This is a genomic window from Blastococcus sp. SYSU DS0619 (genome assembly GCF_054051035.1).
This window is the reverse complement of sequence record NZ_JBJHAM010000006.1, coordinates 1-57,671: the sequence shown is the minus strand read 5'-3', so window position 1 is coordinate 57,671 and position 57,671 is coordinate 1. Positions and strand designations below refer to the sequence as shown.

General features: G+C 74.1%; 46 protein-coding genes (1 of these 46 running past the window's edge). 33 read left to right on the top strand and 13 right to left on the bottom strand.

Annotated elements, in window-relative coordinates; genetic code table 11:
• The 5 genes from ACI79T_RS10110 to ngg form a co-directional block, all read left to right on the top strand.
• On the top strand, nucleotides 1-677 hold the 3' portion of the coding sequence (locus tag ACI79T_RS10110) for an ABC transporter permease (RefSeq protein WP_456609931.1). It extends 343 nt beyond the left edge of the window; the window shows 677 of its 1,020 coding nt (coding positions 344-1,020); the start codon falls outside the window, past its left edge; it ends in the stop codon at nucleotides 675-677.
• Entirely contained in the window at nucleotides 667-1,695 is a 1,029-nt protein-coding gene (locus ACI79T_RS10105) for an iron chelate uptake ABC transporter family permease subunit (protein WP_456609930.1), read from the top strand. The genes ACI79T_RS10110 and ACI79T_RS10105 overlap by 11 nt, the downstream gene beginning before the upstream one ends.
• 58 nt (nucleotides 1,696-1,753) lie before the next feature.
• Complete coding sequence (locus ACI79T_RS10100; protein WP_456609929.1) at nucleotides 1,754-2,512, top strand: iron ABC transporter ATP-binding protein; 759 nt, start codon at nucleotides 1,754-1,756, stop codon at nucleotides 2,510-2,512.
• 178 nt (nucleotides 2,513-2,690) lie between these two features.
• A complete protein-coding gene (locus ACI79T_RS10095) occupies nucleotides 2,691-4,475 on the top strand; it encodes an N-acetylglutaminylglutamine amidotransferase (RefSeq protein ID WP_456609928.1) in 1,785 nt (594 codons plus the stop codon).
• 13 nt (nucleotides 4,476-4,488) lie between these two features.
• A complete protein-coding gene (gene ngg, locus ACI79T_RS10090) occupies nucleotides 4,489-6,243 on the top strand; it encodes an N-acetylglutaminylglutamine synthetase (protein ID WP_456609927.1) in 1,755 nt (584 codons plus the stop codon).
• A gap of 45 nt (nucleotides 6,244-6,288) precedes the next feature.
• Here ngg and ACI79T_RS10085 read toward each other — a convergent pair whose 3' ends face one another.
• The 3 genes from ACI79T_RS10085 to ACI79T_RS10075 form a co-directional block, all read right to left on the bottom strand.
• On the bottom strand, nucleotides 6,289-6,669 hold the full coding sequence (locus ACI79T_RS10085) for a hypothetical protein (protein WP_456609926.1): 381 nt from the start codon (nucleotides 6,667-6,669) through the stop codon (nucleotides 6,289-6,291).
• A gap of 882 nt (nucleotides 6,670-7,551) precedes the next feature.
• Nucleotides 7,552-9,129: a murein biosynthesis integral membrane protein MurJ gene (gene murJ / locus ACI79T_RS10080; protein ID WP_456609925.1), complete on the bottom strand. Its 1,578-nt coding sequence runs from the start codon at nucleotides 9,127-9,129 to the stop codon at nucleotides 7,552-7,554.
• Between the two features lie 176 nt (nucleotides 9,130-9,305).
• Entirely contained in the window at nucleotides 9,306-10,403 is a 1,098-nt protein-coding gene (locus ACI79T_RS10075; protein ID WP_456609924.1) for a CaiB/BaiF CoA transferase family protein, read from the bottom strand.
• Between the two features lie 89 nt (nucleotides 10,404-10,492).
• Between ACI79T_RS10075 and crcB the strand changes: the two genes are divergently transcribed.
• The 17 genes from crcB to ACI79T_RS09990 all read left to right on the top strand — a co-directional run bounded on the left by crcB (nucleotide 10,493) and on the right by ACI79T_RS09990 (nucleotide 29,684).
• Nucleotides 10,493-10,912, top strand: coding sequence for a fluoride efflux transporter CrcB (gene crcB / locus ACI79T_RS10070; RefSeq protein WP_456609923.1), 420 nt, complete (start codon nucleotides 10,493-10,495; stop codon nucleotides 10,910-10,912).
• Complete coding sequence (locus ACI79T_RS10065; protein ID WP_456609922.1) at nucleotides 10,909-11,265, top strand: fluoride efflux transporter FluC; 357 nt, start codon at nucleotides 10,909-10,911, stop codon at nucleotides 11,263-11,265. The genes crcB and ACI79T_RS10065 overlap by 4 nt, the downstream gene beginning before the upstream one ends.
• 108 nt (nucleotides 11,266-11,373) lie before the next feature.
• Complete coding sequence (locus ACI79T_RS10060; RefSeq protein ID WP_456609921.1) at nucleotides 11,374-12,789, top strand: alpha,alpha-trehalose-phosphate synthase (UDP-forming); 1,416 nt, start codon at nucleotides 11,374-11,376, stop codon at nucleotides 12,787-12,789.
• Entirely contained in the window at nucleotides 12,786-13,523 is a 738-nt protein-coding gene (gene otsB, locus ACI79T_RS10055) for a trehalose-phosphatase (RefSeq protein ID WP_456609920.1), read from the top strand. Before ACI79T_RS10060 ends, otsB begins: the two co-directional genes overlap by 4 nt.
• A 250-nt stretch (nucleotides 13,524-13,773) precedes the next feature.
• Nucleotides 13,774-15,432 carry a methyl-accepting chemotaxis protein gene (locus ACI79T_RS10050; RefSeq protein WP_456609919.1) on the top strand — a complete coding sequence of 553 codons (1,659 nt, stop codon included), beginning with the start codon at nucleotides 13,774-13,776 and terminating at the stop codon, nucleotides 15,430-15,432.
• A gap of 231 nt (nucleotides 15,433-15,663) precedes the next feature.
• Nucleotides 15,664-17,295 (top strand): methyl-accepting chemotaxis protein, encoded by a 1,632-nt coding sequence (locus ACI79T_RS10045; RefSeq protein ID WP_456609918.1) that lies wholly within the window; start codon nucleotides 15,664-15,666, stop codon nucleotides 17,293-17,295.
• A 304-nt stretch (nucleotides 17,296-17,599) separates the two neighbouring features.
• Nucleotides 17,600-19,213: a methyl-accepting chemotaxis protein gene (locus ACI79T_RS10040; protein ID WP_456609917.1), complete on the top strand. Its 1,614-nt coding sequence runs from the start codon at nucleotides 17,600-17,602 to the stop codon at nucleotides 19,211-19,213.
• Nucleotides 19,214-19,492: 279 nt separating this feature from the next.
• Complete coding sequence (locus ACI79T_RS10035; protein WP_456609916.1) at nucleotides 19,493-21,151, top strand: methyl-accepting chemotaxis protein; 1,659 nt, start codon at nucleotides 19,493-19,495, stop codon at nucleotides 21,149-21,151.
• A gap of 159 nt (nucleotides 21,152-21,310) precedes the next feature.
• A complete protein-coding gene (locus tag ACI79T_RS10030) occupies nucleotides 21,311-23,809 on the top strand; it encodes a chemotaxis protein CheW (RefSeq protein ID WP_456609915.1) in 2,499 nt (832 codons plus the stop codon).
• Nucleotide 23,810: 1 nt separating this feature from the next.
• Complete coding sequence (locus ACI79T_RS10025) at nucleotides 23,811-24,263, top strand: chemotaxis protein CheW (RefSeq protein ID WP_456609914.1); 453 nt, start codon at nucleotides 23,811-23,813, stop codon at nucleotides 24,261-24,263.
• Nucleotides 24,264-24,608: 345 nt separating this feature from the next.
• A complete protein-coding gene (locus tag ACI79T_RS10020; protein WP_456609913.1) occupies nucleotides 24,609-25,514 on the top strand; it encodes a hypothetical protein in 906 nt (301 codons plus the stop codon).
• A 470-nt stretch (nucleotides 25,515-25,984) separates the two neighbouring features.
• Nucleotides 25,985-27,094 (top strand): protein-glutamate methylesterase/protein-glutamine glutaminase, encoded by a 1,110-nt coding sequence (locus ACI79T_RS10015; RefSeq protein ID WP_456609912.1) that lies wholly within the window; start codon nucleotides 25,985-25,987, stop codon nucleotides 27,092-27,094.
• Complete coding sequence (locus tag ACI79T_RS10010) at nucleotides 27,091-27,915, top strand: CheR family methyltransferase (RefSeq protein WP_456609911.1); 825 nt, start codon at nucleotides 27,091-27,093, stop codon at nucleotides 27,913-27,915. The genes ACI79T_RS10015 and ACI79T_RS10010 overlap by 4 nt, the downstream gene beginning before the upstream one ends.
• Entirely contained in the window at nucleotides 27,915-28,298 is a 384-nt protein-coding gene (locus ACI79T_RS10005; RefSeq protein ID WP_456609910.1) for a response regulator, read from the top strand. The genes ACI79T_RS10010 and ACI79T_RS10005 overlap by 1 nt, the downstream gene beginning before the upstream one ends.
• Entirely contained in the window at nucleotides 28,295-28,837 is a 543-nt protein-coding gene (locus ACI79T_RS10000) for a chemotaxis protein CheX (RefSeq protein ID WP_456609909.1), read from the top strand. Before ACI79T_RS10005 ends, ACI79T_RS10000 begins: the two co-directional genes overlap by 4 nt.
• Nucleotides 28,834-29,196 carry a response regulator gene (locus ACI79T_RS09995; protein ID WP_456609908.1) on the top strand — a complete coding sequence of 121 codons (363 nt, stop codon included), beginning with the start codon at nucleotides 28,834-28,836 and terminating at the stop codon, nucleotides 29,194-29,196. Before ACI79T_RS10000 ends, ACI79T_RS09995 begins: the two co-directional genes overlap by 4 nt.
• Nucleotides 29,193-29,684 (top strand): hypothetical protein, encoded by a 492-nt coding sequence (locus tag ACI79T_RS09990; RefSeq protein ID WP_456609907.1) that lies wholly within the window; start codon nucleotides 29,193-29,195, stop codon nucleotides 29,682-29,684. Before ACI79T_RS09995 ends, ACI79T_RS09990 begins: the two co-directional genes overlap by 4 nt.
• A gap of 133 nt (nucleotides 29,685-29,817) precedes the next feature.
• Here ACI79T_RS09990 and ACI79T_RS09985 read toward each other — a convergent pair whose 3' ends face one another.
• Complete coding sequence (locus tag ACI79T_RS09985; protein WP_456609906.1) at nucleotides 29,818-30,279, bottom strand: ATP-binding protein; 462 nt, start codon at nucleotides 30,277-30,279, stop codon at nucleotides 29,818-29,820.
• A 230-nt stretch (nucleotides 30,280-30,509) separates the two neighbouring features.
• On the opposite strand from ACI79T_RS09985, the gene ACI79T_RS09980 reads away from it, so the two are divergent.
• On the top strand, nucleotides 30,510-32,291 hold the full coding sequence (locus ACI79T_RS09980) for a SpoIIE family protein phosphatase (RefSeq protein ID WP_456609905.1): 1,782 nt from the start codon (nucleotides 30,510-30,512) through the stop codon (nucleotides 32,289-32,291).
• Nucleotides 32,292-32,336: 45 nt separating this feature from the next.
• On the opposite strand, the gene ACI79T_RS09975 is transcribed toward ACI79T_RS09980, so the two are convergent.
• Complete coding sequence (locus ACI79T_RS09975; RefSeq protein ID WP_456609904.1) at nucleotides 32,337-33,530, bottom strand: AAA family ATPase; 1,194 nt, start codon at nucleotides 33,528-33,530, stop codon at nucleotides 32,337-32,339.
• Between the two features lie 54 nt (nucleotides 33,531-33,584).
• Nucleotides 33,585-34,184 (bottom strand): TetR/AcrR family transcriptional regulator, encoded by a 600-nt coding sequence (locus ACI79T_RS09970; protein WP_456609903.1) that lies wholly within the window; start codon nucleotides 34,182-34,184, stop codon nucleotides 33,585-33,587.
• Between the two features lie 67 nt (nucleotides 34,185-34,251).
• Here ACI79T_RS09970 and ACI79T_RS09965 point away from each other — a divergent pair, with 67 nt between their 5' ends.
• The 5 genes from ACI79T_RS09965 to ACI79T_RS09945 all read left to right on the top strand — a co-directional run bounded on the left by ACI79T_RS09965 (nucleotide 34,252) and on the right by ACI79T_RS09945 (nucleotide 43,997).
• Nucleotides 34,252-34,962, top strand: coding sequence for a GAP family protein (locus ACI79T_RS09965; protein ID WP_456609902.1), 711 nt, complete (start codon nucleotides 34,252-34,254; stop codon nucleotides 34,960-34,962).
• Between the two features lie 103 nt (nucleotides 34,963-35,065).
• The gene (locus ACI79T_RS09960; RefSeq protein ID WP_456609901.1) at nucleotides 35,066-35,437 is read left to right on the top strand and encodes a phage holin family protein; all 372 of its coding nucleotides are present in this window, start codon (nucleotides 35,066-35,068) and stop codon (nucleotides 35,435-35,437) included.
• Between the two features lie 68 nt (nucleotides 35,438-35,505).
• Nucleotides 35,506-40,536: an NAD-glutamate dehydrogenase gene (locus ACI79T_RS09955; protein WP_456609900.1), complete on the top strand. Its 5,031-nt coding sequence runs from the start codon at nucleotides 35,506-35,508 to the stop codon at nucleotides 40,534-40,536.
• A gap of 222 nt (nucleotides 40,537-40,758) precedes the next feature.
• Nucleotides 40,759-42,603 (top strand): glycoside hydrolase family 15 protein, encoded by a 1,845-nt coding sequence (locus ACI79T_RS09950; protein ID WP_456609899.1) that lies wholly within the window; start codon nucleotides 40,759-40,761, stop codon nucleotides 42,601-42,603.
• On the top strand, nucleotides 42,600-43,997 hold the full coding sequence (locus ACI79T_RS09945; RefSeq protein WP_456609898.1) for a glucose-6-phosphate dehydrogenase: 1,398 nt from the start codon (nucleotides 42,600-42,602) through the stop codon (nucleotides 43,995-43,997). The genes ACI79T_RS09950 and ACI79T_RS09945 overlap by 4 nt, the downstream gene beginning before the upstream one ends.
• Nucleotides 43,998-44,025: 28 nt before the next feature.
• Here the strand turns inward: ACI79T_RS09945 and ACI79T_RS09940 are convergent, their stop codons facing one another.
• Nucleotides 44,026-45,444 (bottom strand): amidase, encoded by a 1,419-nt coding sequence (locus ACI79T_RS09940; protein WP_456609897.1) that lies wholly within the window; start codon nucleotides 45,442-45,444, stop codon nucleotides 44,026-44,028.
• A gap of 63 nt (nucleotides 45,445-45,507) precedes the next feature.
• Between ACI79T_RS09940 and ACI79T_RS09935 the strand changes: the two genes are divergently transcribed.
• Nucleotides 45,508-47,193 carry a DEAD/DEAH box helicase gene (locus ACI79T_RS09935; protein WP_456609896.1) on the top strand — a complete coding sequence of 562 codons (1,686 nt, stop codon included), beginning with the start codon at nucleotides 45,508-45,510 and terminating at the stop codon, nucleotides 47,191-47,193.
• Here the strand turns inward: ACI79T_RS09935 and ACI79T_RS09930 are convergent, their stop codons facing one another.
• The 3 genes from ACI79T_RS09930 to ACI79T_RS09920 form a co-directional block, all read right to left on the bottom strand.
• Complete coding sequence (locus ACI79T_RS09930; protein ID WP_456609895.1) at nucleotides 47,194-49,794, bottom strand: SpoIIE family protein phosphatase; 2,601 nt, start codon at nucleotides 49,792-49,794, stop codon at nucleotides 47,194-47,196. It lies immediately after the preceding gene.
• A 137-nt stretch (nucleotides 49,795-49,931) separates the two neighbouring features.
• A complete protein-coding gene (gene yaaA / locus ACI79T_RS09925) occupies nucleotides 49,932-50,678 on the bottom strand; it encodes a peroxide stress protein YaaA (RefSeq protein ID WP_456609894.1) in 747 nt (248 codons plus the stop codon).
• Nucleotides 50,679-50,714: 36 nt separating this feature from the next.
• Nucleotides 50,715-51,515: an exodeoxyribonuclease III gene (locus ACI79T_RS09920; protein WP_456609893.1), complete on the bottom strand. Its 801-nt coding sequence runs from the start codon at nucleotides 51,513-51,515 to the stop codon at nucleotides 50,715-50,717.
• 164 nt (nucleotides 51,516-51,679) lie between these two features.
• Between ACI79T_RS09920 and ACI79T_RS09915 the strand changes: the two genes are divergently transcribed.
• Together ACI79T_RS09915 and ACI79T_RS09910 are read left to right on the top strand one after the other, a co-directional pair.
• On the top strand, nucleotides 51,680-53,215 hold the full coding sequence (locus ACI79T_RS09915) for an LCP family protein (RefSeq protein ID WP_456609892.1): 1,536 nt from the start codon (nucleotides 51,680-51,682) through the stop codon (nucleotides 53,213-53,215).
• Between the two features lie 71 nt (nucleotides 53,216-53,286).
• Entirely contained in the window at nucleotides 53,287-53,805 is a 519-nt protein-coding gene (locus ACI79T_RS09910) for an N-acetyltransferase family protein (RefSeq protein WP_456609891.1), read from the top strand.
• Between the two features lie 18 nt (nucleotides 53,806-53,823).
• Here the strand turns inward: ACI79T_RS09910 and ACI79T_RS09905 are convergent, their stop codons facing one another.
• The gene (locus tag ACI79T_RS09905; protein ID WP_456609890.1) at nucleotides 53,824-54,774 is read right to left on the bottom strand and encodes an acyl-ACP desaturase; all 951 of its coding nucleotides are present in this window, start codon (nucleotides 54,772-54,774) and stop codon (nucleotides 53,824-53,826) included.
• Between the two features lie 164 nt (nucleotides 54,775-54,938).
• On the opposite strand from ACI79T_RS09905, the gene ACI79T_RS09900 reads away from it, so the two are divergent.
• A complete protein-coding gene (locus tag ACI79T_RS09900) occupies nucleotides 54,939-55,154 on the top strand; it encodes a hypothetical protein (protein ID WP_456609889.1) in 216 nt (71 codons plus the stop codon).
• Nucleotides 55,155-55,240: 86 nt separating this feature from the next.
• Here ACI79T_RS09900 and ACI79T_RS09895 read toward each other — a convergent pair whose 3' ends face one another.
• Nucleotides 55,241-56,662 carry a hypothetical protein gene (locus ACI79T_RS09895; RefSeq protein ID WP_456609888.1) on the bottom strand — a complete coding sequence of 474 codons (1,422 nt, stop codon included), beginning with the start codon at nucleotides 56,660-56,662 and terminating at the stop codon, nucleotides 55,241-55,243.
• A 1-nt stretch (nucleotide 56,663) separates the two neighbouring features.
• The gene (locus ACI79T_RS09890; protein WP_456609887.1) at nucleotides 56,664-57,173 is read right to left on the bottom strand and encodes a SigE family RNA polymerase sigma factor; all 510 of its coding nucleotides are present in this window, start codon (nucleotides 57,171-57,173) and stop codon (nucleotides 56,664-56,666) included.
• 166 nt (nucleotides 57,174-57,339) lie between these two features.
• On the opposite strand from ACI79T_RS09890, the gene ACI79T_RS09885 reads away from it, so the two are divergent.
• On the top strand, nucleotides 57,340-57,540 hold the full coding sequence (locus ACI79T_RS09885) for a hypothetical protein (protein WP_456609886.1): 201 nt from the start codon (nucleotides 57,340-57,342) through the stop codon (nucleotides 57,538-57,540).
• Nucleotides 57,541-57,671 lie beyond the last annotated feature (131 nt).

Here is a 57,671-nt window from a genome sequence, read left to right as displayed (position 1 = left end):
CGATGATCTTCCTCCCGGGCCTGGCGGTCGTCGGGAAGATGGCCGTGGCCGCGGTCTTCGGCCTCTTCGGCACCTGGGTGTTCCTGCGGGTGGTCCGGGTCGTACCCGTGCGCCAGCTCGTGCTGGTGCCGCTGGTCGGCATCATGCTCGGCGGCGTGGTCGGCGCCGTCACGACCTTCTTCGCCTACCGCCTCGACCTGCTGCAGTCCCTCGGGCAGTGGTCGCAGGGCAGCTTCGCCACGATCATGCAGGGCCGGTACGAGTTCCTCTGGATCGCGGGGCTCATGGTCGTCGTCGCCTGGGTGGCCGCCGACCGGTTCAGCGTCGTCGGCCTGGGTGAGGAGTTCGCGACCAACCTGGGGCTGAACTACCGGCGGGTCGTCGCCGTCGGCATGGTGATCATCGCGGTGATCACGGCGGCGGTGCTCGTCACGGCCGGCATGATCCCGTTCCTGGGGCTCGTCGTACCGAACGTCGTCAGCCTCATCATCGGCGACAACGTGCGCCGGTCGATCCCGTGGGTCGCCGGGATCGGAGCCGTGTTCGTCCTCGCCTGCGACCTGGTCGCCCGGGTCGTGCGGTTCCCCTACGAGATCCCGCTGGGGGTCATCGTCGGCATCGTCGGTGCGGCGCTGTTCCTCTGGCTGCTGCTGCGGAGGAGGAGCCGTGCTCACTGACCCGGTGCCCACGGAGTCCGGCGCCCTGCCCGAGGCCGGGCTGCACCGCACGCGGCTCGGGGCCTCGTGGGCGAAGCCGCTGGTGCGCCTGGGCGTGCTCGGCGCGGCCGTCCTGGTCCTGACCGCCGTCTACCTGTTCACCGCCGTCCCCGGTTCGCTGTCCTTCGCGCTCGAGATCCGCAGCCGCACGGTGCTCGCGATGCTGGTGGTCGCGACGGCGGTCGGGGTGTCGACGGTCGTGTTCCACACGATCACGCAGAACCGCATCCTCACCCCGTCGATCATGGGCTTCGACGCGTTCTACGTGCTGATCTCCACCGTCATCGTGTTCTTCGCCGGGTCGGCCGGGTTCCTCGGCTTCGACCAGCTCGTCCTGTGGCTCGTCCAGGTCGTGGTGATGGTGGCCTTCAGCGTGCTGCTGTTCACCTGGTTGTTCGGCGGCAAGCGGCGGTCGATCCACCTCATGCTGCTGGTCGGCATCGTGCTCGGCACGTTCTTCCGCGCCTTCACCGAGTGGATGCAGCGGATGCTCGACCCGCTGGACTTCCAGGTGCTCTCCGATGCGATGTTCGCGTCCCTCACCCGGCCCGACGAGATGCTGCTGCTGCTCACCACCGGCCTCGTCGTCCTCGGGTGCGCGGTGGTCGTGCCGCTCCTGCGCACCCTCGACGTCCTGACGCTGGGCGAGCCGGCCGCCGTGGGCCTGGGCGTGGACCACCGGCGGGTGGTGATGGTGCTCTTCCTGGGCGTCTCGGTGATGATCGCCGCGTCGACGGCGCTGGTCGGCCCCATCCTGTTCTTCGGTCTCATCGTCGCGAACCTGGCCTACAGCTACGCGGGGTCCTTCCGCCACGTGTGGACGCTGCCCACCGCGGTGCTGATCGGCGTCATCTGCCTGCTCGGCGGTCAGCTGGTCCTCGAGCGGCTGTTCGGCTTCGGCGGCACCCTGTCCACGGTCATCGACTTCGCCGGCGGCCTCTTCTTCCTCTATCTCGTGCTGCGGAAGGGGGCGCGGTGATCGCGCTCAACGGTGGCGCCCCGCCTCCGATCCACCTCGTGCTGCGGAAGGGGGCGCGGTGATCGCGCTCGAGAACGTCACCAAGCGCTACGACGGGCAGACGGTGGTCGACGACGTCACGCTCGCGCTCGGCGGGGAAGGGGTGACGGCGCTCATCGGCCCCAACGGGGCCGGCAAGTCCACGCTGTTCGGCCTCGTCGGCCGCCTGCTGCAGCCGGACGCCGGCAGCATCACGGTGGACGGGATGGACGTCGCGACGACGCCGTCGCACGAGCTCGCCAAGAACCTCGCCGTGCTGCGCCAGGACAACCACGTCGCGGCGCGCCTCACCGTGCACGACCTCGTGGAGTTCGGCCGCTTCCCGCACTCCCGCGGGCGGCTGACCGTGCACGACCGCGAGCACATCGAGAGCGCGATCGACTACCTCGACCTCCAGCTCTACCGGGACCGCTTCCTCGACGAGCTCTCCGGAGGGCAGCGCCAGCGGGCGTTCATCGCGATGGTGCTCGCGCAGGACACCAAGTACGTGCTGCTCGACGAGCCGCTCAACAACCTGGACCTGCGGCACATGACCGAGATCATGCGGCTGGTCCGCAGGATGGCCGACGACCTCGGCAAGCGGGTGGTCACCGTGCTGCACGACATCAACTTCGCCGCGACCTACGCCGACCGCATCGTCGCGATGCGCGACGGGATCGTCGTGGCGGACGCCTCCGCCCGGGAGATCATGCGCCCCGAGGTGCTCGCCGCCGTCTACGACACCACCGTCGACGTGCGTGAGATCGACGGCAAGCCGGTCGCCCTCTACTACGGCTGAGCGGCTCGGCGGCCGGCCGTTCACGCCTGCCTGCGGCCCGTCCACGGCCGCGGCCTGCGGGAACGCGTGGCACGTTCCACGTGGAACGGTGCCCCGGGGCGTGAGCTGTGCCACGCCTCCCCCGATCGGAGGGACCCCGCGTCGCGGGCGTGGCCCGACAAGGGTTAGATCATCTCGTATGTGCGGCCTCTGCGGCGAGATCACGTTCGACGGGACCACGGCCGACACGACCGCGGTCGCCCGCATGGTCGAGGCCCTGGTCCCCCGTGGCCCGGACGGGCAGGGATCCTGGAGCAACGGGCGGGTCGCCTTCGGGCACCGCCGGCTCTCGGTCATCGACCTCTCCACCTGCGGCTCCCAGCCGATGGTGGACAACGAGCTGGGCCTGACGGCGGTCTTCAACGGCTGCATCTACGACTACCAGGAGCTGCGGGCCGAGCTGGAGGGGCACGGCTACCGCTTCTTCTCGCACAGCGACACCGAGGTGATCCTCAAGGGCTACCACCACTGGGGCACCGACGTCGTCTCCCGCCTGCACGGCATGTTCGCCTTCGTCATCGCCGAGCGGGACACCGGCCGCGTGGTCATGGCCCGCGACCGGCTGGGCATCAAGCCGCTCTACCTCTCCGAGACCCCGGGCAAGCGGCTGCGCTTCGCGTCCACGCTGCCGGCGCTGCTGCGCGGCGGTGACGTCGACACGTCCGTGGACTCCGTCGCCCTGCACCACTACCTGACCTGGCACGCCGTCGTCCCGGCCCCGCGGACGATCCTCAACGGCGTCCGCAAGCTCCCGCCGGCCACCGTCCGGGTCATCGAGGCCGACGGCACGAGCACCGAGCACCGGTACTGGGAGGCGCGCTACGAGCGGCGGCCCGAGCACGCCGGCTGGTCGGCCCGCGACTGGGAGGACGCGATCGAGGAGGCGCTGCGGGTCGCCGTCCGCCGTCGCCTGGTCGCCGACATCCCGGTCGGGGTGCTGCTCTCCGGCGGCCTCGACTCGAGCCTGATCGTCGGCCTGCTCGCCCAGGAGGGGCAGACCGGGCTGGCCACCTACTCGATCGGCTTCGAGTCCGTCGGCGGCCGCGAGGGCGACGAGTTCGCCTACTCCGACGTCATCGCCGAGCGCTTCGCCACCGACCACCACCGCATCCGCGTCGGCTCCGACGAGCTGGCCGGCGCGCTGGGTCACGCCATCGGCGCGATGGCCGAGCCCATGGTCAGCCACGACGTCGTCGCCTTCGACCTGCTCAGCGAGCGGGTCAGCCAGTCGATCAGGGTGGTGCAGTCGGGCCAGGGCGCCGACGAGGTGTTCGCCGGCTACCACTGGTACCCACCGCTGGCCGGCGTCGGGCGCGAGGAGGCGGTGCGGACCTACGCGCAGGCGTTCTTCGACCGGGACCACGCCCAGATGCGGCACGTCGTCTCCGGCCGCTACGCCCTGGACGAGGACCCGAGCCTGGCCTTCGTCCGCGCCCACATGTCCGCCCCCGGTGCGCAGACGGCGGTCGACGCCGCGCTGCGCCTGGACAGCGAGGTCATGCTGGTCGACGACCCGGTGAAGCGGGTGGACAACATGTCCATGGCCTGGGGCCTGGAGGCCCGCGTGCCGTTCCTCGACCACGACCTGGTGGAGCTGGCGGCGATGTGCCCGCCCGAGCTGAAGCTGGCCGACGGCGGCAAGGGCATCCTGAAGGCCATCGGCCGCCGGATCATCCCGCCGGAGGTCATCGACCGGCCCAAGGGCTACTTCCCGGTGCCGGCGATCACCCACCTGCAGGGCAAGGTGCTCGACCTGGTCAAGGACGCGCTCTCCAGCGACGCCGCCCGGGACCGGGGCCTGTTCCGCCCCGAGTACGTCCGTGAGCTCCTCGCCGACCCCAACGGCGAGCTCACCCCGTTGCGCGGGAACAAGCTCTGGCAGCTGGGCCTGCTCGAGCTCTGGCTCCAGACGCACGCGGTCTGAGGGGACAGCGACGATGGCACGGCTGGCCGGGCACCGCCGCCGCACGGCGGTGCCCTCGACCCCCGAGCTGACCAGTCGGTCCTGGCACGAGCCCACGGCCCACGAGATCGAGGGCATGGCCGAGGACGTCGTCCTCGACCTCGGCTGGGGACAGCTGGCCTTCGGCCAGACCTTCCGGGACCTGCGCGGCATCGTCGACGTGCTGCGGGCCGAGGAGACGGGGCGGCGGGACATCTGCGTCTACCCGCGCGACCCGCAGGTGCTGGTCGGGATGGCGCCCGACGAGCTGTTCATCGATCCGTCGCTGACCTACCGGCTCGACCTGCACCGCTACCGCCCCCGGCCGGAGGTGATCCGCGGCGTCTTCGTGCGCACGGTGACCTCCGAGGCGGAGATGGTCGAGATCAACGAGCTCTACGCGCGCAACGGCATGGTCCCCGCCGAGCCGGCGACGATGTGGGCCAACCACCGGACCCGCACGTTCACCTACCTCGTGGCCGAGGACACCCGCACCAAGAAGATCGTCGGCACGGTGACCGGCGTCGACCACGTGCTGGCCTTCGGCGACCCGGAGGGCGGCACCAGCCTGTGGTGCCTGGTGGCCGACAAGCAGGACGCCCCGCCCGGAACCGGTGAGGCGCTGGTCCGGGTGCTGGCCGAGCGGTACGTCGCGCGCGGCCGGGCCTACCTCGACCTCTCGGTGATGCACGACAACACCGCGGCGATCACGCTCTACCGCAAGCTGGGCTTCACCCGGGTCGCCGCCGTGTGCGTGAAGCGGAAGAACCCGATCAACACGCCGCTGTTCGCCGCCCGGCCGCCGGGCCTGGAGCGGCTCAACCCCTACGCGCTGATCATCGCCGAGGAGGCGCTCCGGCGCGGGATCCGGGTCGAGATCACCGACGCCGAGTGGGGCGAGATGCGGCTGACGCTGGGCGGCCGCTCCGTGCTGACCCGGGAGTCGCTCTCGGAGTTCACCACCGCCGTGGCGCTGAGCCGCTGCGACGACAAGCGGGTGACCCGGCGGATCATGCGGCGGGCCGGGGTCCGGGTGGCGCAGGGCGCGCTGGCCTGCGAGGGAGACCTCGACGAGGCCAGGACGCTCCTCCGCGGCGTCGGCGACGTCGTGGTCAAGCCCGCGCGGGGCGAGCAGGGCCGGGGCATCACGGTCGGCGTGACCGACGAGGCCGCCCTGGAGCGGGCCGTCGCCGTCGCGCTGCAGTTCTGCCCCGACGTGCTGGTCGAGGAACGGGTCGACGGCGAGGACCTGCGGGTCGTCGTCATCGACCGGCAGGTGGTCGCCGCCGCGGTGCGCCGTCCGGCCGAGGTGGTGGGCGACGGCCGGCACGCCGTCACCGACCTGGTGCGCTCCACCAGCCGACGGCGGGAGCGGGCCACCGGCGGCGAGTCGCGGATCCCGCTGGACGACACGACCGCCGAGGTGGTCGCCGAGTCCGGCTACGCCATGGACGACGTCCCGCCGCACGGCGAGCGGATCCAGGTCCGGCGGACGGCGAACCTGCACACCGGCGGGACCATCCAGGACGTCACCGACCAGCTGCACCCGACCATCGCGGAGGCGGCGGTCCGGGCGGCGGAGTCCCTCGGCATCCCGGTGACCGGCATCGACTTCCTGGTCCCCGACGTCAGCGGCCCCGACTACGTGTTCATCGAGGCGAACGAGCGGCCCGGGCTGGCCAACCACGAGCCGCAGCCCACCGCGGGGCGCTTCGTCGACCTGCTCTTCCCGGAGACCCGCCGGCGCTGAGGGCCCGGCCGGCCACCGGGCGCCCCGGCGGCGGGCCGGCGCGGCTCACCGGCGTCGCAGGAGCGCACTCCCCCGGCGCACGAGCGGCCGCTCCCGCAGGAGCGTGAGCGCGGGGCCGGGGTCGCGCACGTCCCAGACGCTGCCCGTCGAGCCCGGGAGCCAGCGCAGCACTCCCCCGAGGTCGCGGACCAGACCGCCGCGCCGCTCGACCGCGGCGCGGCGCAGGTCGCCGGCCGCCCAGGCGAACCGGACCCCGGTCGCGCCGTCGGAAAGGCTGGTCGCCGGCTCGCCGAGGACGCGGCGGCCCCAGGCGTCGGGCAGGTTGGGGCCGGCCGCGACCGCGAGCGCCATGGAGCCGAAGAACCGGCCGTTGAGGTCGATGAGGTGCCGCGTGCCCGCGCGGTCCCGGAGGAACTGCAGCTGCACCAGGCCGGACCAGCCGAGGCCGGCGAGCAGCGCGGTCGCCGATCGGCCAGCTCCTCGTCGACGGGCACGGTGACCGCGCGGCAGGTGACCCCGCTCGGCGTCGGCCAGAGGGCGGTGGAGACCTGCTGCACCCGGCCGGTCAGCCGCCCGTCGAACAGCCCGACGAGGGATTCGAGCACGCCGTCGACCGGCTCCTGGAGCACCGGCTCGAAACCCGAGTCCGACAGCAGGCGGACCCGGTCGCGGGCCTCGGCCACGTCCGCGTAGCGGCGGGCCTCGATGCGCAGCTCGTGCCGCTGGCCGGGGTGCCAGTGCGTCCGGCACTTGACGACGACCGGTCCGGTCCACGCGTCGAGGGCAGCCGGCGTCGCGACCTCCGTGCGGGGCGAGGGCAGGCCCGCGGCCGCGGCGCGGTCGGCCAGCCCGACCTTGTCCAGGCCCCCGAGGACGACGTCGGCGTGCGGGTGCGCCACCGCGGTCGGGATGCGGTCGGCGTAGGTGGCCAGCGCGGCGGCCCAGTCGTCCCCTCCCCCGAAGACGATGTCGTAGCCCTCGTCGTCGGCGGCTCGGGCGACCGCCGTGACGAAGTCGGCGGCATCGCCGCGCGGGCGGGGGACGACGTGCCGGCGCACGCAGCCCCGGGCCGAGGTGACCATGCCCGTCCCGGTGGGGGTGCCGACCCCGACCGACCAGCCGGCCCGGTGCAGCGCCCGCACGGCGGTGAGCGAGCCACGGTCACGTGACGCGGTCACCACGAGCGCCTTCTTGGTCCTGGTCATCGGTCGCACACTATTGATCAGCGGGCGCACACCCCAGTTGCATGAGAGCAACCTCATCCGCTTTTCACCTTCGCGGGTGCGCCGTCCCGGGCGTCCCGGTGGCTCAGGACCGGCGTCGGCCGGCCAGCCCGGTCACCAGCGAGGACACGTCCGACGGCTCCGGTCCGCGCAGGCACACGAGGACCAGGAGGTAGACCGCGGCCACGGCGGTGCCGCCGGCCGCCAGCTGCAGGAGGGCCGTGGCGGCCGACCCGTCCGCGGGCAGCTGGGCGACGAGCGCCGCACCGGCCAGGCCGCCCAGCAGGGCGGCGGCCGCGGTCCGGCCGGTCGTCGCAGCGAGCCCGCCCAGGCCGACGGCGGCGTGCCGGCGGGCGAGGAGGACGACCGCCAGCACGGCCCCCAGCACCAGGGACAGGCTCGTCGACCCGGCGAGGCCGGGGATGCCGAACGCCACGCCGAGCGTGAGGTCCCCTGCCACGTTCACTACCATCACGAGGACGGCGACGAGCGTGGGGGCCCGGCCGTCGCCCACGGCGAGGAACGCGCGGGAGACCAGCGACCGGACGGCGACACCGAGCACGGCTGCGGCGTAGAAGGCGACGGCGGTGGCGGTGGCCGTCACCGCGGCCGCGTCGAACTCCCCGCGGCCGAAGAGCAGCTGGACCACGGGGCGCGCCAGCACGACGAGCACGGCCACGACGGGCATCAGCAGCGTCACCATCACCCGCACCGCGCGGTCGACGAGCCGGCGCAGCTCGGCCCGTCGCTCCGGGGTGCCGGCCTCGCTGAACGCCGGGTAGAGCGCGGCCACCACGGTCACGACCAGCAGCGAGTCCACCAGGTTGACCACCCGGAAGCCCAGGCTGAGCGAGGTGATGACCCCCTCTCCCTGGCTCGAGCCGACCGCCCGGTCCACGAGGGTGTTGACGTTGAGCACCGCGCTGCCCACGAGGAGCGGGGGCGTCAGCCGGAGCACCTCGCGCACATCCGGGTCCCGCAGGGACAGCCGCGGCCGGAGCCGGATGCGGGCGCGCCGGACGGCGGGGAGCTGCACGAGCAGGCGGGCGGCCGAGCCGACGACGAAGCCGACGGCCAGCGATTCGGCGCCGAAGCGCGGGCCGGCCCAGGCCGCGGCGGCGATCATCACCAGGTTGAAGGGCACGCCCTGCAGGCCGGAGGCGAAGAAGCGGCCGTGCGCCTGGCAGGCGGCCGCCAGGATGTCGGTGCCCGCGACGAACAGCGCGGCCACCAGGATGATGCGGGTGAGCTGCACGGCGAGGTCTGCCGTCGAGTCGTCGAAGCCGGGGGCGAGCACCCCGACGACCTCTTCCGCCGCCACGAAGACCGCCACCGACCCGACGGTGAGCACCAGGGCGGTGAGGGTGAGCACGGTCTGCACCGTCCGGTTGGCGCGCTCCTGCTCCCCGGCGGCGGCTGCCCGGGCGACCGAGGGCACCACGGCGCGGGCCAGCGCGGTGGCGACCAGGGCGAGCACGAGGTTCATGACGCCCTGCGCCACGAGGTAGGCGTCGAGGACGGCGCCCGCCCCGAACACCGCCGCGATCACCGCGTCCCGGACGAAGCCGAGCACCTGGCTGACCGCCGTGAGCGAGACGAGCAGGGTGGCCGCCCGGGCGATGCGCCCCGGGGAACCGGCCCGGGGTGGTGGCGCGTCGCTCACCGACGCCCGACCGTCGCCCGGTCCCCGGCGCACCACGCCGCCAACCTACCGGCCGTCGCGGGCTCGAGGACGTTCCCGGCAGGGTGCCCCCTGGTGATCAGGTGACCTGATCGTCAGGGGTCCTGGCTCACGGTGGACGGTGAGCCAGGACCCCTGACGGTGAGCCAGGACGGCGGTCAGAGGCCCAGCTCGGCGCGGATCTCGTCGGTGTGCTCCCCCGCCGCCGGCACCCGCCCGACGGCCCCGGGGGTCGCCGAGAACCGCGGGGCGACGGCGGGCTGCCGGACGCCGTCGACCTCGACGAAGACCCCGCGCTCGGTGTTGTGCCGGTCCTCGGTCGCCTCGAGCAGCGACCAGACCGGTGCGACGCAGGCGTCGGTGCCCTCGAACACCGCCCACCACTGCGCGCGGGTGCGGGAGGCGAAGACCTCGGTGAACCGCTCGCGCAGCGCCGGCCACTGGCGGGGGTCGGACCGGTCGGGCAGGGCCTCGTCACCGGCCAGCTCCAGCCCGGCGAGCAGCGCGGCGTAGAACTGCTCCTCCAGGGCGCCGACGGCGAGGAACTGCCCGTCGGCGCAGCGGTAGACGTCGTAGAACGGCGCACCCGTGTCGAGCAGGTTGCGGCCCCGCCGGTCGGTCCAGACGCCGGCGCCGAGCATGCCGTGGATCATCGTGGTCAGGACGGCGGTCCCGTCGACGATCGCGGCGTCCACCACCTGGCCCCGGCCGGTGGTGCGGGCGTGCAGCAGGGCGGCGAGCGCGCCGAGGGCGAGGAACACTCCCCCGCCGCCGAAGTCGCCCAGCAGGTTCAGCGGCGGCGCCGGCCGCTCGTCGGGCCGCCCGCTGGCGCCCAACGCCCCGGTGAGGGCGATGTAGCCGATGTCGTGGCCGGCGCTGTGCGCGAGCGGGCCGGTCTGCCCCCAGCCGGTCATCCGGCCGTAGACCAGCGCCGGGTTGTCACCCAGCAGTTCGTCCGGGCCCAGCCCCAGCCGCTCCATGACGCCGGGCCGGAACCCCTCCAGCAGGACGTCCGACCGCCGCGCGAGGGCGCGGACCACCTCGACGTCGGCCGGGTCCTTGAGGTCCAGCGCGATCGAGCGCTTGCCGCGGTCGAGCAGCGAGGTGGCGCCGAGGGAACCGAGCAGGCCGCCGCGGGCGCCCGTCCGGTCGATGCGGACCACGTCGGCGCCCAGGTCGGCCAGCAGCATCCCGCAGAACGGGCCGGGCCCCAGCCCGGCGAACTCGACGACCCGTACTCCCTCCAGCGGTCCCACGGCGTCCTCCCCTGTCCCGGGTCGCCGACGTGCGACCCTCCCGGAGGGCATGCTGCCCGACGCCGGGACGACGAGGAGAGCCAGGTCACATGGCCTATCTGCTGGCGGCGCTGGGCGGGGCGCTCGGCTCCCTGGCGCGCTGGGCGCTGGCCGAGGTCCTGCCGCCTTCCCCCGGCGGCTGGCCCTGGGCGACCCTGCTCGTGAACCTGACCGGCTGCCTCCTCCTCGGTGCGCTGCTGGCCGCGCTCACCACCCGCTCCCCCGAGCCGGCGTGGGCGCGGCCGCTCCTCGGCGTGGGCGCGCTGGGCGGATACACGACGTACTCGACGTTCGCCGTCGAGGTGGTCGGTCTGGTGGACCGCGGCGCGCCCGTGCTGGCCGCGGGATACGTGCTGGCGTCCACCGTCGGGGGCGTCGCGGCGGTCGTGCTGGGCGCACGGGTGGTCCGGCCCGCCCGAGACGCCGGGGGACCGACGGGTGCCCGCCCGACCGGGCGGCCGGCCCGGTGACCCCCCTCCTGGTGGCGCTGGGCGCCGCGGTGGGGGCGCCCCTCCGGCTGCTGGCCACCCGGCTCGCGGGCCGGGCCGGGCGTGACCCCGCAGCGGGCACCCTCGCGGTCAACGTCGCCGGCAGCGCGGTCCTGGGACTGCTCCTCGGGCTGGCCGACGTCCCGGCGGGCGTGTTGGCCCTGCTGGGCGCCGGTTTCTGCGGCGCCCTCACCACCTTCTCGACGTTCGGCGTCGATGTCGTCCGGCTGCGGGACGAGCGAGGGGCCGGCCGGGCACTGGGCTACCTCGTCGCCACGCTGGTGCTCGGCCTGGGGGCGGCCGCGGGGGCCTACCTGGTCGCGCGGGGGGGCTGACCGCCCCGGGTCGGCCGCGGGGCCGGCTCCGGTCCTCCTCCCCCGTCCTGCTGATCCGCGCGTACCCGTGGAGCGGGGACGGCGTCCTCTGGATAGGGTCGTGGCGGTATGGCCGAGAACACGGAGAACCAGGTCGGGGCGGACAGCCCTGTGGTCGTGGTCGCCAACCGGCTGCCGGTCGACCAGGTCACCGATCCCGACGGCAGCACCCGCTGGCAGCGCAGCCCCGGCGGTCTGGTCACCGCGCTGGAGCCGTTCGTGGCCGGGCGCGGCGGCGCGTGGGTCGGCTGGTCCGGCTCGGCCGGCGAGGCGCCGGAGCCCTTCGAGTCCGGTGGGATGTCGCTGATCCCCGTCCCGCTCACCGAGGACGAGGTCGACCGCTACTACGAGGGCATGTCGAACGCCTCGCTGTGGCCGCTGTACCACGACGTGGTCGAGAAGCCGGAGTACCACCGGGCCTGGTGGGACACCTACGTGCAGGTCAACAAGCGGTTCGCCGAACGGGCCGCCGCGGTCGCCGCCGAGGGCGCCATCGTCTGGGTGCACGACTACCAGCTGCAGCTGGTGCCGGCGATGCTGCGGCAGAGCCGGCCGGACCTGACCATCGGCTTCTTCCTGCACATCCCCTTCCCGCCGTACGAGCTGTTCACCCAGTTGCCCTGGCGGTCGGCGATCGTCGAGGGTCTCCTCGGCGCGGACCTGGTCGGCTTCCAGCGCCCGTCCGCGGCCACGAACTTCGTCCAGCTGGCCCGGCGGCTGCACGAGCTCAGCTGCCGCCGGAACCAGATCGAGTACGACGGACGGGTGGTCACCGCCCGCGCCTTCCCGATCTCCATCGACGTCAGCGCCTTCGACGAGCTCGCCCGCTCGCCCGAGGTGATCCGGCGTGCGCAGGAGATCCGTTCCGAGCTCGGCAACCCGAGCAAGATCGTCCTCGGCGTCGACCGGCTCGACTACACCAAGGGCATCGGTGTCCGGCTCAGCGCCTTCGAGGAGCTGCTGGAGGACGGCGCCCTCGAGGCGCCCGACACCGTGCTGGTGCAGGTTGCCACGCCGAGCCGCGAGCGGGTCGAGCACTACGTGCACATGCGCGAGACGATCGAGCAGCAGGTCGGCCACATCAACGGCGTCTACGGCTCCATCGCCGGCCCGGCCGTGCACTACTTCAACCAGTCGATGCCGCGCGAGGAGCTGGCCGCTCTCTACCGCGCCGCCGACGTCATGCTGGTCACCCCCTACCGGGACGGCATGAACCTGGTGGCCAAGGAGTACGTTGCCGCGCGGGGCGATCTCGGCGGCGCGCTGGTGCTGTCGGAGTTCGCGGGCGCGGCCGCGGAGCTGCGGCAGGCCTTCCTCGTCAACCCGCACGACATCACCGGGGTCAAGAACCAGCTGGTCCGGGCGCTGCGGATCGAGCCGGAGGAGGCGGCCCGGCGGATGCGGGCCATGCGCCGGCACCTGTTCAAGAACGACCTCGAGCACTGGGCCAGTTCCTTCTTCGACGCCCTGAAGGGGCAGGCATGACCTCCCCCGTCCCGGACGCCGCGCTGGCGGCCCTGGCCGGGCGCCGGCCGTTGCTGGTGGCCAGCGACTACGACGGCGTCCTCGCCCGGTTGCGCGACGACCCTGCGGCGGCCGTCCCGGAGCCCGGCGTCGCCGAGGCGCTGGCCCGGCTCGCCGCGGTCGACGGCGTCATCGTGGCCCTGGTCAGCGGCCGCGGGGTGGACGACCTGCGCCGGACCAGCGGGCTGGAGGGCGACTTCCGCTGGATCGGCAGCCACGGGGCCGAGTTCGACGGGCCCCTCACGGGCGACGAGGCCGGCCGGCGCGACGAGCTGGCGCAGCTGCTGGCCCCGCTCGTCGAGGCCACGCCCGGTGCCCGGCTGGAGGTCAAGCCGGCGAGCGTCGCCGTGCACGTCCGCCAGGTCGCCGATCGCGATCGGGCCGCTGCCCTGCTCGCGGAGGCCCGGGACGCCGCCGATCCGTCACTGACGATGAAGCCGGGCAAGGACGTGCTCGAGATCGCCGTCACCGACGCGGACAAGGGTGGGGCGCTGCGGCGGCTGGTCGAGGAGCTCGGCGCGGCTGCGGCGGTCTACCTGGGCGACGACGTCACCGACGAGGACGGGTTCCGGGCCCTGGGGCCCGACGACCTGACGGTCAAGGTGGGCGAGGGCGAGACGGCGGCCCGCTACCGGGTCGCCGGGCCGGAGGCCGCGGTCGACCTCCTCGGCGCGCTGGCCGACCGGCTGGTCTGAGCCGGCGGCGTCGCGTGTCGCGCGGCGCGCCCGGAGGACCGTCGTGGCGGCCGGTGGTCGGCTCATCTCCCGATGTCGACATTCCCGGAATACCTGTTGTCGCGCCGAGCAATGCGGTCCCGGCCGGGTGGGTGACCATTCCAGCCGTGTCGACACGGTGCCTGAAGAAATGCGCTGACCGCAGGTCCGCATAACGATCACCTCTCCCCCCACAGCCGGCACGCATGCGTACGTGGCTGGAGTGACAACAATGACGGCGTCGCCACAACTGGCGGCTCAGTCGATCCCTTGGACGGTCCCCGTGCGCCCACCTGCCCCCTCCCCCGTCTCCCGACGGCGTGCCGGGTGGTTCGCCGACCGCTCCCTCGCGGCCAAGTTCGGCATCCTGGTGGGCGTGGTGGTGCTGGCCTTCGGTGGCCTGACCGCGGCCGTCCTCAACGAGATGTCGTCGGTCCGGGAGGCCAACACGGAGGTGGCGGCGCTCAACCACGCCCAGGAGCTGGTCCTCCAGCTGGACACGCGGGCCAGCGAGCTCAAGGTCGACGGGTTCAAGGCCATCACCCGCCCCGACCCGGCCGAGCAGCTCGCGGAGCTGGCCGACGACATCGCCACCCCGCGGGCGTTGCTGGACGAGCTGGCCACCATCGAGATCGAGGGCGCGGCCGCCGAGGCGGTGGCCGGCCTGGCCGACAGCTACGGCGCCTACACCGACGCCATCACCCTGTTCGTCGACTCCGCCGTCGCCGACCAGGCCGGCGCCCGGCTCCGCTGGGAGGAGATCCAGGCCGCCAACGACCTGACCGACGGCGCGGTGAGTGACGCGAAGGACGCCCTCGCGGCGCAGGGCGCGCAGGCCCAGGTCCGGTTGGACGAGGCGATCAGCACCGCCGTCATCGAGACCGTCGTCGTCGCCGTCGTCGCCATCCTGGCGGTCGTCGGCCTCAGCGTGCTCACCATGCGGTCGGTCACCCGCCCGGTGGAGCGCGTCAAGCGGTCCCTGGAGGCGCTGGCGAAGGGCGACATGACGGTGCCGACGGAGGTCTCCTCGCTGGACGAGGTCGGCCAGATGGCCGCCTCGCTGGACGCCGCCCGGACCAGCTTGCGTGGCGTGCTGTCGTCGGTCGCCGACTCGGCCACGGCGGTGGCGGCGTCGTCGGAGGAGCTGAGCGCCTCCTCGGCGCAGATCGCGGCGTCGGCGGAGGAGACCTCCACGCAGTCCGGGGTGGTGGCCTCCGCCGCCGAGGAGGTGTCACGGAGCGTGGAGACGGTCGCGGCCGGCGCGGAGCAGATGGGCGCGTCCATCCGGGAGATCGCCAGCAACGCCGCGGAGGCCAGCGAGGTCGCGTCCCGCGCCGTGGTCGCCGCCGCCACGACCACCGCCACGGTCGCCAAGCTCGGTGACTCGTCCGCGGAGATCGGCAACGTGGTCAAGGTGATCACGAGCATCGCGGAGCAGACGAACCTGCTGGCGCTGAACGCCACGATCGAGGCCGCCCGCGCCGGCGAGGCGGGCAAGGGCTTCGCGGTGGTGGCCAACGAGGTGAAGGAGCTGGCGCAGGAGACGGCGAAGGCGACCGAGGACATCGCCAAGCGGGTCCTGGCCATCCAGGGCGACACCACCGCCGCGGTCGCCGCGATCGAGGAGATCTCCGCGATCGTCGCGCAGATCTCCGACCGGCAGACCACCATCGCCTCGGCGGTGGAGGAGCAGACCGCGACCACCAGCGAGATGTCCCGCTCGGTGACCGAGGCAGCCGGCGGGACGACCGAGATCGCCGCCAACATCACCGGCGTCTCGTCCGCCGCCGAGTCCACCACCCAGGCGCTGACCCAGACCCGGGTCGCCGTCGACGAGCTGTCGCGCATGGCCGCCGACCTGCGGACCACGGTGGGGAGCTTCGTCTACTGACACCGGCGACGCGCGCGTCGCACCCACGGACGACGAGAGGGGCGCCCGGCCGACCGGCCGGACGCCCCTCTCGCCTCTTCCGCGTCGGCGGGTCGACAAATCGGCCGGCCGGGGAATGGTCGTCCGTCGATTTCGACCGGGATTGCGACACGGATGGCTCAGTGCTGAAACAACGGCTCGGAATGGTGATGATCAGCGGGATCCACCGGCTGAGCAAGGGATGACACGAGCATGTCCGCACCACGGCACGACGTCCGACAGAGGCACTGGTACCGCGACCGGGGGATAGCCACCCGCATCTTCGCCGTCAGCGCCGCCCTCCTGCTGGGCACGATCGCCGCCACCGTCACCGGCATCACCGGCACCCAGCGGGTGGCCGACCTCCATGCCGAGTCCAGGGACGCCGTCGCCGCCCAGCGGGCGGTGGAGGCGGCCCGCTACGACCTGCTGTGGGCGGCGAACTGGCAGAACATCACCGCCTGGAAGGCCCGGGTCGACGGTGGTGCGGTCGCCGCGGCCCCCGACGGCGACAACGTGGCCGCCTACCGCGACGGTGCCGCCGGTTTCGAGGCCCTCTTCGACCTCGACCCCGACCAGCTGGACGCCGAGGCCGAGGCCAGCCTCGAGGTGATCGAGCAGAACTGGGCGCTGATGAGCGACTACAACGACCAGATCTTCCTGCTGTGGCAGCAGGGGCGCCTCGACGAGGGCGACGCGCTCTCCCAGGGCGAGAAGTGGGACGTCTTCTACCTGCTCGACCAGGCGATGGTGGAGCTCGTCGCGTCGGTCGACGCCCGCGTCGCGGAGGCGGAGGCGGCCGTCGCCGACGCCCGCACCGAGACACGGGTCGTCTCGATGGTGGTCTTCGCGATCGCCGTCCTGGCCGGCGGAGGGCTGGCCTGGTTCGTGTCCAGCGGCATCGTCCGCGGCGTCCGGGAGGTCAAGGCGGGGCTCGAGCGGCTGGCGGCCAACGACCTGACCGTCCGGCTCCCGGTGCGCGGGCGGGACGAGATCGGCGAGATGGCGGCGGCGCTCAACACCGCTGCGGCCGTGGTGTCCACCACGGTGACCGAGATCGTGGCCTCGGCCGATGCGGTGGCCGCGTCGTCCGAGGAGCTGAGCGCCTCCTCGGCGCAGATCGCCGGTTCGGCGGAGGAGACGTCGGCGCAGTCCGGGGTGGTGGCCGGTGCGGCCGAGGAGGTCTCCCGCAGCGTCGCGACGGTGGCCGCCGGCGCGGAGCAGATGGGTGCGTCGATCCGCGAGATCGCGCAGAACGCCGCGGAGGCCAGCGAGGTCGCGTCCCGCGCCGTGGTCGCCGCCGCCACGACCACCGCCACGGTCGCCAAGCTCGGTGACTCGTCCGCCGAGATCGGCAACGTGGTGAAGGTGATCACCTCGATCGCGGAGCAGACGAACCTGCTGGCGCTGAACGCCACGATCGAGGCCGCCCGGGCCGGTGAGGCGGGCAAGGGCTTCGCGGTGGTGGCCAACGAGGTCAAGGAGCTGGCGCAGGAGACGGCGAAGGCGACCGAGGACATCGCCAAGCGGGTCCTGGCGATCCAGGGCGACACGACGGCGGCGGTGACCGCGATCGAGGAGATCTCCGCGATCGTCGCGCAGATCTCCGACCGGCAGACCACCATCGCCTCGGCGGTGGAGGAGCAGACGGCGACCACCAGCGAGATGTCGCGCTCGGTGCAGGAGGCCGCCGACGGCACCGGTCAGATCGCGGCGAACATCTCCGGGGTCTCCTCGGCCGCCGGCTCGACGACGCAGGCCCTCGGCCAGACCCGCACCGCTGTCGACGAGCTGTCCCGGATGGCCGCCGACCTGCGCACCACGGTGGGTCGCTTCACCTACTGACCGCACCCGACCGTCCACCCGCGAACGCCGGTGGTGACCGTTCCCCGGTCACCACCGGCGTTCGCGCATTCCGTCCGGGGTGGTCGCCGGAATGGCGGCATGTCGACACGGGAAAAGTGGTCACCGAGCTTTCTCGCTACGGGGGCCTCGACACGCCGCCATTTCGGACGATCGCGGCCCGTGGGTGTCCTAAATTTCTTCCCATCACGCACGACATGCGTGATCGGGGCCAGGGCGAGACAGCGTCATCGGGGATGCAGCCGAGCCTCATCCACCCGTACGAATCCATTCCTGGAGAAACGCGATGACCGTTCCCGCACACAGCACCCGCTCCGGGCGGGCGCGCTGGTTCATCGACCGCCCGATCGGCGTCAAGATCGGCGCCGCCCTCGCGGTGCTGGCCATCGTCGCGATCGGTCTCACCGGGCTGGCCGTCCAGCGGATCGGCACGCTCGCCGACGCCGGCGACCACCTCTACGAGGACTCGATCGTCCCGCTGAACAAGCTCGCCGAGGCGCAGCGGACCTTCCAGGGTGACCGCGCCCGCAACAACATGTACGGCTTCGTCGACGACGCCACGCGCGCCGAGCTCCGCCCCGTGCTGGCCGAGCGCCGGGCGCAGTTCCGCGAGGAGATGGACGCCTACGTCGCCACGCTGAACAATCCGGCCGACTTCGCGCCGGTCCTGGACGCCGCCGACGCCTACTACGCCACGGTGGATCGGCAGCTGTACCCCCCGGCCGACGCCGGTGACCGGGACACGGTGCAGACGGTGGTGACCGGCCCGCTGGCCGAGACCGGGCGCGCGCTGTCCGACGCCTTCGGCGCCGAGCAGGAGCGCCAGGCCGCCGACGCGGCGGCCGACGCCGCCACCGGCCAGGACCTCGCCTCGACGGCGCGCTTCACCCTGTGGATCGCCCTCGCCATCGGCATCGGCGCCGCTGCCGTGCTCGCCGTCCTGGTCGTCCGGGGGATCGTCGCCACGGTGCGTTCGGTGCAGAGGTCGGTGGACGCCCTCGCGGCCGGTGACCTGACCATCACGCCCGACGTGCGCTCGAACGACGAGCTGGGTCGCATGGCGGCCTCGCTCGGCACCGCGCAGGAGAGCCTGCGGACGGTGCTGGGGACGGTGGCGGCGTCGGCGGATGCGGTGGCGGCCAGCAGCGAGGAGCTGTCGGCGTCCTCGGCGCAGATCTCGGCGGGTGCGGAGGAGACCAGCGCGCAGTCGGGTGTGGTGTCCGGTGCCGCGGAGGAGGTCAGCCGCAGCGTGCAGACCGTCGCCGCGGGTGCCGAGCAGATGGGCGCCTCGATCCGGGAGATCGCCAGCAACGCCGCCGAGGCCTCGCAGGTGGCGGCGCGTGCGGTGACCGCGGCGGAGACCACGTCGGCGACGGTGGCGAAGCTGGGGGCGTCCTCGGCCGAGATCGGCAACGTCGTCAAGGTCATCACCTCGATCGCCGAGCAGACCAACCTGCTGGCGCTGAACGCCACGATCGAGGCCGCCCGGGCAGGTGAGGCGGGCAAGGGCTTCGCGGTGGTGGCCAACGAGGTCAAGGAGCTGGCGCAGGAGACGGCGAAGGCGACCGAGGACATCGCCCGCCGCGTCCTGGCCATCCAGGGCGACACCGGAGCCGCCGTCGAGGCGATCGCCGAGATCAGCCAGATCGTCGCCCAGATCTCCGACCGGCAGACCACCATCGCCAGCGCGGTGGAGGAGCAGACCGCGACGACCAACGAGATGTCCCGGTCGGTGCAGGAAGCCGCCGGTGGCACGACGCAGATCGCGGAGAACATCTCCGGGGTCTCCTCCGCCGCGGACTCCACCACCCAGGCGCTGACCCAGACCCGCACCGCCGTCGACGAGCTGTCCCGGATGGCCGCCGACCTGCGCACGACGGTGGGTCGCTTCACCTACTGACCGACCCCAGCCCCACCGCGAATGCCGGTGGTGACCATTCCGGTCACCACCGGCATTCACATTTCTGTTCGTGGCCACGCGAATGGCGGCATGTCGACACGGAAGAGCCGGTCGCCCGCCATTCTCGCGGCACGTGTCCGACACGCCGCAATTCCGGCCGTTCCCGACTCATTGATCTCCTATGTTCCTCCCTGTTCCCACCGCGCAAGGACGTCCCACAGTTCGTCGGGCGAGATCCGGTGCGCGCTCTTCCCCTTCTTCCCCACCTGGAGCACCGCCATGAGCGCAGCCGCCCGCACGACCGCCCCCGGGGGTGGCCGCGGCCCCCAGCCGGCCGCCGGCCGCAGCGCCGGCGCGCTGACCTGGTGGGGCGACCGCTCGGTGAAGACCAAGGTGCTCACGACCGTCTCGGTCGCGGGCGTCGTCGCCGGCGCCATCGGCGTGCTCGGGCTCCAGGCACTGGGCTCCTCCGCCACGGCGGCGGACCAGCTCTACGAGAACAACCTGCTGAGCGTCGCGGACGCCGCCGACATGGACGGGCTGCTCGGCGACATGCGGGTGAACCTGCGCGACACGGTCCTGGGCACCGACGCGGCGGCCAACATCGCCGCCATCGACACCCTGGCTGGGGAGATGCAGGCCGCGGTCGACGAGTACCGGGCTGCGACCGACGCACCGGAGAAGCTGGCCGCCCTCGACGAGGTGGAGGCCGACGTGGCCGCCTACGTCGCGTTCCAGAAGGACGTCCTGGTCCCCTTCGCGGCCCAGCAGGACTTCGCCAGCTGGATGGCCGCGAACGCCGCGCAGGGGGCGCCGATCGCCGAGAACCTGGGCACGGAGATCCAGCGGTTGCGGGACATCGAGGCCGCGGAGGCGGGCGAGGCGGCCGCCGCGATCCGCAGTGAGTACGACAGCCAGCGGTTCCTGTCGATCGTCATCATGGTCGTCGGAATCGCCCTGGCGCTGGCCGGCGGGCTCTTCGTCGCCACCGGCATCGCTCGTGCCGTCCGCAAGGTGCAGGACGTGACCGAGGCGCTGGCCAAGGGCGACCTGACGAAGACCAGCGGGCTGATGTCGAAGGACGAGATGGGCCGGATGGGCCAGGGCCTCGACACGGCTGTGGCGAACCTGCGGTCCGTGCTGTCATCCGTCGCCGGCTCGGCGGATGCGGTGGCGGCCAGCAGCGAGGAGCTGTCGGCGTCCTCGGCGCAGATCTCGGCGGGTGCGGAGGAGACCAGCGCGCAGTCGGGTGTGGTGTCCGGTGCCGCGGAGGAGGTCAGCCGCAGCGTGCAGACCGTCGCCGCGGGTGCCGAGCAGATGGGCGCCTCGATCCGGGAGATCGCCAGCAACGCCGCCGAGGCCTCGCAGGTGGCGGCGCGTGCGGTGACCGCGGCGGAGACCACGTCGGCGACGGTGGCGAAGCTGGGGGCGTCCTCGGCCGAGATCGGCAACGTCGTCAAGGTCATCACCTCGATCGCCGAGCAGACCAACCTGCTGGCGCTGAACGCCACGATCGAGGCCGCCCGGGCAGGTGAGGCGGGCAAGGGCTTCGCGGTGGTGGCCAACGAGGTCAAGGAGCTGGCGCAGGAGACGGCGAAGGCGACCGAGGACATCGCCCGCCGCGTCCTGGCCATCCAGGGCGACACCGGAGCCGCCGTCGAGGCGATCGCCGAGATCAGCCAGATCGTCGCCCAGATCTCCGACCGGCAGACCACCATCGCCAGCGCGGTGGAGGAGCAGACCGCGACGACCAACGAGATGTCCCGGTCGGTGCAGGAAGCCGCCGGTGGCACGACGCAGATCGCGGAGAACATCTCCGGGGTCTCCTCCGCCGCGGACTCCACCACCCAGGCGCTGACCCAGACCCGCACCGCCGTCGACGAGCTGTCCCGGATGGCCGCCGACCTGCGCACCACCGTCGGGCAGTTCACCTACTGAGCCGGCGCGTCGCCCGGCCCGGTGGTCGGTCGCGGGCGACGCACTGCCGATAACACGACTGGCGACGTCCGCCGGCGGATTCACCTTGAGTCCGCCGGCGGGCCGCCGATGACCCAACGGGGACGACTGCGCCCCGTCGCAACCAGAGAGAAGGCAACAGTGGACGGTCTGGACGACATCGTCGAGGAGTTCCTCGTCGAGAGCCACGAGAACCTGGACCAGCTCGACACGGACCTGGTGGCGCTCGAGCAGGAGCCGAACTCCCGCGAGCGGCTGTCGAGCATCTTCCGGACCATCCACACCATCAAGGGCACCAGCGGCTTCCTGGCCTTCAACAAGCTGGAGGAGGTCACCCACGTCGGCGAGAACATGCTGTCCCGGCTGCGGGACGGCGAGCTCGAGCTGACGCCCACCCGGACCAGCGTCCTGCTGCAGATGGTCGACACCGTCCGGTCCCTGCTCACCTCGATCGAGGCCAACGGCGGCGAGGGTTCGGTGGACGTCTCCGCCGTCGTCGCCGACATCAGTGCCGCCATGGAGGACGGCCCGGTCGCCGAGGCCGCCCCGGCCGCCGCCCCGGCCGCCGCCCCGGCCGCCGCCCCGGCCGCCGCCCCGGCCGCCGCCCCGGCCGCCGCCGAGGAGCCGGCCGTCGAGGCCCCCACGAAGAAGGCCCCGGCGCGGGCCGCCCGCAAGACGCCGGCCGCCCCGGCCGCCCCGGCCGCCGCGAAGGCGCCCGCCAAGCGCCGCGCCAGCCGCGCCAAGGCAGCCCCCGCCCCCGCTCCCCTCGCCGAGGTCGTCGTCGATGTCGCCGAGGTCGAGGAGCTGCCCGTCCACCTGCCCGAGGAGCCGCCGACCCCGGCCCCCGTCGTCGAGGAGCACCCGGTGCCCGAGCCCGTCGTCAGCGATCACCCCGAGGGCGATGCCGTGCCCGCGGACGCCGCCGGCGGTCAGGTCCGCCGCGCCGTCGCCGACAGCACCATCCGGGTCGACGTCGACCTGCTCGACGAGCTCATGCTGCTCGTCGGCGAGCTGGTGCTCACCCGGAACCAGATCGTGCAGAACGTCGCGCGGCAGACCGACACCGACCTCATCCGCGCCTCCCAGCGGCTCAACCTGATCGCCAGCGAGCTGCAGGAGGGCGTCATGAAGACGCGCATGCAGCCCATCGACCACATCTGGTCCAAGCTGCCGCGCGTCGTCCGCGACCTCGGTCTCCAGCTGAAGAAGTCGATCCGCCTGGAGATGGAGGGCCGGGACACCGAGCTCGACAAGACGCTGCTCGAGGCGGTCAAGGACCCGCTGACCCACCTGGTCCGCAACTCCGTCGACCACGGGATCGAGACCCCGGAGGACCGCAGACGAGCCGGCAAGCCGACCGAGGGCGTCCTCACCCTCCGCGCCCGCCACGAGAGCGGCCAGGTCGTGGTCGAGGTCGCCGACGACGGCGCGGGGATCGACCCGGTCAAGCTCGGCGCCAAGGCCGTCCAGCGCGGGCTGCTCACCCAGGACGCGCTCTCCCGGATGAGCCCGGCGGACATCCTCCAGCTGATCTTCCTGCCCGGCTTCTCCACCGCCGCGGCGGTCACGAACGTCTCCGGCCGCGGCGTCGGCATGGACGTCGTCAAGACCAACATCGAGTCCATCGGCGGCACGATCGAGGTCGAGTCCGACCCGGGCGTGGGCACGGTCTGCCGGCTGCGCATCCCGCTGACCCTGGCGATCGTCCCGGCGCTGACCGTCGAGTGCGCCACCGACCGCTACGCCATCCCGCAGATCAGCCTGCAGGAGCTCGTGTCGCTGGACGCCGAGAAGGCCGTCAACGCCGTCGAGGAGGTCGGCGGGGCGCAGGTGTACCGGCTCCGCGGAGAGCTCCTCCCGCTGGTCCGGCTCACCGACGTCCTCGGCCTCACCTCCGAGCGGCACGACGGGCACGTCGTCATCGCGGTCCTCCGCTCCGAGGGCCGGCGCTTCGGCCTGGTCGTGGACCGGGTCATCAACACCGAGGAGATCGTCGTCAAGGCCGTCGGCGGCCAGCTCAAGGCGATCGGCCTGTACTCCGGGGCGACGGTCCTGGGCGACGGCACCGTGGCGCTGATCCTCGACGTGCAGGCGCTCGCCCGCCGCGCCCTGCGCACCGAGACCGGCGACCGGCAGGAGGCCCGCGCCGGCTCGCTGCAGATCGCGGCCGCCGAGACCGAGCGGCAGCGCATGCTCCTGGCCGCGATCGGCGGCGGCCGCCGGGTGGCCATCCCGCTCGACACCGTCACCCGCCTCGAGCAGGTGCGCACCGAGTCGGTGGAGAAGGTCGGCAACCGGGAGGTCGTCCAGTACCGCGGGGCGATCCTGCCGATCGTCCGGCTCGACCGGCACCTGGGCGCCTACGGCGAGTCCGACCGCGAGGTGCTCGAGGTCATCGTCTACGCCGACCACGGCCGCAGCGTCGCCATCGTCGTCGAGGAGATCCTCGACATCGTCGACGGCGAGGCCGCGGTGCGCAGCGACATCGACGACATGGGCCTGCTCGGCTCCGCCGTCCTCGGCGACAAGGTGACCGAGCTGCTCGACGTCCGCGCCGCGATCCTGGCCGCCGACCCGGCCTTCTACTCGCACTCGACCACGGCGCCGTCCGGCGTCTCCGACTCCCTGCTGGAGGTCTGACGTGACCGCTCCCACTCGCACGCTCGCGCCCGCGGCCAGCGGCCAGCTGGCCACCTTCCGGCTGGACGGCGACCTGTACGGCATCGAGGTCGAGCACGTGCAGGAGGTGCTGCGCAGCCAGCAGCTCACCCGTGTGCCGCTGGCCCCGACGGCCGTCGCCGGCCTGATCAACCTGCGCGGCCAGGTCGTCACCGCGATCGAGCTGCGCGAGCGGCTCGGCCGGCCGCCGCGTCCCGAGGGCACCGACCCCGTCGTCATCGTCGTCCGGCTGCACGGCGAGGCCGTCAGCATGCTGGTCGACTCCATCGCCGACGTGGTCGACGTCGACGCCGGTGACTTCGAGGCGCCGCCGGACACGCTCGAGGGGCAGGCCCGCGACCTCATCCGCGGTGCGTACAAGCTCGACGGCAAGCTGCTGCTGGCCCTGGACGTCCAGAAGGCCCTTAGCGCTTAGCCAACCGTCGTCCTCCGGACGACACCGCGGCCAGGTGCCGTCCCCCGGTGGGCGGAGCGTGTCCGTCGCGTCTGCGCGGACTTTCCGGGCCCACCCGGCACGAGAGAGCAGCAGGAAGGAGCGGCGGGGAGGGTGACCTCCCCGCCGTTCCGGCTTTTCCGGGCAAAGGCGGGCGCGGGGGAGTGGCTTCGTCACGCAGCGTGATGCATCGCTGACAGTGGGGCCTCGGACACGCCTGGTAGGCGGAAGTCGGCTCCAGCGATCGGGTGACGTGTGCATGGCGCTTCGCCGGTCGGGCAGTCAGCATGGGTCCGTCCTGTTCCCGGCTGCCGTGGAGGCCCTGCCATGCCCTACTCGCTGGTCAGCGCCGCCACCCTGGGCTTCGACCTCGTGCGCCTGCCCGCCGGCCGCTCGGTCGCCGAGGTGCTCCTCGCCGGCCTGGGAGCGGACGCGAGCGCGATCTCCCGGCTGGCCGGGGTGCACCCGGCCCGTGGCCTGGACCGCGAGCGCCGCGGGGTGCGCGCCGTCCGTTCCCGCCGGGCCCGCGAGATGGCGGCGGGCGTGCCGCACATGCGCTCGGCCGCCGAGGCCGGCAGTGGCGAGGGAGACCGGGCGGCCCTGCTGGTCGCCCAGCTCGAGCAGGGCACCATCGGGGACGCCCCGACGCTGGAGCGGCTGCTCCGGGACGACGTCCTGGGCGCCGAGCACCCGCTGCGGGCCGGGTGGGACGCCGACGAGTGGGACGAGGCCACCGACGTGCTGGCCGACGCGGCCGTGGGCTTCTGGGCGGCCGGCGTGCTGCCGCCCCTGGTCCGCCGTGACCTGACCGCGGCGTTCGACCGGGCGCTGGACGCCGGCCCGCTGGCCGGTCCGGGCTCGTGGGGCCTGGGCCCGGCAGCGGACGAGCTGACCGGCTTCCTCGCCGCAGTCCGGGATCTCGACGACGCCGGCCGGACCCGCTGGCGGGTCGCCGTGGACGAGGGCCGGGCCGAGCGCCGTCCCTGGGCGACCGCGATGCACGAGGCCTCCTGGGGCGCCCACGTCTCGGGCCGCATCCGCGCGTTGGCCGCGGCCCAGCTGCTCGCCGTCCAGGCGTTCCTCGACGGGGGCTTCGACCTGCACGACGGCGCGGCCGGGGTGTGGAACGCCGTCTCCGGGTGCGTGCAGGCGATCGTCGTCGACGACCTCCTCGGCAGTGACGCCGTCGCCCTCCTGCGTGCCCCCGGCCGCCGGGTCGCCGCGCTCCGCTGACCGGCCCGCGGCGCACCGCGCCGCGCCGCATCCGCCCAGGTCGTCCGCCATTGTGGCGGCACATGTCGACAATGGTTGTGCGGCCCATCTGTCTCGTCCCCGTCGACAATCGTCGACGGCAAAAAGATGGGGCAACACGTTTCGCGTGTCGCCTGTATTCCGGCTGCCCCGTGCCGAGAATCCTCCGGTAGCACCAGCCCGCCTCGGCCCTTCCGGCCGCGGGGGCCAGGCGTTCCGGACGGGGTGATCCGGCCGCCGTCTCCCGCACCGCCATTCCGAGGAATGGCCGCGCGGGCGCCGGGCGGCCATTCTGCCGCGCTCGGGTGCCGCTGCCGGCATCCTCGTCGCCCATGTCCCGATCCGTCCGGGAAATGTCGGATGCCGTACCGCCAAGGGCTCAAGCCGGGCGCGGACATGCCGATACAGACAACGAGCCCGCCGGTCGACGTGGGCAGGGGCCAGGAGGACGTGTGAACCCGATCAAGGTGATGGTGGTCGACGACTCGGTCGTCGTCCGCAAGATCGTCACCGACGTGCTCTCCGCGGACCCGGGGATCGAGGTCGTGGGCACCGCCGTCAACGGCAAGGTCGCCGTGGGCAAGCTCGAGCAGCTCAAGCCCGACCTGATCACCATGGACATCGAGATGCCGGAGATGAACGGCATCGAGGCGGTCCGGGCCATCCGGGGCTTGCGCAGCCGAGTGCCGATCATCATGTTCAGCACGCTCACCGAGCGCGGGGCCACCGCCACCCTCGACGCCCTCTCCGCGGGGGCCAACGACTACGTCACCAAGCCGGCCAACGTCGGCAGCGTGGCGCAGTCGATGGAGAGCGTCCGGGAGCAGCTGATCCCGAAGATCAAGGCGCTGACCGGCCGTCCGGTGACGACGGTGGCGCGCGCCGCCCCCGCCGCTCCGCCGCCCCGTCCGGCCGCCCCGCGGACCGGGCCCGGCAAGAAGCCGGCGGTGCTGGTCATCGGCTCCTCCACCGGTGGCCCGGAGGCGCTGGCGCGGGTGCTGCCGGCGTTGCCGGCCAACCTGCCGGTGCCCGTCCTCCTCGCCCAGCACATGCCCCCGGTCTTCACCCGCCAGTTCGCCCAGCGCCTGGACCGGCTCTCCGCGCTGCGTGTGGTCGAGGCGGTCGACGGCACCCCGCTGGTCCCGGGCACGGTCCACCTCGCGCCCGGCGATCACCACCTGGTCGTCCGCGTGAACGGCCGCGCCGCGTTCACCACCTCGTTGAACCAGAACCCGCCGGAGAACTTCTGCCGCCCTGCGGTCGACCCCCTGTTCCGGTCGGCCGTGGCCGCCTACGACGGCGCGGTGCTCGGCGTGGTGCTGACCGGCATGGGCGCCGACGGCCGCAACGGGTGCGGGGAGATCCGCAACGCTGGCGGCACCGTGGTCGTGCAGGACCAGGCCACCTCGGTCGTGTGGGGCATGCCGGGCGCCGTCGCCCAGGCCGGCTACGCCGACGAGGTCCTGCCGCTCGACCGGATCGCCGAGGCGATCCAGCGGCACCTCTCGGGCGCCGCACTCCTGAACTCCGGAACAGCTATGGCCGTGGGAGGTCGTCGATGAGTCTGACCGCGACCAGTTTCGACTGGGTCCGTGAACTCGTCCGCAAGGAGAGCGCCATCGTTCTCCAGCCGGGCAAGGAGTACCTGGTGGAGGCCCGCCTCCTGCCGATCGCCCGGCAGATGGGCCTGACCGACGTCAGCAAGCTGGTGGAGACCGTCCGGGTGCGCCCGGACGCCGACAACACCCGCCGGATCGTCGAGGCGCTGACCACCAACGAGACCTCGTGGTTCCGCGACGGCGACCCGTTCACCGCGCTGACCTCGACCGTGCTCCCGGCCCTGCTGTCGGCGCGCGGGGCCAACGAGCGGCTGCAGATCTGGTCGGCGGCCTCCTCCAGCGGCCAGGAGCCGTACACGATCGCGATGCTCCTGGACGACGCCCTGCCCAACGCCGCCTCGCGGGTGTCGATCACGGCGACCGACCTGTCCCGCGAGATGGTCCAGCGCACCCGCGCGGGGCGCTTCAGCCAGCTCGAGGTCAACCGCGGGCTGCCCGCCCCGATGCTGGTCCGGCACTTCACCCGGGCCGGCACGGAGTGGGAGGTCTCGCCCAACCTCCGCCGGATGGTCAACGCCAGCGAGTGCAACCTCGCCGCCCCGCTGCCGCGGATGGGCCCCTTCGACGTGGTCTACCTGCGCAACGTGCTCATCTACTTCGACCTGCCCACCAAGCAGTCGATCCTCCGCCGTGTGCGGGACCTCATGCGACCTGATGGCTGGCTCTTCCTCGGCGCCGCCGAGACCACGCTCGGGGTCGACGACTCATGGGAGCGGGTCGTCATCGGCCGCAGCTCCGCCTACCGCCCACTGAAGGGGAAGTAATGCGTGCCTTGGTGATCGACGACTCGCGCGCCATGCGCCGGATCGTCACCGGGATCCTCACCAACCTCGGCTACGAGGTCCGCGACGCCGGCCACGGCGGTGAGGGCCTCAACGTGCTCAACGAGGGGTGGGTGCCCGACCTCGCCACGATCGACTGGAACATGCCGGTGATGGACGGGCTGCAGTTCGTCTCCGCCGTCCGCTCCAACCCGGCCTGGCGCCGGATGACCATGATGATGGTCACCTCGGAGAGCGAGCACACCCAGATCGTCCGGGCCCTGGCCGCCGGCGCGCACGAGTACATGATCAAGCCGTTCACCGCCGACGCCTTCCGCGACAAGCTCGCGCTGCTCGGCCTGCTCCCCCAGGAGGTCGCCCTGTGAGCACGCTCGACACCGGCGCGCGGCGCCGCAGCAGCGACGCCCGCCCGGTGATCAACGACCTGATCGACGAGGACACCATCCTGTCGATCGCCGGCGAGGCATGGATCTCGCTGGTCGGCGAGGACGAGGTCCTCGTCCCGCTGCCGACCCCCCTGCCCGGCGACATCCTGTCCAGCTGGGTCGACGTCGTCGGCCCCTGGACCGGCAGCGTCGTCCTGACCACCGGTCGCGCCACCGCCGAGGAGCTCTCCCGGGCGCTGCTCCGGGAGTCCGCGCCGGAGGTCCTCGACGACGAGGACGTCGCCGATGCCTTCGGCGAGATCGCCAACGTGGTCGGGGGCAGCGTCAAGGCGGCGCTGCCCGGACCGTCCGCCCTCAGCCTGCCGCAGGTCGGCAACGCTCCCCTGGTCCGCAACCCGGGCGACCTCTGCCGCATCGACGTCGTGTGGCGCGGCGAGGCTCTCTCGATCTCCGTGCAGGGCGCACTCCCGCCGCTGCCGGTTCCCACCCCCACCCGCGAGAACGAGGTGTCACTGTGAAGATCCTGATCGCCGACGACAGCCGCGTGATGCGGCAGATCGTCATCCGCACCCTGCGTCAGGCCGGGTACGACGACCACGACATCGTCGAGGCCGAGGACGGCGCCGACGCGTTGGCCAAGGTCGGCTCGGAGAAGCCGGACCTGGTCCTGTCCGACTGGAACATGCCGAACATGACCGGCATCGAGTGCCTCCAGGCGCTGCGGTCCTCGGGCTCGGCCGTGCCGTTCGGGTTCGTCACCTCGGAGGGGTCGCCGGAGATGCGGGAGAAGGCAGCGAACGCCGGCGCGCTCTTCCTCATCGCCAAGCCGTTCACCGAGGACACCTTCAAGGAGCACCTGGACGGGGTGATCGCGTGACCGCCCCCACCGCCGTGCAGCTGCCGGCCGCCAAGGACATCCGCGACATGCTCGCCGGCCTGGTCGGGAAGCCGGTGAACGTCTCGCCCGGCGCCCCGCTGACCCCCACGCCGGAGAAGCCGGTCGCGGTCGCCGTCTACGTCGACCCGCAGATGGCCGTCAACGCGCTGTGCCTCATGGACCTGGGCGCGTCCGCCTACACCGGTGGCGCGCTGGCGCTCCTGCCCCCCGGCGGGTGCCAGGACGCCGTGGAGGAGGACGGCGAGCTGACCACGATGCAGGTCGAGGCGCTGCACGAGGTGGTGAACGTGCTCTCCGCACTCTTCAACACCCCGGGCGCCCCGCACTCGAAGCTGCACAAGCTCTACGCCCCGGGCGAGGAGATCCCCGGCGACCTCGTCGGGATGCTCTCCGCCTTCAACCGGGTGGACCTCGCCATCGAGGTGCCGACCTACGGCAAGGGAGCGATCTCCTTCGTCGTCCCGTGACGACGGCACCGCCGTGAGAGACCCCCGCCGCCCTCGGGCGACGGGGGTCTCTGCGCGTTCGTGGTTGCACGTGGAACACCGGTGGCCGCGGTGCGGTCCGGCAGGACCGCGATGTCCTTGCACGTGGGCACCGCTACGCGATGGCGTACTCGGGCTCCGCGGTGCTGGTCGGGAGGCAGGCCCACACGTGCTTGCACTCCTCGTCGACGTACCAGCCGTGCGCGACGGAGAGCCGGGCCACCAGTTGGAGGCCCATGCCGCCCTGCGCCGGGTCGCGGTCGGCCGTCGGTGCGGGCATCGACTCGGGCGCCCGGTCGCTGACGTCGAGCAGCCAGCCGCCGCTGCCGGCCACGACCGTGGCCACCACCGGTGACTCCCCGTGCCGCAGGGCGTTGGAGGCGAGCTCGTCGAAGGCCAGCACGAGCTGCTCGCTGGCCGCGTCCTCCTCGTCGTCGTGCGGGAGACCGACCCGCCCGAGCCGGGAGCGCAGGCCGGCGCGGGCGGCGGGCAGCTCGCCGAGCGCGGCGAGCCGCCAGCGCCAGACCTCGCCGCGCCCGTCGGGCAGCGGGCGCAGCGGCCACGCGAGTCGCCCCATGCTCTCCACCACCTCGAGTCCGAAGTCCGACGGTTCCGGGTGTGCCCCGGGGTGGAGGGTGTCAACCCCGGGCGGCACCGACTTCGGTCGTCCGGCGCGTTCGCCCCCACGGCGCGGTCGGCGCCCCGTCTCGCCCGACGGGGGGAAGTCCCTCCCCGACGTTGCTTTCGTCCCGGGCAGGCGCCAGGCTGACGGCCTGGGCCGCCACCCGTGCGCCAGGACGGAGCGGCGTGGACGGCACATCCCTGGGCGACCCCGCTGCGCCGCTGGGCGGTCTGCTCCTCCAGGCGGTCGAGGGCATGGACCGGCCGATGTTCGTCCTGGATGCCGACTGGCGCTTCGGCTACGTCAACCCGGCCGGTGCCCGCGCGCTCGACCGCCGGGTGCCCGAGCTCCTCGGCCGGGACATCTGGGCAGAGTTCCCGGAGGCCGTCGGCGGGCCGTTCGAGGTCCTCTACCGCCGGGTGCGCCGCACCGGCGAGTCCGGCAGCACCGAGGCTTGGTTCGCACCGCTGGGCAGGTGGTTCCGGGCCGATGCGTTCCTCACCGACGCGGGGCTGGTGGTCACCTACGACGACGTGACCGCGCGCCGGCGCACCGAGGAGGAGCGGGCCGCCGCGGTCGCCGCCCGCGAGCAGGTCGCGGCCGAGGCTGCCCGGGCAGCCCGCGAGGCCGAGGAGACCGGCCGGCACCTGATGCTGCTGGGCGACATCAGCCAGGCGATGACCTCGACGCTGGACACCGACGAGGCGGTCGCCCGGTTCGCCGCCCGTGTCGTGCCGCAGCTGGCCGACTGGTGCCTGGTCAGCGTGGTCGACCCCGACGGGACCCGGCGCGACGTCGGGCGCGCCCACCGGGATCCGTCGCTGGTCGAGGCCATGCACCGCTACGCCGACGCGCGGGTGGCGTCGAACGCGGCCACCGCCCCGGTGCCCGTGGCGCTGCGCAGTGGCGCGCCCGTGGTGATCGAGCAGCTGACCGAGGAGCACCTGGCGACGATGATCGCCGACCCGGTCAGCCGGGAGGCCCTCGAGCCGCTCCGGCCGATGGCCGTCGCGGCGTTCCCGCTGGTCGCCCGCGGCGAGGTGTTCGGCGCGCTGACGCTGGTCAACGGGCCCGAGCGGGGCCCGCACACCGGCACCGAGCTGCGCACCGCGGAGATCGCCTCCCGCCGGGCGGCCCTGGCCCTCGACAACGCCCGGCTGGTCACGCTCAACCACCAGGTGGCCGAGCGGCTGCAGCTGAGCCTGCTCTCCCCGCCGGTCCAGCCGGACTGCCTGGAGCTGGCCGTGCGCTACCGCGCCGCGACGCAGGGCATCTCGATCGGTGGCGACTGGTACGACGCCTTCCTGCAGCCCGACGGCGACACCGTGCTGGTCATCGGCGACGTGATGGGGCACGACGTCGAGGCCGCCGCCGCCATGGGGCAGGTCAAGACGCTGGTACGCGCCATCGGCTACGACCGCCTCGAGGAGCCGGCCGGGCTGTTGCACCGGGTCGACCAGGCGCTGGTGGGCCTGGCTGTGCCCGCCATGGCCACCGCCCTGGTCTGCCGGGTGGAGCAGAGGGATGCCGAGCGGGCGGCCGGGGTCCGGCGGCTGCACTGGGCCTCGGCCGGGCACCCCGATCCGATGCTGCTGCTGGCCGACGGCGAGGTGCGCGACCTGTCGGTCCGGGTCGGCCCGCCGCTGGGCACCGGCTGGGTGGAGCAGCTCGCCGACGGCGACGCGACCATGCCCGAGGGCAGCACGCTGGTGCTGTTCACCGACGGGCTGTTCGAACGGCGCGGCGTGCCCCTGGACGAGGGGCGGGCCCGGGTGCGGGACGTGCTGGCGGGCTCGTCCGGGCTGTCGCTGTCCGACCTGTGCGACCGGCTGCTCGAGGAGCTGCTCGGGGAGGGCGCCGAGGACGACGTCGCCGTCCTGGCGGTGCGCGCGCACCCGCTGGACCGGCCCCGCCCGGTCGAGGCCGGGCCGGAGGACCTGCCGCCGTCCGTCCCCCGGACCGCCTGAGCCCCGCCGCCCGGGCTGCCGCCGCCGGGACCGCCGGGGCCCGGCCTACTCGGGGTGGCGCAGCAGGTAGCGGCCGAAGTGCGGCACGGTGAAGGCGATCTGACCGCGCTCGGCGGAGTAGACCAGGCCCTTCTTGATCAGCGAGTCGCGGGCGGGGGAGAGCGACGCCGGCTTGCGCCCCAGCGAGACGGCCACCTCCGACGTCGCCACCGCTGCTCCGCCGGGACCGCCCAGCTCGGCCATCGCGTGCATGTACTCGCGCTCCGCGGGGGTGGCGCGGTCGTAGCGGGACCCGAAGAACCCCACGGCGAGCTCCGCCTCGGCGGCCGGGGCGGCCATCGCCACGTCGGCGGCGGTGATGGGGGAGGCGGCGGCGACGTCCCAGGTGACCTTCCCGTACGCCTGGACGAAGTAGGGGTAGCCGTCCGCGGCCGCGTAGAGGGCGTCGAGCGCGGCCGGCTCGAAGGCCACGTCCTCGCGCTCCGCCGGGGCGAGCAGGGCGCGGTCGGCCGCCTCGCGGTCCAGCCGGTCGATCCGCAGGTACCGGAAGAGCCGCTCGGAGTAGCTCTTGGACGCCGAGAGCACCGCCGGCAGGTGGGGGAGACCCGCGCCGACGACGATCAGCGGTGCTCCCTGCTGGGACAGCTCGTGGCACGCGGCGCAGATGGCCGAGACGTCGTCGGGCTGGATGTCCTGCATCTCGTCGATGAACAGGGCGATGCCGCTGCCGATGTCGGCCGCCACCCCGGCGGCGTCGCTGAGCAGCTCGACCAGATCGATCTCCATGTCGCCGGAGTCGGCCCGCCCCGTGGCTGCGGGGACGTCGATGCCCGGCTGCCACCGGTCGCGCACCTTGGCCTCCGTCGGATTGACCCGCTGGGCGAACGCCTTCACCACGCCCAGCACCTCGGCCACCGACTCCTGGTCGCCGTGGCGCGGGCCCAGCTCGCGCAGCGCCATGTGCAGCGCGGAGGAGACCGGCCGGCGCAGCGACTGCTCGGGGCGGGCCTCGATCTTCCCGGTGCCCCAGCCACGGGCGATCGCGGCCGAGCGCAGCTGGTTGAGCAGCACCGTCTTCCCGACGCCGCGCAGGCCGGTGAGCACGAGGGAGCGCTCGGGCCGGCCGCGGGCGATCCGCTCGAGGACGACGTCGAACGCCGACAGCTCGCCGTCCCGGCCGGCCAGCTCGGGCGGGCGCTGGCCCGCGCCGGGGGCATAGGGGTTCCGCACCGGATCCATGTCGTGCACCGTATGCCGTTCTCTAGTGCCCGGCATAGAGAACGGTAGAACCGTCTAGCGCGTGTCGCGGAGCTCGGCGAGGTGCGCCTCGAGCACCGCGCGGACCCGGGTGGCCGGCAGGGCCGACGGGCGGGTGAGCGCGTGCAGCGCGAGGCCGTCCAGCACGGCGTACAGCCGCTCGGCCTCCAGGTCGGGATCCAGGCCGTCGCGCACGCCTCCGGCGTCGGCCAGCGCGCCCAGCACGAGGGCGCACAGGTCCCGGAGCTCCGCCGCCGCCCGGTCGCGCAACGCCGCCAGGTCGGCGTCGACGAGGGCCCGCGCGGTCAGGGCGAGCCACACCTCCGCCTCCGCGCGTCGCTCCTCGTCGAGGGGGAGGGTCTCCTCCAGCACGGCGAGCGCCTGGGTGACCAGCGGCTCGCCGGCCTGCACGACCGCCACGATCCGGTTCCGCACGCTCTCCGAGACCAGCGTCATCGCGAAGTGGAGCAGCGCGTCCTGGGTGGGGAACCAGTGCCGCAGCGCGCCCATGGAGGTGCCGGCCTCGCGGGCGACGGAGCGGACCGACGCGCCGGTGACGCCGTCCCGCCGGATCACCCGCCACACGGCTCCGGCCAGTTCCCGCCGCCGCTGCTCCGCATCGACGACCCTGGGCACGGACCCTTGATAGCACAGCTGTGCTACTTTCCCTTGACAGCACGGGTGTGCTGTCAAGGAGGGCGTCGTGGAGCTGCTGGTGCCGCTGGCCGCGCTGGCCCTCGTGGACAGCACGAGCGTCGGCACGCTGGTGCTCCCGGTGTGGTTCCTCCTCGCTCCCGGTCGGGTCCCGGTCGGCCGGGTCCTGCTGTTCCTCGGCACGGTGGCGGGCTTCTACCTGGCGCTCGGCATCGCGCTCGTGCTGGGCGCGGGGGTGGTGTTCGAGCCGGTCGCCGACGCCATGGACAGCACGGCGGGGCGGGTGGCCCGGCTGGCCGTGGGCGTCGTGCTCGTCGTCCTGGGGCTGACCATCGAGCCGTGGACCGCGGCCGGCAAGGAGCGCAAGCGCGCCGCGCGGGCCGCGCGGGGTCCAGGACGGCTGGCCCGGCTGCGGGACGCGGCCCGCGGCGACGGTCCCCGCGGCACCGTCGTGGTCCTGGGTGTCACGGCGGCCGGCATCGAGGCGGCCTCGATGGTCCCCTACCTGGCCGCCATCGCCCTGCTCGCCACCTCGGGGCTCGCCCTGGCCGCCTCCGTCGTCGTCCTGGCCGGTTACTGCCTGGTCATGGTCCTGCCGGCGCTGGTCCTGCTCGCCGTCCGGACGGCGCTGGGCGACCGGCTCACCCCGGCGCTCGCCCGGCTGGAGGGGTGGTTGACGCGGAACTCCGGGGAGACCCTCGCCTGGCTGCTCTTCCTGCTGGGGCTCTACGTCGCCGGCAGCGCGTTCCCTCTCTCCTGACCGCCGTGCAGGGCGTTCTAACGCTCTCTGGCGGCGACGCTAGAGAAGCCCATACGGGGTGAGATCCCCCAGTCGGCCGCCGCGCCCGGCTAGCGTCGTCGGCGTGATCAAGTTCCTGCTCAAGATCGTCATCTTCGCGGCGGCGTTCTACGGGCTGACCTATTTCGACGTGCTGCCCGGGCTGGAGGTGCTGCCGAACCCGGACGGTCCGCTGGGGGAGTACGGCAGCTACCTGTGGATCGGGTTGATCTTCGGTGTGGTCAACGCCCTGGTCGGCCCGGTGCTGCGCCTGCTGTCGCTGCCGTTCGTCCTGCTCACGCTCGGCCTGTTCCTGCTGGTCATCAACGCGGCCCTGCTCGGGCTCACGGCGGCGATCACCGACCGGATGACCATCGACGGGTTCGGCACCGCCGTGCTCGGCGGGCTGATCCTGGCCGTCGTCGGCTGGGTGGCCGACCAGCTGCTCGACCGCTGAGCACCCGGCCGGGTAGCGCCCCCGCGTCGCCGTGACGGCGGTCTCAGCGGCCAGTACCGTGGCCTGACATGGCCAGTGACACCGGTGTGGTCCCGGAAGCCGGGGCGGACGACCGGGACGGCGGTCCCGCGGGCGGCTCCCTGAGCGAGCTGGCCGCCCTCGAGGCCGGCCGCGACGAGAAGAAGCTGCTCCTGCACCAGGCGGCCCGCGCCGCCGTCGCCGAGGCCGGGCGCGGGTCGGCGACGCTGCCCCCGGGGTGCAGCGCCGACGACCTGCCGGCGTTCCTGCGGCGGTACTACTGGAGCGAGCCCGCCGAGGAGGTCCTGGCCACCGACCCCGCCGACCTGGCCGCGCTCGCCCTCGGGCACCTCTCGCTCGCCGAGGTCCGCCCGCGCGGCTCCGCGACCGTCGACGTGCAGGCCCTCCCGCGCGGGCCGGGTGCCAGCCGGACCGTGATCCGGCTGGTCACCGACGACATGCCGTACCTGGTCGACTCGGTCACCGCGGAGGTGGTCCGCCAGGGGTTCCGGCTCGAGCACGTCGTCCACCCGCTGCTCGTGGTCCGCCGCGACCTGAGCGGTCGGATCACCGCGCTGTGCGACAGCCTGGACGCCGCGTCGTGCGGCGAGGACGCCGTCGCCGAGTCGTGGATCGCCGTCGTGCTCGACGGCCCGCTGGACGGCGAGGCGGCCGGCGACCTGACGACGGGTCTGCGCACCGTCCTCGACGACGTGCGCGCCGTCCACGAGGACGGCGACCGGATGCGGGCCCGGATGATCGACCTCGCCGCCGAGCTCGACGACCTCGGCGGGGGGCGCGGGACGGCTTCCGAGGCGGTCGACGACCCCGCCGACGACCCCGCCGACGACCCCGCCGAGGCCGCGGCGCTGCTCCGCTGGCTGGCCGAGGGCAACTTCGTGCTCCTCGGTGCCCGGGACGTCGAGATCGCCTCGGACGGGGCCGACGCCGCCGCCCGGCCGGTGCCCGGGACAGGACTGGGGGTGCTCCGCAGCGACACCGACGTGGCGCGCTCGGCGACCACCCCGCCCGAGGCGCCCGGGGTCACCGGGCGCCACCGGCTCACCGTCACCAAGGCCGACACCCGCTCGTCGGTGCACCGCCGGGCGTGGCTGGACCTGGTCGCGGTGACCCTGCCGCACAGTGGCGGTGTGACCCGGCGCCGCCGGTTCGTCGGCCTCTTCCCGTCCACCGCGTACGGGACCAGCGTGCTCGACGTCCCGCTCGTGCGCCGCCGCGTCGCCGAGGTGGTCCGCCGCTCCGGCGTCCCGGCCGACAGCCACACCGGCAAGCAGCTGCTCGAGATCCTGGAGACATATCCCCGCGACGAGCTCATGCAGGTGGGGGCCGACGAGCTCCTGCCGGTGGCGATGGCCGTGCTGCACCTGCAGGAGCGGCGGCAGACCCGGCTGTTCCTCCGGCAGGACCCCACCGGGCGGTTCTGGTCCGCGCTGGTCTACCTGCCGCGCGACCGGTACACCACCGTCGTCCGGCTGGCGATGCAGCAGCTGCTGCTCGAGCGGCTGGGCGGCTCCAGCATCGAGTTCACCGCGCGCTCCACCGAGTCGGTGCTCACCCGGCTGCACTTCGTCGTCCGCCTGCCGGTGGGCCGGCAGGGCTCGTCACCGCGGGTCGACGTCGACGTGGAGGGGCTGCAGGCCGAGCTGGCCGCGGCCGCGCGCAGCTGGCCCGACGACCTGGCCGCCGCCCTGTCGGCGCGCTTCGGCGCGGACGCGGAGAAGATCTTCTCCCGGGTCGCCGACGCCTTCCCCGCCGCCTACCAGGAGGACTTCCCGGCCGAGCGCGCCGTGGAGGACCTGGTCCGCCTCGACGGCCTGACCCCGGACGACGTGGAGCTGCGGCTGTGGACCCCGGCCGGCGCGGCGCCGGGCGAGCGCCGGCTGTCGGTGTACCGGGTGGGGGAGCGGCTGCTGCTGTCCCAGATCCTGCCGATGCTGCAGAACATGGGCGTCGACGTCGTCGACGAGCGGCCGTACGAGATCGACCGGATCGGCGCCCCGCCGACCTGGATCTACGACTTCGGCATCACCGTCCCGCCGGTGGACCTGCCGCTGCTGCGGTCGCTGCCCGAGCGGTTCACCGACGCGGTGAGCGCCGTCTGGCGCGGCCAGGCCGAGGACGACGGCCTGGGCGCCCTGGTCATGCTGGCCGGGCTGAACTGGCGGCAGGTCACGGTGGTCCGGGCCTACGTGCAGTGGCTGCGCCAGGCCGGGCTGCCGTTCTCCCAGGCCTACGTGGAGCGGACGCTGGCCGCCCACCCCGGCGTCGTGGCCCGCCTGGTGGCGCTGTTCGAGACCCGCTTCTCGCCCGGGCGCCCGGGCGGCCGCGAGGCGCGGCAGGCCGAGCTGGTCGAGGGGCTGCGCCGGTCGATCGGCGAGGTCGCGTCGCTCGACGCCGACCGGGTGCTCAGCTCACTGCTCGCCGCCGTCGTCGCCACCCAGCGGACCACCTACTACGCCATGTCGTCGCCCCCCCATCCGGCGCTGGCGCTCAAGCTCGACCCCGCGGAGGTGCCCGACCTCCCGGAGCCGCGCCCGGCGCACGAGGTCTGGGTCAGCTCGCCGCGGGTGATGGGCGTGCACCTGCGGTTCGGCAAGGTGGCCCGCGGCGGCCTGCGCTGGTCCGACCGCCACGAGGACCTGCGCACGGAGGTGCTGGGGCTGGTGAAGGCGCAGATGGTGAAGAACACCGTCATCGTGCCGACCGGCGCCAAGGGCGGGTTCGTCGTGAAGAACCCACCTCCGGACGGTGCGCCTCGCGAGGAGGTCCTCGCCGAGGGGCAGGCCTGCTACAAGCTGTTCATCGGCGCCCTGCTGGCGCTCACCGACAACCTGGTGGACGGCCAGGTCGTGCCGCCGGAGAAGGTCGTCCGGCACGACGGCGACGACGGCTACCTGGTCGTGGCCGCCGACAAGGGGACGGCGACCTTCTCCGACCTCGCCAACTCCGTGGCGCTCGAGCGCGGCTACTGGCTGGGCGACGCCTTCGCCTCCGGCGGTTCGGTCGGCTACGACCACAAGGCCATGGGCATCACCGCCCGCGGCGCCTGGGAGTCGGTGACCCAGCACTTCCGGGCACTCGAGCTCGACGTCCAGCGCGAGGAGTTCACCGTCGTCGGCATCGGCGACATGTCGGGCGACGTGTTCGGCAACGGGATGCTGCTGTCGGAGCACATCCGGCTGGTGGCCGCGTTCGACCACCGCCACGTGTTCCTGGACCCGACGCCCGACACGGCGGCGTCGTTCGCCGAGCGCCGTCGGCTCTTCGACCTCCCGCGCTCGTCGTGGGCGGACTACGACACCTCGCTGATCAGCGCGGGGGGCGGCGTCTGGCCGCGCACGGCGAAGTCGATCCCGGTCAGCGCGCAGGTGCGCGCCGCCCTCGGCCTGCCCGCCCACGTCGTGGCGCTCCCCCCGGTCGAGCTGATCCGTGCGGTGCTGCTCGCCCCGGTGGACCTGCTGTTCAACGGCGGCATCGGCACGTACGTGAAGGCCGCGGGCGAGAGCCACCTCGAGGTGGGGGACAAGGCCAACGACGCGGTGCGCGTCGACGGCGGGTCGCTGCGGGTCCGGGTCGTGGGGGAGGGCGGCAACCTCGGTCTCACCCAGCGCGGGCGGGTCGAGTACGCCCTCACCGGCGGCCGGGTGAACACCGACGCCATCGACAACTCCGCCGGCGTGGACACCTCCGACCACGAGGTGAACATCAAGATCGCGCTGAACCGGGTGGTCGACGAAGGGCGGATCGACGCCGAGGGCCGGGCGGCGCTGCTCGCCGAGATGACCGACGACGTCGCGGCCGCCGTCCTGACCGACAACCACGCGCAGAACGCGACCCTGGCCGGGGAGACGGCCGCGGCGCGCAGCCTGCTGGACTCCCACGAGCGGTTCATCCGGTCGCTGGAGCGCTCGGGGCGGCTCAACCGCGCCGTCGAGGCGCTGCCCGACGACCGCGGGCTCACCGAGCGGCGGCGGGACGGGCAGGCGCTCACCGGCCCGGAGCTCTCGGTGCTGCTGGCCTACGCGAAGCTGCAGACCAGTGACGCGGTGCTGGCGTCGTCGCTCCCCGACGACCCCTCGCTGGAGGAGCTGCTGGTCGAGTACTTCCCGGCCCCGCTGCGCGAGCGCTTCCCCGCCGCGGTCACCAGCCATCCACTGCGCCGGGAGATCATCGGGACCGCGCTGACCAACCGGGCGGTCAACATCGCCGGCGTCACCGGGCTGTTCCGGCTCGTCGAGGAGACCGGGGTGCCGCTGGCGACGGTCGTGCGGGCGCACGCGGTCGCCCGCGCGGTGTTCGGCATCGACCGGATGTGGGACGCCGTCCGGCCGCTGGACAGCCAGGTCTCGGCCGCCGCCCAGGTGGAGGCGCGCACCGAGGGCACCCGGCTGGCCGAGCGGGCCACCCGCTGGCTGCTGCGGCAGCCCGACCTCACCGCGGAGCACCCGCTCCCGCTGGCGGAGGTGACGGACCGGTTCGCCGCGTCGGTGGCCGAGGTGCAGGCCGGCCTGCCCGGCTGGCTGCTGGGCGCCGAGGCCGAGTCCTACGCCGCCCGGGCGGGCCGCCTGCAGGAGTCCGGTCTCCCCGCGGAGCTGGCCGGCCGCGTCGCGGCCGCGCCGCTGATGCCGGCGGCGCTGGACCTCGCCGTGGTGGCCGAGCGCACCGGGGCGCCCGTGGCGCTGGCCGGCCAGGTGATGCAGCGCCTGGCCGACCGGCTGGGGCTGGTGACCCTGCGCGAACGGGTGATCGCCCTGCCGCGGGACCGGCGCTGGCCGTCGATGGCCCGCGCCTCGCTGCGCGACGACCTCGCCATGGAGCAGGCGTCGCTCACCGAGGACGTGCTCAGCCGGCGCACCTCCGACGCCGAGGCGCCCGACGAGCTGGTGGCCCGGTGGGAGGAGGGCTGGGACATCGCCCAGCACCGCGCCGCCGGGCAGCTCGCCGACATCACCGCCGGTGACCGGCAGGAGCTGGCCGAGCTGCTGGTCGCCGTCCGGACCCTGCGCGGGCTGCGCCGCCGCCGCCAGGCCCGCCGCCTCCCCCGCCCCGAGGAGCAGTAGCAGCACGTTCGCGATGGGTGCGCGTCCGGATGCGCCCGGGTGCGGTTCCGGGCCGGCCGATAGCAGCGTCTGCGCGCATATCGGCGGTTCTCGGCACCTCTAGCGCCACTGCTAGAGAGTCCTAGAGGAGCCGAGTCACCGGACCGTCATGATCGCCAGGGTTGGCGGGTGCCTGCGGGGGCACGGTCGGACGGACCCGTGCCACCGACCCGAGGACCGCCCGTGCCGCTCCGCCCGCTCACCCGCACCGACGGCTACCTGCCCATCGAGGACCACGGCCTGATCGGTGATGGCCTCACCTGCGCGCTGGTGGCGCGGGACGGCAGCATCCCGTGGCTGTGCCTGCCGGACTTCGACAGCCGGCCCTTCCTCGCCGGCATCCTCGACGCCGAGCGCGGGGGCAGCTTCGGGATCGCCCCGGTGGGACTGCGGGAGTCGGCCCAGCGCTACCTGCCCGACACCGGGATCCTGGTCACCGAGATGCAGGGCGTCGACGGGCGGCTGGAGCTCACCGACTGCCTCACCCTCCGCTCGGGCGCCGACCTCGCCGAGCCGGTGCCCTCGGGCCGGGGCGAGCTGCTGCGGCTGGCCCGCGCCGTCGGCGGCACGGTGGACGTCGAGGTCCGGCTGGCCCCCATGGACGGCGTCCTGGTGCGGCCGGAGCTCGGCGCCTGGCGGATCCACTGGGCGGCGCAGCCGCAGCTGGAGATCCTGGTGTCCTCCTCGCACCCCCTGACCGTCGCCAGCGACGGCGCCATCCGCGGCCGGGTGACCCTGGCCGAGGGCGAGCAGCTGACCGTCGCCCTGCAGTGGTCCGGTGACACCCACACCCGGACCCGCACCCAGCCGGAACGGCTGATCGAGCAGACGGCGTCGGCCTGGCGCAACTGGGCCTCGCGGCTGCGGTACGAGGGGCCGCAGCACGACCTGGTCCGGCGGTCGGCCCTCACCCTGAAGCTGCTCGACCACGCGCCGACCGGCGCGATCATGGCGGCGGCGACGTCGTCGCTCCCGGAGGAGATCGGCGGCAGCCGGAACTGGGACTACCGCTTCACCTGGGTGCGCGACGCCGCGTTCTCCAGCTACGCGTTGCGGCGGATCGGGATGCAGGAGGAGTCCGACGCCTTCCTCGCCTGGACGCTGCGCAACATCGAGCGGGACGACCGCGCCAGCATCTGCTACACCCTCGACGGCCGGCGGCCCGGCATGGAGTGGGAGGACCTCGCGCTCTCCGGGTACCGCGGATCCGGGCCGGTCCGCTGGGGCAACGGCGCGGCGCGGCAGGTGCAGAACGACGTCTACGGCGAGCTGCTCGACGTCGCCTACCAGTGGGTGCGCACCGGTGCGGAGCTGGACCCGCCGCTGTGGCGGGCGCTGTGCGAGCTCACCGAGCAGGCCATCGCCCAGTGGTCGACGCCGGACAACGGGATCTGGGAGATCCGCGACGCCGGCCGCCCGTTCACCTACTCGGTCGCGATGTGCCACGTCGCCGTCGACCGGGCGCTGCGCATCGGTGAGCTCTGCGGCCTGCCGTACCCGCGGGAGCGGTGGCAGCGGGAGGCCGACCGCATCCGGACGACGCTGCTCGAGCAGGCCTGGGACGCCGACCGCGGCACGTTCACCGAGCACCTCGCCCGGCCCGGGCAGGCCGGCCGCGGGGGCCTGGACGGCTCGCTGCTGACCCTGCCGCTGCGGCGGCTCGTCCGGGCCGACGACCCGCGCATGGTGGCGACGACCGAGGCGGTGCGTCGGCACCTCGACGCCGGGGACGGGCTGCTCTACCGGTACCTGCACACCGAATCCCCCGACGGGCTGGCCGGCGGGGAGGGGGCCTTCCTGCTGTGCAGCTTCTGGCTGGTCGACAACCTCACCGGTCAGGGTCGGCTGGACGAGGCGCACGAGCTGTACGACTCGCTGTGCGCACGCGCCAACGAGGTCGGCCTGCTCGCCGAGGAGATCGACCCGGGGACGGGGGCGTTCCTCGGCAACTTCCCGCAGGCGTTCAGCCACGTCGGGGTCATCGCGAGCGGCTGGAACCTCGCCCGGGCCGAGGAGGGACGGCGATGAGCCGCTCCTTCGTCGTCCTCGGCGGCACCGGCGACCTCACCGGCCGGCTGCTGCTGCCCGGTCTCGCCGAGCTCGTGGCCGCCGGCGTCCTGGAGCAGCCGCCGGTCGTGCTCGCGGTGAGCCGGGAGGTCTGGTCCGACGACGAGTACCGCGCCTGGGCCCGGGAGCGGCTGGCCGAGCACGCCGGGCACGTGCACGAGGAGGCCCGGGAGCGGCTGGTCGAGCGGCTGGGCTACCGGCACGGCGACGTCACCCTGCCCGCCGACCTGCGGGCCGCCCTGGAGCGGGCCGGTGGGGTGCCCGTGGTCTACCTGGCGCTGCCCAACACGGTCTTCCTGCCGACGCTCGAGGCGCTGACCGAGGTCGGCCTGCCCGAGGGGGCGGTGGTCGCCGTCGAGAAGCCCTTCGGGCGGAACCTCGTCGACGCCCGGGCGCTCAACGCCGTCCTGCACCGGCTGGTGCCCGAGGAGCAGGTGTTCCGCACCGACCACTTCCTGGCGATGCAGACGGTGCTCAACATCCTCGGCCTGCGGTTCGCCAACCGGATGTTCGAGCCGCTCTGGAACGCCCAGCACGTGGAGCGGGTCGACATCGTGTTCGACGAGACCCTCGGGCTGGAGGGCCGGGCGGGCTACTACGACACCGCCGGCGCGCTGCGGGACATGCTGCAGAACCACCTGCTGCAGATGCTGGCGATCGTCGCGATGGAGCCGCCGACGGCGATGGACGCCCGCTCGCTGGCGGCCCGCAAGGCCGACGTCCTGCGCGCCGTGCGGTCGCCGGAGGACATGGGCCGGGACACCGTGCGGGCCCGGTACGCCGCGGGGACGGTCGGCGGCCGCCCGCTGCCCGACTACGTCCTGGAGGCCGGCGTCGAGGCCGACCGCGGCACCGAGACCTACGCCGAGTACACCGTCCGGATCGACAACTGGCGGTGGGCCGGTGTGCCGTTCCGGCTCCGCTCCGGCAAGGCGCTGGGGGCGGACCGGCACGAGATCGTGCTGCGCTTCAAGCCGGTCCCGCACCTGGCCTTCGGCCGGGACGACGGCGAGGGCCCGCCCGAGCCCGACGTCCTCCGGCTCCGGCTGGACCCCGACGGCATCAGCCTGGAGCTCAACCTGAACGGCGCGGGCGCCCCCTTCGACCTCGAGCGCCGGGCGCTCGAGGTGGACCTGCCCCCGGCCCGGCTGTCGGCCTACGGGCTGCTGCTGCAGGAGTTGCTCGCCGGAGAGGCGGCGCTGTCCATCAGCGACGTCGAGGCCGAGGAGTCGTGGCGGATCGTCGAGCCGATCCTCGCCGCGTGGGCGGCCGGTGACGTGCCCCTGCTGGAGTACCCCGCCGGCTCCGACGGCCCCGCCCCCCGCGCCGATCTCGGCGGATCTGCGAGCGTCTAGGGCTGCGGCTAGAGAGGTGTAGAGGCGGTCAGAGGGCGGGCCGGCGCTCGCCGAAGCGGGTGGCCTGCTCGAAGGCGTGGCCCACCTCGAGCACCCGGCGGTCCATGCGCGGCGCCGCGACCACCTGCAGTCCGACAGGGAGCCCGTCCGGCGTGAACCCGCCGGGTACCGACAGCGCGGGGCAGCCGGTGGGGGAGAGCAACGTGCAGGAGCGCATCCACTCCAGGTAGTTCTCCTGCGGCACCCCGCCGATCTCGGTCGGGTACTCGACCTCCACCGGGAAGGGCAGCACCTGGGTCGTCGGCGCGAGCAGCACGTCGTAGCGGGTGAAGAACTCGACCACCCGCTCGTGCAGCGTGGTGTGCAGCTGCTCGGCGCGGGCCAGGTCGGCGCCGGTGAGCGCCGCGCCCTGCGCCGCGTTCCAGCGGATCGACTCCTTCACCTGGTCGGGGCGCTCCCGGACCAGCGCGGAGAACGAGGCGTCGAACAGCCAGGCGCGCAGCGTGCCGAAGACGTCGTCGGCGCCGGAGAGGTCCGGGCAGTCCTCGGTGACGTGCGCACCGAGCTCCTCGAACACCGGCAGGGACGCCGTCAGGACCGCGGTGATCGCCGGGTCGACCGCCACCCGGCCGCCGAGGTCCGGCGCCCAGGCCACCCGCAGCCCGTCCAGCCGCTCCGGCAGGGCGGCCAGGAACGCGGCCGGGTCGGAGTCCAGCGCGATCGGCACCCGCGGGTCGGGCCCGGCCAGCACCGACAGCTGCAGCGCCACGTCGGCGACCGTGCGGCCCATCGGACCCTGCACCGACAGCGTCGACCAGCCCATCGGCGCCGGCCAGGTGGGCACCCGCCCCGGCGTGGGCCGCAGCCCGACGACGTTGCAGAAGCCGGCCGGGTTGCGCAGCGAGCCGCCCATGTCGCTGCCCTCGGCCAGCGGCACGAAGCCGGCCGCCAGGGCCGCGGCCGCGCCGCCGGACGACCCGCCGGCGGACAGGCCGTGCCGGTAGGGGTTGTGCGTCGCGCCGAACACCGTGTTGAAGGTGTGCGAGCCGGCCGCGAACTCGGGCACGTTGGTCTTGCCGACCCGGATCGCGCCGGCCGACCTCAGCCGGGCGACCACCAGCTCGTCGCGCGCCGGCACGGTGTCGCGGTGCACGGGCGAGCCCCACGTCGTCCGCATGCCGCCGGTGGCGTGGGTGTCCTTGTGCGCTACCGGCAGGCCGTGCAGCGGACCCAGCGGCTGCCCGGCCGCCTGCGCCGCGTCCGCGGCGTCGGCCGCGGCCCGGGCGCCCTCGGCGTCCAGCGTCACGACCGCGTTCACCTGCGGGTCCAGCCGCTCGATCCGTGCCAGGTGGGCGTCGAGGAGCTCCCGCGCCGACACCTGGCGGGCGCGCACCAGCGCGGCCAGCTCCGTCGCGGGGCGGGTGCAGAGCTCGTCGTCGGCGGTCACCCCGGCAGCCTGCCAGAAGCCCGGGTGCGCGTGGCCGTGGCATCGGGGGAACGATGGGCGGTGATGACCGACGAACGAGCCACCACCGGCGACGACACCACCTTCGAGGACCTCGGGCTGCGCCCCGAGCTGCTGGCGGTGCTGACCGCGCTCGGCTACGAGGAGCCCACGCCGATCCAGCGGGAGGCGATCCCGCCGCTGGCCGAGGGGCGCGACCTGCTCGGCCAGGCCGCGACCGGCACCGGCAAGACCGCCGCCTTCTCCCTGCCGGTGCTGCAGCGGCTGACCGCCCACCGCACCGACCGCGCGCCGGTCGCGCTGGTGCTGGTGCCCACCCGCGAGCTCGCCGTCCAGGTGTCGGAGGCGCTGCACCGCTACGGGCGCGACCTGGGCGCCCGCGTGCTGCCGGTCTACGGCGGCGCGCCGATCGTGCGGCAGCTGCGCTCGCTGGAGTCCGGGGTGGACGTCGTCGTCGCGACACCCGGCCGGGCCCTCGACCTGCTCAACCGCGGCGCGCTGCACCTCGGCGAGATCGCCACCGTGGTGCTCGACGAGGCCGACGAGATGCTCGACATGGGTTTCGCCGAGGACCTCGAGGCGATCCTCGACGAGACCCCCGAGCAGCGGCAGACCGTGCTGTTCTCGGCCACGATGCCGCGCCGGCTCGACGCGCTGGCCCGCCGGCACCTCTCCGATCCGGTGCGTATCACCATCGCCAAGGAGCAGGCCGCCGCGGGGGAGGCGCCGCGCGTCCGGCAGACCGCCTACGTGGTGCCGCGCGGCGCGAAGCCGGCCGCCCTGGGGCGCATCCTCGACGTCGAGGCCCCGACCGCGGCGATCGTCTTCTGCCGCACCCGTGAGGAGGTCGACACCCTCACCGAGACGCTGAACGGCCGGGGCTACCGGGCCGAGCCGCTGCACGGCGGGATGAGCCAGGAGCAGCGCGACAAGGTGATGGGCCGGCTGCGCAGCGGGACGGCGGACCTGCTGGTGGCCACCGACGTCGCCGCCCGCGGGCTGGACATCGAGCAGCTCACCCACGTCGTGAACTACGACGTCCCGTCGGCGCCGGAGTCCTACGTGCACCGCATCGGCCGGGTCGGGCGCGCCGGGCGGGAGGGCGTGGCGATCACCCTCGCCGAGCCGCGCGAGCACCGGATGCTCAAGACCATCGAGAAGGTCGCCGGCGCCCCCATCGCCGTGCAGACGGTGCCGACCGTGGCCGACCTCCGCGCCCGGCGGCTCGACCTGACCCGGGGCGCGCTCCGGGAGAGCCTGCTCGGCGACGACCTGGACCGGTTCCGCGTCGTCGTCGAGACCCTCGCCGACGAGTTCGACCTCATGGAGGTCGCGCTGGCGGCGGTGAAGCTGGCGCACGAGGCGGCGGGGCCGGTCGACGACGACGAGGAGATCCCGCAGGTCTCCTTCCGCCCGGAGCGGGACGGCGGGCGGGCCCCCGCCGGCCGGGGCGGCGACCGGAAGCCCCCGGCCCGGGCGCGGTCCGCCGGTGGCCCCGCCACCCGCCTCTTCGTCGGGGTCGGCCGGGACGCCGGCATCCGCCCGGGGGACCTGGTCGGCGCCATCACCGGCGAGACCGGGCTGACCGGCCGCGACGTCGGCTCGATCGAGATCCACCAGCGGTTCGCGCTGGTGGAGGTGCCCGAGACGGCGGCCGACGAGGTCGTGCAGGCGCTGCGGGCCACCATGATCAAGGGGCGCAAGGCCCAGGTGCGGCGGGACCGCGCCTAGTCAGCGCGTCAGGGGGTCCGGCGGCACGGTGGGGGGCACCCGGGTCGGCCCCGCCTCCGCCGGTCGCGGCCGGTCCTGGCGGTGCAGCCGGACGGCGACGAGCGCGACGTCGTCCTCGGGCCGGCCGTGGACCAGTCGCTCCAGCAGTTCGTCCAGCAGGGCCTGGAGCGGCAGGTCGGCCAGCTCGACCAGCGCCTCCCGCAGCCGCAGGATGCCGGCGTCGAGATCGGAGTCGCGGCGCTCGACGAGCCCGTCGGTGTAGAGCAGCACCGTCGATCCCCGGTTCAGGGTCACGACCGTCTCCCGCCGCTGCACACCGGGATCGACGCCGAGCAGCAGGTCACCGGTCCACTCCCCGAGCTCCGCGATCTTCCCGTCCTCGGTGATCACCAGCGGGGGCAGGTGGCCGGCGTTGGCCCAGCGCATGCGCGTGACCCCCTGGCCCACCTCGTCGGGGGTCTGCTCGAACCGGGCCACGGCCGCGGTGGCCAGGGTGGGGATCTGCAACGTCGTCATCGAGGCGTCGAGCCCGCGGAGGACCTCCCGGGGGCCGGCGTCGCTGTAGGTGGCCACCCCGCGCAGCAGCCCGCGCAGCTGGCCCATCGCGGCCGCCGCCTCGGTGTCGTGCCCGACGACGTCGCCGATGACCAGCATCGTCGCGCCCCCCGGCTGCAGGAAGGCGTCGTACCAGTCGCCGCCGACCCGGGCGGCCTCGGCGGCGGGCAGGTAGCGCACTGCGATCTCGGCGTGGTCGGGCTCCGGCGGCTCGGTGAGGAGGCTGCGCTGCAGGCCCTCGGCGAGCTGCTGCTGGGCGTTGTAGAGCCGTCCGTTGTCCAGCGCCAGGCCCGCCCGGTCGGCGGCTTCCTGCGCGGTCGCCACGTTCTCCGCCCGGAGCGGGGTGTCCTGGCCGTAGTAGACGGTCAGCAGTCCCAGCGTGCGCTGGCGGCCGCGCATGGGCAGGACGACGGCCTCCCGGGGGGCGAGCTGCTCGAGCAGATCCCGCGCCTCACCGGGCGGCAGGAGCGCCAGCACGTCGTTCCCTGCGCTGCGGTCCTGCCGTCCGGTGCGCAGGGAGTGCGCGACCGGCGAGTCCGGGGGCATCGAGTCCATCCGGACCTCGGTGTAGCGATCCAGCAGCGGGCGCATCTCCGGGTCCCGGTGCCAGCAGCCGACGTCGCGGGGGCGTCCCTCGGGGTCGACCACCGTGACGACGCAGAAGTCGGCGAGCGCCGGGACGACGAGCTCCGGGAGGTGGGCCATCGCCCCCTGCTGGTCCAGCGCCCCGGCGAGGTCGGCGCTGACGTTGGCCAGCAGCGCCAGCCGCTGGGCCGCGCGCTCGGCCTGCTCCTGCACCCGCCGCCGCTCGGTGATCTCCAGGGCGTACACCGACAGCCCGTCGGGGGTCGGCCAGGCCCGCACCTCGTACCAGCCGTCCAGCGGCGGCGGGTAGTAGGCGTCGAACGAGATCGGCTGCCCGGTGTCCACCGCCTCGCGGTACCTGTCCTCGAAGACGCTGCCCCGTGCGTCGGGGAAGGCCTCCCAGATCTCCCGGCCCAGCAGCTCCTCGCTGGTGGCCTGCAGCATCCGCTCGGCCTCGGCGTTGAGGTGGGTGAACCGCCACCCGCGGTCCAGGCTGTAGAAGCCGGCCGGCATGGCGTCGAGCGTGCGGGTGACCAGCGTCGCGGCCTCCCGCTCGCCGGTGATGTCGTAGGCGGCGCCGAGCACCCGGACCGCCCGGCCCTGCCGGCCGGCCACCGCCCGGCCACGGGCGTGCACCCACCGGGTCTCGCCGTCGGGCCGGACCACCCGGTACGTGGCATCGAACCGGCCGCAGGCCTCGATCGCCTGCTCCAGCGCCTCGTTCACCGACGCGCGGTCGTCGGGGTGCAGCCGGCCGTTGAACGACTCGATCGTCTGGTCGAAGTCATCGACGTCGTAGCCGAACATGGCGATCAGCTGCTCGTCCCACGTCACCCGGCCGGTCGACAGGTCCCAGTCCCAGGTGCCGACGCCGCCGGCCTCGGTCGCCAGCTCCCAGCGGAGCCGGTCGTTCTCGTACTGCCGCAGGAGGCTGGAGAGCTCCAGCTCGGTCATCACCGAGGCGGCGAGCTGACGCAGGGTGGCGACCTCGGAGGGTGCCCACGGCCGGGGTTCGGGGTCGAAGACGCAGAGGGCGCCGACCGGGCAACCTCCGGGGTCGGTCAGGGCGACGCCGAGGTAGGAGCCGACGGCGCCGCTGCGCACCGGGGGCAGGTCGTTGACCCTGGCGTCGGAGCGGGCGTCGGTGACGAGCAGGACCTCTCCCGCGGGCAGCGCCGCGGTCACCGTGCACAGCGACTCCTCGAGGGGGCCGGTGCTGCCGACGTCGACCCCGCCGGTGCCGGCGGCGACCAGCTGGACGTCGCCCAGCAGCGACACCTGGCTGCCCGAGGTGCCGAGGAGGCGCGCGGCGAGGTCGGCCAGCCGGTCCAGCCCCGCCCCGTCGGCGAGGGGGACCAGCCGCTCGGCGGCGTCGACCCGCACGCGGTCAGCGCGGAGCTGGGCCGCGGCGCGGGTGCCGAGGCCCAGCTCCGCGCCTGCCGTGCGGTCGGATCCGTCCACCGTCGCCCTTCCACCCCGGCGACCGCCGGTCGTCGAACAGCGAGCCGCGCTTTTCGAGCCGCATGGTTCCTGCAGTTATGTCATGGCGGGACGGTTGCGTGCAACCAACCACCGGGCGGAGCGGCGAGAGATGGGCCTCAGCCGGCCGGGACGACCAGGGTGAGCGCTGTGCCGCCGTCATGTTCCACGTGCAACCCCGCGCGACGCAGCAACCGCCGGAGGCCTGCGACGTCCTGCGGTTCGGCCGTCGTGGTGGCCAGCAGGCGGGCGAGCCGGCCCTTGTGCGCCTTGTTGAAGTGGCTGACCACCGCCCGGGTCCCGTCGGGCCGCTCGCTGAGCACCGCGACGGTGACCGCGCCGGCGATCGGCGCGAGCGCGGCGTACGAGCCGCTTCGGAGGTCGACGACGAGCCCGGCGGTGCGCGCGAGGACCGGGCCGAGCGCCGGCCGCCACAGCGACCTCAGCGTGGGCAGCCCCGGCAGCGCCGAGCCGGCCGAGAGCCGGTAGCCGGGGATCCGGTCGCCGCCGGCGACGAGGCCGAAGAGGGCGGAGCCCACCGCCAGCCGCCGGTCGGCCCGCGCCCGCTGGGCCCGGGTGAGGGAGGCGACGTCGAGGGCGTCGTAGAGGACGCCGGTGTAGCGGTGCAGTGCGGGGAGGGTGCCGGAGGTGAACAGCGCCGCGTTGCGGGCGATCTCGCCGTCCTGCGCGGCCGAGAGGCCCAGGGCCGCACGCGACGCCGGGACGTCGTCCGCCAGCTTCACCAGCGCCTCGGCGAGCTCGGTGCGCACCGGCGTCAGTTCGGGCGCGGTGAGCGAGCCGAGGTCGAGCGGAGGGCCGTCGCCCCCGGGGGCCTTGGTCTCCGACGGAGGGAGCAGGACGAGCACGGGACGCCAGGCTACGTGCGTCCATGTCAGGTGCCGCTATGCCAGGTCGACGACGACCGGGGCGTGGTCGCTGGCGCCTTTGCCCTTCCGCTCCTCGCGGTCGATGAAGGCGCCGGTGACCCGGCCGGCCAGCGCGGGCGAGCCCAGCACGAAGTCGATCCGCATCCCCTCGCGGCGGGGGAAGCGCAGCTGCGTGTAGTCCCAGTACGTGTAGACGCCCGGACCCGGCGCGTGCGGGCGCACCACGTCGGCGTAGCCCGCGTCGACGACCGCCTGGAACGCGGCCCGCTCCGGCGCGGAGACGTGCGTCGAGGTGCTGAAGACCGACATGTCCCAGACGTCGTCGTCCTGCGGGGCGATGTTCCAGTCGCCGACCAGGGCCACCGGCGCGGCCGGGTCGTCGGCCAGCCAGCCCGCCCCGGTGTCGCGCAGCGCGGCCAGCCACTCGAGCTTGTAGGTGTAGTGCGGGTCGGCCAGCGTGCGGCCGTTGGGCACGTAGAGGCTCCAGACCCGCACCCCGCCGCAGGTCGCGCCCAGCGCGCGGGCCTCCGGCATCGGGTCCTGGCCCTCCTTCGACGACCAGGACGGCATGCCGGGGAAGCCGGCCGTGACGTCCTCCAGGCCGACGCGGGACAGGATCGCGACGCCGTTCCACTGCGAGTGGCCCAGGTGCGCGACCTGGTAGCCCAGGGCGCTGAAGACCATCTCCGGGAACTGGTCGTCCCGGCACTTGGTCTCCTGCATCGCCAGGACGTCGACGTCGTGCCGCTCCAGGAAGGCCGCCACGCGGTCGGCGCGGGTGCGGATCGAATTCACGTTCCAGGTGGCCAGGCGCACGGTGCGGAGCTTACGGAGGGCCCCGGACACCGGCGGCGACCGCGCCCGGCTGCCGGGTCGCCGGATCGGGCGGTCCCGGCGGCAGAGCGGTCGGGGTCACCCCCGCACCCCGTCGAACGGTGCGATCATGGCCGGATGAGCAGGTCGGACGGCAGGGGCGCGGCATGACCGCCGCGACACCGCCTCCTGCTCGCGGCGGGGAGGGTGCGACGGCGGGCGGGACGTCCCGGCCGGGCCGACGCAGCTTCGGGGCCGCGCTGGGCTGGACGGTCCTGGGCGCGCTGGTCCCCGGCACCGGTCTCCTCGCGGCCGGCCGCCGCCGGCTCGGTGCCGTCGTCCTGACCGTCTTCCTGCTCCTGCTGGCCGCCGGCATCTGGCTGGCCACCGCGGGGCAGCGGTTCGCCGCACGCACGCTGGTCGACACCGACGTCCTGCTCTGGGCGACGGTCGGCGTGGGCGCGCTGGCGCTCCTGTGGATCGCCGTGGTGGTCACCGGCTACCGGATGCTCGTCCCGCCGGCGACGTCCCGCGGGCGGCGCGTCGCCGGGGGCCTGGTCGTCGCCGTGCTGGTGGCCGCGATCGCCGCTCCGGCGGTGTTCGTCGGGCAGCTGGCGGCGACGTCGCGGGACCTCATCGCCGGCGTGTTCGACGACGACCGCCGGTCGGCGACCGTCACCGAGAGCCCGGAGGAGGACGCCGAGCTCTTCGGCGGCCGCGAACGGGTGAACGTGCTGCTGCTGGGTGGAGACGGCGGCGAGGGCCGGGAGGGCGTGCGCACCGACACGGTCATCGTGGCCAGCGTCGACACCGGCACCGGCGAGACGACCCTGATCAGCCTGCCGCGCAACCTGCAGGACCTGCCCTTCCCCGAGGACAGCCCGCTGGGCGAGATCTACCCCGACGGCTTCGACGCCGGCAGCGAGAGCGAGAGCCTGCTCAACGCCGTCTACCGCAACGGCCCGGCCTGGTACCCCGACGCCCTGGGCCCGACCGACGACCCGGGCGCCGACTTCCTCAAGCTCGGCGTCGGGGAGGCCCTGGGCCTCCGGATCGACTACTTCGTGCTGGTCAACCTCGAGGGGTTCAGCCGGCTGGTCGACGCGCTCGGGGGCATCACGGTGAACGTCAACTACTACGTGCCGATCAACGGCGACCCGGGCACCGGCGAGCTGCCCGACGACTACATCGCGCCCGGCCCGGACAAGCAGATGGACGGCTTCACCGCCCTGCAGTTCGCCCGCGGCCGGTTCGGGCTGAGCGACTACGACCGGATGGAGCGGCAGCGGTGCGCCATCTCCGCGATCGTCGACGCCGCCGACCCGGTGACGCTCCTGCAGCGCTACCAGCGACTGGCCGCGACGACCGAGGACATCGTGAGCACGGACATCCCGCGCTCGCGGCTGGACGACTTCGTCGACCTGGCGTTCCGGGTGAAGGACGCCGAGATCCGCAGCGTCGTCCTCGACCCGTCGGTGATCGACCCCGCCTACCCCGACTACGACCGCATCCGGCAGCTGGCCGACGAGGCGATCGACCCCCCGCCGGCCCCGGCGCCTGCCCCGGCGGACGGCGCCGAGGCGGAGCCCGCCCCCGAGGAGGCGGACGGCCCGGTCGCCGACATCGCCGACGCCTGCGCCTACGACCCCGTCCGGGCCGCGGAGGCCCGCGCCGAGGGGGAGCCGCCGACCCGCCAGGGCTGAGCGGTCCCGTCACCGGCCGTACCCGCCGCCCCCCGCGTCGGCGCGGGGACGGGGGAGCGGAGAATGGCCGCGTGCCCGCCGCTGTCGTCCGCTCCGTCACCTCCGTCGACGACGCGCTCCGGGCGGAGCTGCTCGCCTGCTGGACCGACGTCACGAACGCCGGTGGCGCCGTCGGCTTCGTCCCCCCGGTGACGCAGGACGACGTCGTCCCGCTGCTCGACAAGCTGCTGGAGGGCGTCCACTCCGGCCGGGACGTGCTCGCCCTGCTCGAGGTGGAGGGCAGGACGGCCGGGTTCGCCAGCGTCGTCGGTTCGCTGAGCCCGCTGCGCCGGCACTGGGGCACCGTGCTGCGGGTGCAGGTGCACCCCTCCCGCCAGGGCCAGGGGCTCGGCCGGGTGCTGATGGACGGGGTGCACCGGATCGCCCGTGAGCGGGGGTGGGAGTTCCTCCACCTGACCGCCCGCGGGGGCACGGGCGTGGACGCGTTCTACCGGGGCCTGGGCTACGCGGAGGTCGGCCGGCTGCCCCGCGCGATCCGCGTCGCCCCCGGCGACGACCGCGACGAGATCGTCATGGCCTGCCCTCTCTGACTGGGCGGCGGCCCTCGCTCAGACCTGGACGGGGGTCTCGCCCTTGGCCGCCATGCGGGCTCGCAGCCGCTCGCGGCTCTCCACGAACCTGGTGGCCTGGGCGTCCAGCCCGGTCAGGAACCCGGCCAGCTGCTCCCGGGCCTGCTCGCCCTCCGGCCCGAGGTCGCTGCGCTCGAAGACCTTCCAGGTGCGCAAGATCGGGCTGACGACCTCGTCGTGGTGCAACCGCAGGTCGTAGATGCCGGCCTTGGCGATGATCGTGGAGTTCTTCCGGAAGTTGGCCATGTTCGCGCCGGGCATCTCGAAGTTCATGACCTCGGTGGCCACGGCCTTCATCGTCTCGTCGGGGTCGATGTCGAACGCCGCCGTGACGAGGTTCCGGTAGAAGATCATGTGCAGGTTCTCGTCGGTGGCGATGCGGGCCAGCAGCTTGTCCGCGATCGGGTCGCCGGTGGCCTTGCCCGTGTTGCGGTGCGAGACGCGGGTGGCCAGCTCCTGGAAGGAGACGTAGGCGACGGCCTCGAGCGGGGTCTTGTCGCCGGAGTCGTAGCCGGTGGTCATGTAGTCCATCCGGGCCCGCTCCAGCTCGACCGGGTCGACGCCGCGGGTGACGACCAGGTAGTCGCGCAGCGCGACACCGTGCCGCCCCTCCTCCGCCGTCCAGCGGCCCACCCACTGGCCCCAGGCGCCGTCCCGGCCGAACCGGGTGGCGATCTCGCGGTGGTAGCTGGGCAGGTTGTCCTCGGTCAGCAGGTTCACGAACATCGCGGCCTTGGCCGTCTCGTCCAGCCGGGACTGCTCGGGCGACCAGTCCTCGCCGCCGAGGAAGGCGAAGTTCCGGCCCTCGTCCCAGGGCACGTAGTCGTGCGGATGCCATTCCTTCGCCATCCGGATGTGCCGGTCGAGGTTCTCCGCAACCACCGGCTCGAGCTCGGTGAGGACGGCTGCCTGCGGGGACGTCTGGGGCATGGGGACCTCCGGGTCGACTCGACCTGCGTCGTCGCAACCTACGCCGACGGGACGTTCGATCGTGCTCGTACGTGGGTTCCCCGTCGGGCCGGCCGCTACCCCTCCTCCTGGCGCGGCCTGCCGCCTCTGCCGCACCGCGGAGCGGGGTTTGGCAGGCTGGGGGCATGACCGACCCGGCCCCCGGCGCCCCCGTCTCCCGCAACGCCCGCCGTGAGCGCCTGGTCGGGCTGCTGGTCCTTGGCGTCGCCCTGGTGCTCCTCGTGTCCACCCCCACCTGGTTCGCCAGCGACCAGGCCGGCGTGGGGATCGGCCAGCTGCTCGTCGCCGCCGTGCTGGCGGTCGTCGGTGCCCTCCTGGTCCGGCGCGCCCGTCGGGGCTGAGCGCCCGGGACGCCGCGGGGCGGCCCACCGGCGCTGCCGGGCGTCCTCCGCCAGCTGGCGCATCGCCGTGAGGGACGCCGGCTCGCTCACGAGCTCAGCTCCGACAGCGGCGCCTCGGCGACGACCGCGCCGCGGCCGTCCAGGATCCGCACCCGCTCGGCCGACGGGGGGCCCAGCGGGGCGACCCCGGCGCCGTCCACCAACGGGACCGTGGCGTGCAGCGTGCCGTCGGCGAGGTGGATCTCGGCCAGGACGCCGGCCTCCGGGCCGCTGATCGTGATCGAGTCCGAGGTGGGCACCGCGAACACCTGCTCCAGGAGCGGGGTGCCGGCCGGGGCCAGCGTGACGCCGAACGAGTCCTCCTGCGCCATGTCGAAGGAGTCCGTCCAGTAGTCGACGAACGCGGCCCCCGTCGCGCCCGAGGGGAAGGTCAGGCCCAGGAGCAGGGTCCGGGTCTCCGGGTCACCGTTCACGGCGCCGGCCGCGAGCAGGGTCGGGCGGAGGTCGCGGAGCGGCAGCCCGTACCGCCCGGCGAGTTGTCTCGCGGCCCCCTGCAGCACCTCCTCGTGGGCGAGCCCGCGCAGCCCGCGGGGGTCGGCGACCTCCACCGGCTCGTTCCAGGCCCTGCTCAGGTCCTCCCCGATGGTGGTGTGGGCGAAGAGGGGCCGGCTCTGGCCGGGCCGGGACAGCGCCACGGAGAGGCCGGTCGGCCAGTCGGAGGTCTCGCCGAGCGCCAGCGCGCCGGCACCCTCCTCCATCGGCACCGCTGACCACTGGTCGACGACGTCGGCCGACGCCGTCGCCGTCCGGCCGGTCAGCACCCGGGCCTCGTCCCCGGGCGCGCCGACGACCACCACCATGCGTTGTGCGGGTGCCCCGTACGGAGCGGCGAACAGCTCCACCCACTCCGGGCTGGAGGTGGCTGGGCTGGGAAAGCCGACCGGGACCATCTCGCCCGGCGCGGCGTCGCCAGGACCGGTCAACCAGACCTGGACCACGCCCTCCTGCTGGGTCCAGCCGGGGCCCTCCTGCTCGGTCCGGCCCAGCACGAGCGCCACCCGGCTGCCGGCCACCTCGCCCGCCCAGGCGACCCGGCGGGTCTCGACCGGTGGCTCGGGCGTCTCGACGCCCGGCGGCAGCTGGTCCGCGAGCTCCGGGGGGATCCAGTCGAGCTCCCGGACGCCGGCCAGCCACTCCTCGTCCCCGGCGAGCGAGCCGCGCGTCGGGAGGTCGTAGAGGAAGGGCGCCGGGTCCTGGGTCGGGCTGCCCGGCACCGCGACCTCGCCGCCCCGGTCACCGCTCAGCAGGCCGGAGGTCGCGACGGGCACCCCGACGACGAGCGCCAGGGCCAGCAGGCCGCCGGCAGCCAGGGCCGTCCGGGACCGCCGCTGGGCGCGGTACCGCGCGCGGGTGCGCTCGGCCAGGTCGGCCGGGGGAGGCGCGGTGACGTCGGCGCGGACGCGCAGGTCGCGCAGGCCGGCTTCCAGCTCGCCGTCGGAGATCGTCACGTCAGCACTCCTCGAACACGGTGGCGGGGGCAGCGGCGCCGAGGGCGGTGCGGAGCCGGGCGAGGCCCCGGACGGTCTGGCTCCACACGGTGTGGACCGAGCAGCCGAGCAGCTCGGCGGTGGCCACCTCGCTGAGGTCCTCCGTGTAGCGGAGGACGAGCACGGTCCGCATCCGCGGCGGCAGGGTGCCGAGCGCCTGGGCCATCCGCTCCCGCTCGGCGAGGGCGTCGGTCTCGTCGGGGGCGGCCGGGTCGTGCGCGGGCAGCGACACGATCTCCTGGGTGCTGCGCAGCCGCCACCAGCTCGCGGCGCTGGTGACCAGCACCCGCCGCACGTACGGGAAGGGGTCGCCGGCGATGCGGCCCCAGCGGCGGTAGGCCTTCACGAGCGCGGTCTGGAGCAGGTCCTCCGCGTGACCGCGGTCACGCGTCAGCAGCACGGCGGTCCGGAGCAGCTCACCGGACCGTGCCGCGACGAACGCCTCGAAGGCGGCGTCGTCCGTCCGTCCCATCGGGCCTCCCCACGTCGTCACTGTCTAGGACGCGAGAGGGAGGGTCGGAGGAACGCCGCCGTTACCGGATCGTGACCTGCCGGTTGACCTCTGGTCGCCGTTGCGGACCGGGCGTGATGCGCACCACACTCGCCAGGACGCCCGACGGGCGGTGGACGGAGGACCGGTGAAGCTCGACAAGGACGAACTGGTGCGCATGCTGCACACCGAAGGGGACAACGACACCGCCGAGAAGGTGCAGGAGCGGTTCGCCGACCAGATCGACACCGACCGGGACGGCGACGCGCTGGCCGCGGTGGGTCTGGACCGGACGCAGCTGATGAGCAAGCTGGCCGGCGGCGGGTTCGGGACCACGCTCAGCCCCTGACCCGGTGGACGCCGGGGGGGGGGGGGGGGGGGGGGGGGGGGGGGGGGGGGGGGGGGGGGGGGGGGGGGGGGGGGGGGGGGGGGGGGGGGGGCGGCCCCCGCGCGGGCGGCCGCCGGGGGTGTGGGGCGGCG

Coding starts and splice junctions, on each gene's coding strand:
- ACI79T_RS10050 (WP_456609919.1), top strand. CDS start 13,774: ATGACGGCGTCGCCACAACTGGCGGCTCAGTCGATCCCTTGGACGGTC.
- ACI79T_RS09900 (WP_456609889.1), top strand. CDS start 54,939: ATGACCGACCCGGCCCCCGGCGCCCCCGTCTCCCGCAACGCCCGCCGT.
- crcB (WP_456609923.1), top strand. CDS start 10,493: ATGGCCTATCTGCTGGCGGCGCTGGGCGGGGCGCTCGGCTCCCTGGCG.
- ACI79T_RS10045 (WP_456609918.1), top strand. CDS start 15,664: ATGTCCGCACCACGGCACGACGTCCGACAGAGGCACTGGTACCGCGAC.
- ACI79T_RS10005 (WP_456609910.1), top strand. CDS start 27,915: ATGCGTGCCTTGGTGATCGACGACTCGCGCGCCATGCGCCGGATCGTC.
- ACI79T_RS09945 (WP_456609898.1), top strand. CDS start 42,600: ATGAGCCGCTCCTTCGTCGTCCTCGGCGGCACCGGCGACCTCACCGGC.
- ACI79T_RS10040 (WP_456609917.1), top strand. CDS start 17,600: ATGACCGTTCCCGCACACAGCACCCGCTCCGGGCGGGCGCGCTGGTTC.
- ACI79T_RS10020 (WP_456609913.1), top strand. CDS start 24,609: ATGCCCTACTCGCTGGTCAGCGCCGCCACCCTGGGCTTCGACCTCGTG.
- ACI79T_RS10035 (WP_456609916.1), top strand. CDS start 19,493: ATGAGCGCAGCCGCCCGCACGACCGCCCCCGGGGGTGGCCGCGGCCCC.
- ACI79T_RS09975 (WP_456609904.1), bottom strand. CDS start 33,530: ATGGATCCGGTGCGGAACCCCTATGCCCCCGGCGCGGGCCAGCGCCCG.
- ACI79T_RS09905 (WP_456609890.1), bottom strand. CDS start 54,774: ATGCCCCAGACGTCCCCGCAGGCAGCCGTCCTCACCGAGCTCGAGCCG.
- ACI79T_RS10060 (WP_456609921.1), top strand. CDS start 11,374: ATGGCCGAGAACACGGAGAACCAGGTCGGGGCGGACAGCCCTGTGGTC.
- ngg (WP_456609927.1), top strand. CDS start 4,489: ATGGCACGGCTGGCCGGGCACCGCCGCCGCACGGCGGTGCCCTCGACC.
- otsB (WP_456609920.1), top strand. CDS start 12,786: ATGACCTCCCCCGTCCCGGACGCCGCGCTGGCGGCCCTGGCCGGGCGC.
- ACI79T_RS09915 (WP_456609892.1), top strand. CDS start 51,680: ATGACCGCCGCGACACCGCCTCCTGCTCGCGGCGGGGAGGGTGCGACG.
- ACI79T_RS10010 (WP_456609911.1), top strand. CDS start 27,091: ATGAGTCTGACCGCGACCAGTTTCGACTGGGTCCGTGAACTCGTCCGC.
- ACI79T_RS09985 (WP_456609906.1), bottom strand. CDS start 30,279: ATGGGGCGACTCGCGTGGCCGCTGCGCCCGCTGCCCGACGGGCGCGGC.
- ACI79T_RS09890 (WP_456609887.1), bottom strand. CDS start 57,173: ATGGGACGGACGGACGACGCCGCCTTCGAGGCGTTCGTCGCGGCACGG.
- ACI79T_RS09955 (WP_456609900.1), top strand. CDS start 35,506: ATGGCCAGTGACACCGGTGTGGTCCCGGAAGCCGGGGCGGACGACCGG.
- ACI79T_RS09935 (WP_456609896.1), top strand. CDS start 45,508: ATGACCGACGAACGAGCCACCACCGGCGACGACACCACCTTCGAGGAC.
- ACI79T_RS10095 (WP_456609928.1), top strand. CDS start 2,691: ATGTGCGGCCTCTGCGGCGAGATCACGTTCGACGGGACCACGGCCGAC.